This window comes from Roseiflexus sp. RS-1, from assembly GCF_000016665.1.
Lineage (GTDB): Bacteria > Chloroflexota > Chloroflexia > Chloroflexales > Roseiflexaceae > Roseiflexus.
The window spans coordinates 5654358-5712028 of sequence record NC_009523.1 but is presented as its reverse complement, the minus strand read 5'-3'; the positions used below and the strand labels follow the sequence as shown (position 1 = coordinate 5712028).

Below are 57671 nucleotides of genomic sequence, written 5' to 3'. Positions count from 1 at the left end.
ACGATCCGATTGGCAATCTGCGCAAGGCCCGCGATGCGACGCTCGACGCGTGGGCCAAGGCGATGATCGACCTGGTCAATACTGAGACGTTTGCACGCTGGATCGGCGCGACGCTCGATTCCTATCTGATTGCGTCGGCGCCGCTTCAGAACCTGATCAACACGTCGATGAAGACGTCGCTGGCGCGGCTGAACCTGCCATCACGCGACGAACTCACCACGCTGGCGCGCCGGGTGACGAATATCGAAATGCGTCTGGACGATATCGAGATAAAGATCGACCAGTTGATGCATGCGTTGCGCACCCAAACACCGGTGATCGTCGAGATGCTCACCGAGCAACTCGAACAGAACCGGCAAGAAGGAGTGGAACTCAACGGCATGGAGCAGCGTCTGGCGGCGCTTGACCATAAGGCTGATCAGATGCTCCAGTTGATCGAACGATTGCAGCAGGCGGCGCTGGAGCAGGCGGAGGCTGCGCAGAAGCGCCGGAAAGCGCCACGACCGCTTCAACCGCCGGAACCCGAAACGCCGACGCCTGAAGAGGTCAAAGAAGATCACGCTATCGAGGGGTTTTAAACCTGCGGCATGTGCCGCGTTTGAGCAACAAGGAGTATGTCGATGACGACGTCGCCTGAGACGACGCTCTTTCCTGTAGATCCGGCAACAGTGGCAAAAAATCTGTACACTGAGGTTGAACGTCTTGGGAAAGCGTATGAGATGGGGGTCAGGATCGCGACGGGCAAGCAAAAGGCAAAAGTGGCGCAGACGCCAAAAGAAGCGATCTGGACGCTGAATAAGACGACCCTCTATCACTACTATCCCCAGGCGCCAGCCGAGAAGCGTAAGCGCGTGCCGCTGTTGCTGGTCTTTGCTCTGATCAACAAACCGTACATCTTCGACCTGCGCCCAGGCAATAGTTTTGTCGAGTACATGGTGCAGCAGGGGTACAACGTGTATCTCGTCGATTGGGGTGCGCCCGGTCCGGAAGACGCGCACCTGACCTTCGATGATTACGCGCTCGAATACCTGCCGCGCGCCGTGCGACGCCTGCAAATGCACAGCGGGCAGCGCGACTTCAGCATGCTTGGCTGGTGCATCGGCGCAACCCTGGCGGCGATCTATGCGGCAATGCGCCCGGACGACGGTTTGCGCAACCTGATCCTCCTCACTGCACCGATCGACTTCTCCAACAAGGATGCGATAGGTCCCTTCCCCAAGTGGCTGAAGGAAGATTACTTCAACCTGGACGCAATTCTCGAACAGACCGGCAACTACCCCGGCGAAATGATCGATGTCGGCAGCAAACTGCTCAAACCGGTCGAAAATCTGGTCGGCAATTATCTGCGGTTGCTTGATAACCTCGACGATCCAAAGATCGTCGAGTCGTGGCAGGCGATGAATACCTGGGTGAGCGATGGCGTCCCGTTTGCCGGCGCGGCATACCGGCAACTGGTCGTCGATCTCTACCGCGAGAACCGCCTGATGAACGGCACCTGGATCATGCGCGGTCGCCCGGTCAACCTGGGGGACATCAAAGCATCGCTGCTCAACATTATTGCGCGACAGGATCACATCGTGCCGCCGTGTCAGTCGGAAACGATCCTGGATCGTGTCAGCAGTACCGACAAACATCAGATCATCATGCCAGGCGGTCATATCGGCATTATGGCTGGCAGCGGGGCGCGTCGCGGCTTGTGGCCGCAGATCGATGCCTGGCTTGCCGATCGCTCGATCTAAGACGTTATCATCAACGAGGAGATGAAGACGATGCGCCTGAAGGGTAAGGTTGCAATTGTGACCGGCGCAGGTCACGGCATTGGTAAAGCGACCGCGATTGCCTTCGCTCGCGAAGGGGCGCACGTCGCCGTTGTTGACATCAATATGGCCGGCGCTGAAGCGACGGTGGCAGAGATTACCAGGCTGGACGGTCGAGCGCTTGCTGTCCAGGCTGATGTCTCTCAGGCAGCGTCGGTGGAGTCGATGGTCGAAACGGTGCTGGCGTGGGGTGGTCGGATCGATGTGCTGCTCAACAATGCCGGTATTACGCGCGACGCTCGCCTGGTCAAAATGACCGAGCAGCAATGGGACGCGGTGATCAATGTCAATCTCAAGGGCGTCTGGTTGTGCGCGCGCGCCGTTGCGCCGCACATGAGCGCTCAGGGGAGCGGCTCGATCATTAACGTCAGTTCTATCGTCGGGCTGTACGGCAACTTCGGTCAGTCGAACTATGCCGCAACCAAAGGCGGCGTCATTGCAATGACCAAGACCTGGGCGCGGGAACTCGGTCCGTCGGGTGTGCGGGTCAATGCGGTCACGCCGGGATTCATCGCTACTGAGATGATTACGACCATCCCGGAGAAGGTGATCCAGACGGTCTGCGAACGCACGCCGCTACGCCGACTCGGTAAGCCGGAAGAGGTCGCTGCAGTGTATGTCTTCCTCGCGTCGGATGAATCGAGTTTTATGACCGGTTCGGTCATTCAGGTGGACGGCGGCTTGCTCTGGTAGATGTCCGCCCGTGCCTGGTTTTCTGCGCCTTTTTGCGAGTAATGCCGGATGATGCCATCCGGCATTGCTATTTTCGTCATCGTCTGGTTGTGTTATGATTTACTCACCGGTCTGTATGATTGAACCGTATGGCTGACGATCTGTTGCTCGGTATCGATGTTGGGACGACCAACATCAAAGCGCTGGTGTTTGATCTCCACGGCGCCTGTGTGTCTGCCGCCAGCACAGCCACGCCGGTCGAGCGACCGCATCCGGGGTGGGCTGAACATGATCCCGACATGCTCTGGCAGGCGGTGGTCGATGTCATCCGCTGCGCCCTGGCGCCGCTCGACGATCCGCAACGGGTGCGTGGTCTGGCAGTGGCAAGCGTCGGCGAGGCGGGTGTGCTGGTCGATGCGCGCGGTGAGCCGGTCGCGCCGGTGATCGCCTGGTACGACCGTCGTACTGCGCCCTACGTGCAGCGCTGGAATGCTCAGGACGATCCGCTCGAGACGTTTCGCCTGACCGGTATGATCCCTGTGCCAATTTACGGCATGTTCAAGTTGCAGTGGTTGCGTGATCATGCGGCGGAAGGATATGCCGCCGCGACAACCTGGCTGCATATTGCCGATTATATTGCCTTTCGCCTGTGCGGCGCGCGTGCAACCGATTATTCGCTGGCGTCGCGCAGTATGCTCTTCGATCTCCGCGCGCGCCGCTGGTCGAGTGCGCTGATCGATTGCGCCGGGTTGCGGGGTGATCTGCTGCCGGAACTGGTTGCAAGCGGCACGCGCATTGGCGAGGTCTCACCATCGGCGGCAGCGGCGACCGGTCTGTCACCGGGAACCATTGTCGGCGCCGGCGGTCACGACCATGTGTGCGGCGCACTGGCAGCCAATGTGCGCCGCCAGGGTGATTGCCTTGACTCGATGGGAACGGCGGAAGCAGCGTTTCTGCCGCTCGACGACATCCCGCTCGATGAGCGTCTGTTTGTCGCCAATGTCTCTTCCTGGACGCACGTAACCTTTGGAGTGCACGTGGCGCGTGACCGCTACTACGCGATGGATGGCCTGTTCAGCAGCGGTGCGGCGGTTGAGTGGCTGCGCGGGTTGATCGCGCCGGGTGCGTCGCTCCATGAGGCGTCTGCCGAAGTGGAAACGCTGGCGGATTCGGCGCCTCCAGGCAGTATGGGAGTGCTCTTTCTGCCCCATCTGACTGCCGGTGAACGTGGTGCGTTTGTGGGTTTGACTGCCAGCAGCGGGCGGTCGGCGCTGGCGCGTGCGGTCTACGAAGGTCTGGCGTTCGAGTGGCGTCATATGCTGGAGCATATCGAAGGCATGCTGGGGGTGCGCGCTGCGACAATTCGGGTGATCGGCGGCGGGACGCGCCTGCCGGTCTGGCTCGGCATCAAGGCGGATGTGCTGGGGCGTCCTTTACAGGTGCTGGATATGGACGAAAGCGTCGCGCTGGGCGCCGCGCTGCTTGGCGGGCTTGCGGCGGGCGTCTATCGCAACGAGGATGAGGCGGTTGGCGCGTTGCAGTTGAACGAGCGCACGATTGCGCCTGATGATGCGGCGCACACGCAGTACGAACGTGTCTACCGCGGAGCGTTTCTCCGCCTTGCGCCTGCGCTGGCGCCGGTGCATACCGCACTCGATGGGTTGGAGGCGCCATGAGCAGAACGATCATCTTCCACCTGGCGCCGGCTGAGCGCTGGACAACCTGGCCCGACCATGAACCATATGTTCTGGCTGAATTCGCCGCCGACGGGTTTGTGCATTGCACAGCGGGCGAAGCGTTGATGGCGCGCGTCGCCAATACGCTGTACCGCGATACTCCCGGCGATTTCGTGCTACTGGTCATCGACGTGGATGCGCTCACAGCGCCCGTGCGCTGGGAGGCGCCAGCCGGTGCAGACCTGGCGCCCCTCTTCCCGCACATCTATGGTCCGATCAATCGGGAAGCGGTTATTGAGGTTCGGCGCATCCAGCGCGCCGCCGATGGCGTGTTTCTGCTATAATCAAAGCATTATCAGGCAAGGACAAAGCGTATGGCTGATACAACGCGACATGCCAGAGCGCGGCGCAAGCCGGGCGACGCCGGACCGACCGAAAAGATGCGCGAGTATCTGGAAGTCATCTACTATCTGGCGGCGCGTGGCGAACCGGTGATCAGCGCGCGTCTGGCGGAATGGATGCATGTCACCCCGCCGACGGTCGCCGATATGGTGAGCCGAATGGAGGATCGCGGCTACATTATGCGCGATGGGCGCGGTGAGATTTCGCTGACCGATGAAGGTTTTCGTCTGGCGGAAGCGATGGTGCGGCGACATCGCATCCTGGAGCGTTTCCTGGTGGATGTGATGGGGTTGCAGTGGCATGAAATTCACGAGGAGGCGGTGCGCCTGGAACATGCTCTCTCGCCGCGCCTGGAGGAGCGCATCGAGGAACTCGTCGGCGACGCCGCTACCTGCCCCCACGGCAATCCCATTCCAGGGCGCTGCGCCTCGTACACGGGTTCAGTGCGCCTCGATCAGGTCGCGCCGGGAGGGGTATTCACGCTGCGGCGCATCTCTGAGGAAGCCGAAGAAGATACCGTTCTGATCCGCTACCTGCAAAACAGTCATCTGGTGCCGGGTGAGCGTTTCGCCATTATTGATTGCTCTCCGGTCTATGGTGTCACCCTCCAGCGCGACGACCGACAGATCACCCTGTCGCCGCAGATCGCCGCGTACCTGTGGGGAGATGTGACCGCTACCTGATCCGCCCGAACTGACGCTCAATCTGGGTCGTCGTCAGCAGAATCATGGTCGGGCGACCGTGAGGGCATGTGCGTGGCGACTCGCACTGCTCGAGTTGCATCACCAACCCGCGCATCTCGTCGAACGAGAGGGTCTGCCCTGCGCGCACCGACGTGTGGCACGAGAGGGTGATCAGCATCGCTTCGCGCCAGTCGTGAGGCGTTGCGCCGCCCCGCCCGCTCAAATGATCGGCGATTTCGAGCAGCGCAGTCGTCAGATCGCCCGGATAGAGCACCGCCGGAATGGCGCGCACGCGCAGGCTGCGCCCAAACGGTTCCACAACAAATCCCCATTCCGCCAGCCGGTTGGCGGCAGCGAGAAGCAGGTCGTGCGCGGTTGGCGGCAGATCGACCACCTGCGGCATAAGCAGTTCCTGACTTTCGACGGCGCCGGCGCCGCGCTGCGCCATCAGGCGCTCATAGGTGATGCGTTCGTGAGCGGCATGCTGGTCGATCAGATACATGCCGTCGGCTGACTCGGCGACGATGTAGGATTGCGCAATCTGCCCGATGATGCGCAGCGGAGGAAGCCTGGACGCGCGGGTTGGCGGCAATGGGTCAGGGGACGTCACCGGCTCACGTTGCCAGGCGCTGTGACCATCGTCTGTCCAGGCGTTGACCTGAGTCGGCGCTGCAGGTGAATCGCCAGCAGTCATGTGGGGGAACGCCTCCCACCCGCTCTCGTGGGATGTTCCCAGGCGGCGCAGTTCAAACCGGCGCTGTGCAGTCTCGAGCGTCGCTGGCACACCGGGATCGTCCCAGGGGCGCACGCCGCTCTCCAGAAGCGCGCTGCGCACCGCGCGCCCCAACGTACTCATCACCCGCGTCGTATCACGGAACTTGACCTCGCTCTTGGTGGGATGCACATTCACATCCACAGCAGCCGGATGCACAGAGATATTCAGGATCGCCACCGGGTGACGACCCTTCATCAGGAGTGTATGGTACGCTTCTTCGAGCACCATGGCGATCTGCCCGCGCGGCTGGATAGCGCGGCGATTGACGAACAGATGGATCGCCGCGCGCGAACTGCGGGTCAATCCGGGGGGCGAAACCAACCCGCTGACCTGCACATATTCCACGCCTTCACCGGTCGATGCTTCGACCGGCAGCAGTTGACGCGCGACATCGAGACCGTACACCTCGATGGCTGCGGCGCGCAGATCACCATTGCCGCTGGTATGCAGCGTCGCGCGCCCGTCGATCGCAAGGCTGAAGCGCACTTCGGGGTAGGCAAGCGCATACTGGGTGACGACCGCCGTAATTGCAGCCGACTCGGTGGCGTCGGAGCGGAGGAACTCACGCCGAACCGGCGTATTGTAGAACAGGTTGCGCACGCTGATCGTCGTGCCCGGCGAACATCCGCGCGGCATGATCGCCTGCACCTCGCCGCCTGCGATCCGCAGCTCAACGCCGACGTCCGCCCCCGCAGCGCGGGTGATGCAGATTACCTGTGCAACGGCGGCGATGGACGGGAGCGCCTCGCCGCGGAAGCCGAGGGTTGAGATCGACCACAGATCGTCGGCGGTGGACAATTTCGAGGTGGCGTGGCGCGCGAATGCAAGTTCGACTTCATCGGCGGGAATGCCGCACCCATCGTCCTGCACCCGGATTTCACGCAACCCGCCGCCGCGCGCTTCCACGGCAATGCGGCGCGCGCCGGCGTCGAGCGCATTTTCGACCAGTTCACGCACCACCGAAGCGGGGCGTTCGATCACCTCGCCGGCGGCGATCTGAGCGGCTACTGTCGCGTCGAGCACCCGTATTGGCATAGCGACCCTGCCCTGCATGCGAACACGTATGCGAGTATTGTACCATACTCCGGCGCACTATGGCGTCGGGGTGCGTGTCAGCGGCGTCAACGGTATCGGAGTGCGCGTCGGGGTGGCAATGAGCGTCGCTGGCGACGCCCCTGGCGTTGCGGTGACTGCTGGCGCAATCGTGTCGGTAACGCCGGGTGATGGCGACGCCGTACCCGGTTGTGTCGCGGAAGGTGAAGGTGTTGCTGTACCTGGTTGTGCTGCGGAAGGTGAAGGTGTTGCCATAGTCGGTTGTGTTGCCGAAGGTGATGGTGTTGACGGTGTGGCAGGAATGATGGCGGGGTTCTGAGTTGGCGGTTGGAGGGTGGGAATATCGGTCGGGGGAACGTTAGCTGGCGGCGCCTGGGTTGCTGCAATCGTTGGCTGCGGTTCGGCGGGCGCAAGATTCGCCGGACCCGGCGCCAGCACCGACGGATATGCCACAAAGAGGGTCACTGCCACAAGCCCGGCAAAGAGCGCCGTCGCCAGTGTCGCCCCCAACCAGTTCATCCGTCGGGGCACAGACTCACGTTGTGGTGGAAGTGCAGGTGGAGGAGGAGCGGTTGGGGGGGCGGCAGGGGGCGGTGAGATGCGTTCGGTGGCAGGTTCCGCCGGAAATCGGGCAGTTGCAGGGAACTCGACAGTTGCGCTCGTTACCGTTGTCGGCAGTTCGACGGTTGCGCGTTCGGGTTCAGCATCGTCGGTCGTCGCTGGAAGCGCGTCGAGTTCGTCGACTTGCGCGACAATTGCGGTGATGTTATCCGTTCCGCCACGTTCGTTCGCCAGATCGATCAACCGATCAACTGCATCGGCGAGGGGCATCGAGCGCACAATCTCGCAGATCTCTTCATCGCCGACCAGACCGTGCAACCCGTCGGAGCAGAGGATCACCATATCACCCGCCTGGAGCGGCAGATGGAACAGATCGACCTGCACCTCGGACTGATACCCCAGAGCGCGGGTAATCACATTGCGATAGTAACTCGACCGCGCCTGGTCGGCGGTGATCACCCCGGCTGCCACCTGCTCACCGACCAGCGAATGGTCGCGTGAGACCTGGCAGATCTCGTCGTTGCGGATCAGATAGGCGCGACTGTCGCCAACATTGGCGACGTGCAGCATCCCCTGGTAGAACAGGGCTGCAACGCCGGTGGTGCCCATTGCGCCGCGCCCTTCGGCGTGAATGCGTGCATTGGCGCGCTCGAATGCGCGGCGCAACACATCGACGCGATCAGGGGAGGCATCACTGTAGTAGGTGCTGAGGATCGTCTCGACACCGAGCCGGCTGGCAACTTCACCGGCGGCATGCCCTCCCATGCCGTCGCAGACGATCAGCAATTCGCCGTACTGCTCGACCCCTGCGCCTTCGCCAACGCCGAAATCGTCTTCATTATGATCGCGCGTTCTGCCAACGTCAGTGCGAGCGCTATGGCGCAGTTTCATAGGCTCCTCCGGCGGGAGGCATCCATCATTGACGCGCAAGTATACCATGCCAGCAGATCGGGTGCAACCTGTTACGCTTCTCAACGTTACATGGAGTGACCATATTGAAACAATTGCTATCTTTCTGCCGACCCAACCCACATTTCGACACAACCAGGAGGACGTGCAATGCATCGCAGCCAGCAACACAGCCGGTTTTTCATCCGCAGTCTCGTCGTACTTCTCACGCTTATCTTCTCCGTAACGCTTCTCGTTCCATCGTCCGATCCGGTTGCATACGCAAACGAGCCTCTTCTGCTCAAGACATTTTCGCAGTTCTCGAGAGCAACAGTCTTTCGTGGCATGTTCTTCTTCGCCGCCAATGACGGGGTCCACGGTTTCGGGTTGTGGCGCAGCGACGGCACACCCGGCGGAACCCAACTGGTCAGGGTCATTCGTCACGGTCCGGGAAGCAATGAAATTCTGGGATTTCGGGTTGTCGGCGATACCCTCTTTTTTGTCGCCGATGATGGAGTGCATGGTTTCGAGTTATGGCGCAGCGACGGTACGCCCGACGGTACGACGCTGGTGCGGGATATTCGCGTCGGGAGCCAGGGGAGTTTCCACGCCGGAGTATATGGGGATGTCCAATTGATCGGTGTGGGGAACGCGCTCTTCTTCATTGCGAATGACGGGGTGCATGGTTTCGAGTTATGGCGCAGCGACGGCACGCCCGACGGTACGATGCTGGTGCGGGATATTCATCCAGGACCGGGAAGCGCGCTCACAGGAAACGAAACGCTGGCGGTTATGAATGATACGCTGTACTTCATCGCCAATAGCGGCGAGGTCGGTTTGTGGCGCAGTGACGGAACATACGAAGGAACTTTCCTGATCAGAAATGGCGGATTAGACTATTGGAGCGCGCTACTGGTCAACAACGGTACGCTCTTCATTGCAACCTACGACAGTCTCTGGAAGAGCGATGGAACGCCGGAAGGCACAGTGCTGGTCAGGGACAGGCTCTGTATTGATACCGGTCTGACACACTTCGCGTTCATGAACGGTGTGCTCTTCTTCGTCGGTGGTGAGCGGCGCGAGGGATGGTTTATGGGGTGTGATACCGAACTCATGCGCAGTGATGGAACCCCAGAAGGTACATTTATGGTCAAAGACATCCGCTCATCTGAATCTGACCTTCCTGCCGGTGGACTGGGGTATTTCTCGCACCTGACAGTCGTGAGCAATACACTCTTTTTCAACGCTAATGACGGCATTCACGGGCGTGAGTTGTGGAAGAGCGATGGCACGGCAGCAGGCACGGTTATGGTCAAAGACATTGACGAGGGTTCGGGGCATGCGCTGTACCCGACTCCTTTTGTCGTCTTGAACGGGACGCTCTTCTTCATTGCCGAGGACGGCGTTCACGGGCGCGAGTTGTGGAGGAGCGACGGCACGGCAGCAGGCACGGTTATGGTCAAAGATATTATTACTAACGACCTCTGGCGTTCCAATCTGAGCAGTCTGAGTATTGGCGCAAGCCTGACCGCCCTGCATACCATGCTCTTCTTCAACGTCGATGATGATTTCGCTCATAGGGATAAATTCGGGTTCTGGCGTTCGGATGGAACGGAAGAGGGGACAGTCCAGTTGCTGTCGGAGTGGGCGTATGCTCGCGCTGTGATCTGCGGTCAGGTGTTTATAACATCGCAGACCAATCTGTATACCCTTCTTATCGACCCCAATCGCTGCACTATCAGCGGACGGGTGACGGACGGCGCAGGCAACGGAGTGGCGGGGGTGACGGTGAGCGCAGGCGCGCGCAGCGCGACGACCGATGCGACCGGGTTCTACACGATCAGCGGTCTGCCGACAGGCGTCTACACGCTGACGGCGACGCGCAGCGGCTACCAGATCACCCCGGCAAGCCGGACGGTGACGGTCAGCGATCATCTCAGCGGTCAGGATTTTACCGCCACGCTGCTGACCTACACGATTAGCGGACGGGTGACGGACGGCGCGGGCAACGGGGTGGCGGGGGTGACGGTGAGCGCGGGTGAGCGCAGCGCGACGACCGACGCGAACGGGTTCTACGCGCTCAGCGGTCTTTCATCAGGGGTTTATGCACTTCGCGCAGAGAAACCGGGTTGTCTTATTGAGCCGGCGCAGCGCGCGGTGACGCTGCCGCCAGATCAAGACGCTCAGGATTTCACTGCCATCTGCCTGACAGAGCGCGCGTTTCTCCCGCTTGTGATACGCTGAGCAACTGCCAGAGCGGGGTTACGAGCGGATGCCCCGCTCTGGTACACTCCCGCGCGATCAATGGCTGTTATGGTGATCGCGCATACGCCTCTTCCAGCACGGCGCGCACCAGTGTTTCGGGTGCATCGTCGCGCACGGTCGCCGACCCGATCCCCAGCGGCAGCGCCCAGCGCACCTTTCCTGCCCGCACCTTCTTGTCGCGCAGGGTGCGTTCGAGCAGGTCATCAATATCGAGCGCGGGCGGCAGGGCGGTGGGCAGACCCCAGGCGTGCAACAGGCGCTCCTGGCGTTCCACGAAGTCTGGTTCGACCATCCCCATGCGGCAGGCGATCTGCGCTTCCAGGTGCATCCCGATGGCAACCGCCTCGCCGTGGAGCAGGTCGCCGTAGCCGCTCGCTGCTTCGATGGCATGCCCCAGCGTGTGCCCGTAGTTGAGCAGCATCCGTTCACCGGTTTCGCGCTCATCGGCGTTCACAATGTCGATCTTGACCCTGGCGGCCTGGCGGATGATCGCTGCCAGCGCATCACCCTGAAGCGAGTCCGGCTCGGCGCCTGCGATCGTTTCCAGACGCACGAACAGATCAGCGTCGCGGATGACAGCGTGTTTGATGACCTCCGCCCAACCGGCGCGCAGTTCACGTGGCGGAAGCGTGCGCAGGGTTGCGGTATCGGCGAGCGTCAGGCGCGGTTGGTGAAACGCGCCAATCAGGTTCTTGCCGAGCGGATGGTTCACCCCGGTTTTGCCGCCGATTGCCGAGTCGACCATCGCCAGCAAGGTGGTTGGCAGGTGAACAAGCGCAATGCCGCGCAGAACCGTCGCCGCAACGAATCCCGCCAGGTCGCCGACGACTCCGCCGCCCAGCGCCAGCACTGCATCGCGCCGTTCGACCCCCCCGCCGATCAACCAGTCGTAGAGGCGCGCAACCATCGCCAGGTCTTTGCTCGTCTCGCCGGAAGGTACGGTGGATCCCTGGACGTCGTACCCGGCTGCACGCAACCGTTCGATCAACGGAGGCGCATACTGCGGGAAGACCTGGTCGTCGCTGATGATCCACAGCGCGCCGCGCAGACCGATGCGGTTCAGGTGATCTGGCAGACAGTCGAGCGCCCCGTGCGCGATGATCACGTCGTATGCGCCTCCGGGGGTGGTGACACGGAGTGGAGCGTCGTGCAATTCCGTCTCTCCTGATACTTGTTCTCTGGCGACCGGACCATTGATGGACGTGACTCTGGCAATCGACACGGCTACGGCGACGGGGTTGGAACCGTAAACGATGGAGGTTCCAGCGGTCTGGCATCGGTCGGCGCAACGATCCGGATCGCACTGTTGAAGTCGAACAACCGGAGCAGCATACTGAACGATGTCGGTTCCGTCTGACCCTCCGCCGTACCGGTCACATCGATGGTCATCTTGTGCAGACGCCCGTCTTCGCAGATCGACAGGCGCGTTTCCGCCTGGTCGATGTTCTGAAGCGCAAGCGGCAACGTTCCCTCCTGATTAACGCCGGTGAGCAGGTTGGTCGTCGTCTCCCTGTCACCAACAAAGATGGCGCAGCGCTGACCATCGAGCGTTTCAGAGCCGCCGGGTTTGAAGCGGGACAGATCGACGTTGCTGCCGCGCAGCGAGCCGGTGATCTGATCGGGATCAACCGTTTCTGCGGGTGATTGCTGACCGGGCGGAAGTTCGTACCAGGCATCATCAGGCGCACCGAACAGCGGCGCCGGTCCGCGGATGTAGGATTTGCCATCGACGGTCAGGAATTCTGTGCCTTTCTCTGGATTGCCGGACAGCAGGGCAGCGAAGAGTCCACTCAATACCATCCGCGAATTTTTGCCTGCGACCTCGCCTTTCAGACTGATGATTTCAATCATGCCGTCCGCCGATGCCGCTGGCGCCCCTTCACCCATTTCCCCCTTCGTTTTGAAGGAGAGTTCGATGCGGTAGGTATCGGCGCTTGTCGCAGCGAGCAACCCGCTCTGAATGACATCGGCTGATGCCGATGCGGGCGGTTGGGTTGGCGGAACAGGCGTGGGCGTGGGTCGTGGCGTGGCGGTCGGGCGCGGCGTGGGTGTTGGCAGTGGGGTATTGGTGGGCGGAACGGGGGTCGGCGTCGGCGCCACGCCGATGATGCCGCACCCGGCAAGCGCCAGCATCAGCACGGTGAGCAGGAGAAGATGCCTGATGTTCATGCAGTGTCTCCTTTGAGTAGAGGATTCGCCCTCTTCTGTTGCAGCGCGCGAGAGGGGAACGCCAGCGCGCCTTCACCGGATTGCGATGTGCAAACGAAGAAGCGCCTGCGAATAATTTCTTACCTGCCTTTTTCTCAATGACCGGCTCCCGGTTCTCAGTTCTCAGTTCTCAGTCCTCGTCACCACCGCAATAATGCGTTCCGCCACCTGCAATGGGGACATCTGCGATGTGTCGAGGATCAGATGCGCCACCTGGCGATAGAACGGTAAACGCGCAGCGCGCAGCGCTTCGAGGCGCACCGCCGGGTCATCTCCCGCCAGCAACGGGCGTTCCTCCTCATGGGTGCGCAGGCGCGCGATCAACACGGCGGTTGGCGCATCGAGCCATACGACCAGCGCCTGATCTTTCAGCAGTACGCGGTTGGACTCGCGTACCACAATGCCGCCGCCGGTTGCAATAACGACCGGCGTTCTGGCGAGCGCAGCCGCGAGTGCTGCCGATTCACATTCGCGGAAGGCGGCTTCTCCCTCCTCCGCAAACAGGGCAGGGATCGACCGTCCCGTCATCTGCTCCACCATCGCGTCGGTATCGCACATATGCCAGCCGAGACGCCCCGCCAGCAACCGCGCGACAGTCGATTTCCCGCTGCCGCTGAGTCCGACCAGTGCAATCCGTTCTGGAATGCCTGTCATATCACCCGCCGTACCTGCACCAGATTGCTATGGAACGTGCTTTGCCCGGCGAGATCCGCCAGTGCGTCGGGCGTCAGCCAGTTGACGTTGCGACCGTCGGGCGAGAGGCTTGCCCACGGACCTTTGGGCGCCACAACCACGCCAGGCGGTACATCGTCGGTGACGACAGCGCGCAGCCGACACCATCCGCGCGCGTTTTCGACGTGCACATCATCACCGTGGCGAATGCCGCGTGTTGCGGCATCTTCCGGATTGATTTCAATGAACGGCGGACCTTCTTTTGCGCGCAGCCCCGGTTGATTGGCAAAACTCGACGAGACGTAATGGTGGGATGCGCCGGAGATGAGCACGAGAAACGGTGAATGTTGATCGGCGCCATGCACGTTGCTCGCTGCCTGGAACTCGGCGGGCGGGACGTACTCCGGCAGCGGGTCGAGACCGTGGGCGCGCAGCGCTTCGCAGCGCAACTCCACTTTTCCCGACGGGGTTGGGAAATATCCATCGGCGAAGGGAACCTCGCGTCCGGGAGAAAAATGCAGCGCTACTGTTCCTTCCGCCTGGAGGCGCTCCAGCGTTATGCCCTCCAGGAACGGGTTGCGGGCGCGCGTCGCGTCGAGGACGCCGCGGATCGCTTCTTCGGCATCCTCGTGCAGCCAGGGTTCGGTGTACCCCATGGCGCGCGCCAGCAGTCGCATCACATCCCAGTTGCTCTTGCATTCGCCGGGCGGCGGAACTGCCGCGTGGTTGTACTGGAGGTAGCGATGCCCATACGCCTTGTGCAGATCGATATGCTCCAGTTGGGTGGTTGCCGGCAGCACAATATCGGCGTAGCGCGCAGTATCGGTCATGAATTGCTCATGCACGACAGTAAACAGATCGTCGCGCAGCAACCCTTCGATGATCAGCCCCGCATGTGGCGAGGATGTCACCGGGTTGGCGCAGAAGACGAACAGCGCCATGATCGGCGGGTCGGTCACCTCGCCGGTCAGTGCGGCGCCCAGGCGGTTCATATTCACCACGCGCGGTGTTGGCGGGCACTCCGAGGCATGCCCGACCGCTTCGGCATCCCAGCGGACATAGCCGCTCGTACTGTACGCCAGCCCTCCGCCACGCACGCCATACTGCCCGACGACCGCCGGCAGGCAGCAGAGGGCGCGGAACGTCTGCCCGCCATTCCCGTGGCGCTGCACACCGTCGGCGGTTTTCAGCAGGGCAGGTCGGGTTGTGGCATAACGACGGGCAAGCGCAATGATCGTATCCTGCGGAACGCCGGTGATGGCTGCCACGCGGTCGGGTGGATACGCAGCGGCGCGGTCGCGCAGGTCGCGCCATCCGATGGTATGCCGCTCCAGCCAGGCTTCGTCGTGCAGTCCTTCGCTGAAGATCACGTGCATCAAACCGAGCGCCAGCGCGCCATCGGTTGCCGGGCGCGGGCGGATATGCTCATCGGCGCTGCGTGCCGTCAGGGTACGGCGTGGGTCGATCACGACGACATACGCGCCGCGTTTCTGCGCCTGCCGCAGCAACGGCATGAAGTGTGGACCGGTACTGGCGGGGTTATGCCCCCAGATCAGCACCAGGTTGCTATGGAGCACATCCGCCGGATCGGGCGCCAGGCGTGCGCCGAGGGTCGCTTCGACGGCGGCTTCGGCTGCGGCGCCGCAAATGCTGCGCTGCAACCCGCTCGCTCCCATCCGGTTCCACAGGCGGGCATTGCAGATCACGAGTTGCAGCAGACCGAGCGTGCCGCTGTAGGAGTACGGGAGGATGGCAGCGGCGCCGTAGCGTGCGATGATCTCCTTCCAGCGCATCGCAATCTCGTCGATTGCCGCTTCCCACGACACGCGCTCCCATCGGTCGCTGCCCTTCGGACCGGCGCGCCGCAGCGGGTAGAGAAGCCGGTCGGGGGCGTAGACCCGTTCCAGATATGGGCGCACTTTGGCGCACAGCCAGCCATTAGTAAACGGATGCGTCGGATCGGCGTAGAAGCGTACCGCGCGATCACCCTGCACCTCGGTGATTGTGGCGCAGGTGTCAGGACAGTCGTGCGGGCAGGCGCCGCGCACCAGGCGGACGCCCTCGTGGTGGGAAGGAGTGGATGCGTTCATGCCATATGCCGTTTCGTTATGAAACCCTACTATGGCTGCATTCTAACCCGAAAGCCGAACCAGGGCAAGAGTTTGTGCTGCTTGACGCAGGGCGCGCGCTGCGCTATCCTCACGCCCTGCACTGTTTGCAGAGAGGATTGCATGGACTACCAGCAAGCGCTCGATTATCTCTACTCATTCATTGCCGGACAACAGGGCGCGTCGCGCCCGCCGCCGATGATGAACCTGGTGCGCACGCGTGCGCTCCTGGCGGCGCTCGGTAATCCGCACCACGCAATGCCGTCCGTGATCATCGCTGGCACCAAAGGCAAAGGTTCGACCGCTGCACTGCTGGAAGCAATTGTGCGCGCAGCCGGGTTGCGCACCGGACTGTGGACATCGCCGCACCTGCATACCTACCGTGAGCGGATTCAGGTCAACCGTACTCCGATGACCCGTGACGAACTGGTCCGTGCGGTTGAGTCGATCCAGCCGGTTATCGAATCGATGATGAGCGGACCTGTCGGCGCGCCAGTGACATTTGCGATTGGATTTGCCCTGGCGCTGCGCTATTTCGCCGAACACGCCGTCGATCTGGCGATCCTCGAAGTCGGTGTGGGCGGGCGTTTCGATAGCGCGGCAGTGGTGACGCCGATTCTCAGCGTGATAACACCGATCAGTTACGACCATATGGACCTGCTGGGGGATACATTGGCGCAGATCGCGTGGGAGAAGGCGGGCATTATGAAGCCGGGCGTTCCTGTCATCAGTGCACCGCAACATCCGGAAGCGCGTGAAACGCTGATCCGTTGCGCTGCGGAGATCGGCGCGCCGCTGTATTTCGTGCGTGATACGCTGGCGCCTTCGGCAATCCAGGACGATCATTCCACCGGCGCCTGGCCCATACCTGCCGGACAGGGTCTGGACATTGAGCCGCAGCAGCGCATCCTTTTTGACATCGCGCCGTCGCTCCCCGGTGTGTTCCAGAAGGTGAACGCGCGCCTGGCGACCGGCGCAGCGCTGCTTCTCCGCGATGCAGGTCTGCCGATAGCCGACGATGCCATTGCCCGTGGTCTGGCTGACGCGCGCTGGCCCGGACGGATGGAGATTATCGACGGTGCGCCGCCAATTGTGCTCGACGGCGCACACAATGGCGAGTCGATGCGTCAACTGGTGCAATCGCTGCGCTGTCTCTTCCCGAACAGGCGCTACGTCGTTGTGTTTGGCGCATCGCGCGACAAAGACCTGGAGCGTATGCTTCCCGAACTGGCGCCGGCGGTTGATGCGCTTGTGCTGACCGCGTCGCGCCATCCGCGCGCGCTGGTTGCGCTCGACGAATTGCGGCAGCGGTTTATCCCGCTGGTGCGCGAAGGTGTGACGATCGACATCGTTCTGGATCCGGCAGAAGCGCTGGCGCATGCGCGCGCATATGCTACTGACGACGATCTGATCTGTGTCACCGGTTCACTGTTCATCGTCGCCGCAGCGCGCGAGGCGCTGGGTCTGGCGCAAGAACGCGACTGAGCAGGTTGACCTGCCTGTGAAAATGCGTATAATTGCCTCTTAACCTTCTGCTGTTCCACTGGAAAGGCGGGTTATACTGCGTCCGCATCGTGCAATGCTTCCACCCCATCGAATCTGATGCGCACTGCAGGCACGCAGGCGCTCTTCCGCTCCAACCATCGTCAAGGAGGACATTATGCGAGCATACGGTCCGGAACACATTTATACCATCGGTCTCTTCGGCCATGGCGGCTGCGGGAAGACGACGCTGACCGAGGCGCTGCTGCTCACCGCCAGGGCGATTTCCCGCGCGGGGCGCGTCGAAGACGGAAATACCGTTTCCGACTACGATCCCGAAGAGCAGCGGCGCCGCATGTCGATCAATCTGGCGGTCGCACCGGTTGAATGGCACGACAACAAGATCAATCTGATCGACGTTCCCGGCTACGCCGACCTGGTCGGCGAAATGGCTGCCGCGATGCGCGTGGTGGACGGGGCGATCATCGTCGTTGACGCCGCGGGCGGGGTTGAGGTCGGCACGGAACTTGTGTGGGAAATGGCACGCAAGGCGGGTGTGCCGACGTTGCTGTTCATCAACAAACTCGACCGTGAGAATGCAAATTTCTTCCGATGCATCGAACAGGCGCGTCAGATTCTTGACGAGGCGGTTGTGCCGATGCAGTTGCCGATCGGCGAACAGCGCGAGTTTGCCGGCATCATCTCGTTGCGTCGTCAACGTGCCTGGCTGATCTCCGAAAAGCACGATGGCGGCTTTGTCGAAGCCGACATTCCGCCCGAACTGATCGATCTGGAACAGGAATGGCGTGAAAAACTGATCGACCGGATTGCCGCAACCAACGATGACCTGATCGAGAAGTATCTCGATGGCGGTGCAGATGCGCTGACGCAGGAGGAACTGAACCGCGGTCTGCGCGCTGGCATTGCCAACGGCTCAATTGTTCCGGTCTTCTGCGGATCGGCGCTGCAGGTCGCCGGTATGGCGCAGTTGCTCAACGGCATCCTCGATAGCATCCCTGCAGCGGCGCGCAAGCCGGTGCAGGCGCGCGACCTGATCAACGGCAAAGACATCACGCTGAAAGCCGCCGCTGCCGGGCCGCTCAGCGCGCTGGTGTTCAAGACCATCGTCGATCCTTACGGCAAAATGTCGTACATCCGCGTGTTTAGCGGCGAACTCAGCGCCAACTCGACGGTCTTCAACCCACGGACGGGCAAAGACGAGCGGATCGGGCAACTCTACATGGTACGCGGCAGGGAGCAGACCGCCGTCGCCGCCATTGGTCCCGGCGACATCGGCGTCGCCGCCAAGCTTGGCGATGTGAGCACGAATGATACCCTCTGTTCGCGTGATCGACCGCTGCAACTCGCGCCGATCGATTTTCCGGCGCCGGCATTCACGGCGACGGTCAAGCCGAAGACGCGCGCCGATCTCGACAAACTCGGCAATGCGCTGCACAACGTCGTCGAAGAAGACCCCAGCGTGCGCGTCTCGCGTGACCCCGACACCGGCGAGAGTCTGCTTTCCGGGTTGGGAGAGTCGCATCTCCAGATCATTGCCGAGCGTATGAAGCGCAAGTTTGGTGTGGAAGTCGAACTAGACCTGCCGCGCGTGCCGTACCGTGAAACGATCCGCGGCAAAGCTGAGGCGCAGTATCGCCACAAGAAGCAGACAGGCGGCGCCGGTCAATTCGCCGATGTGAGCATTCGCATCGAACCGCTCCCGCACGATCCCAACCGCACCGATCCGCTGGAGTTCGTCAACTCGATCGTCGGCGGCGTCATCGACAAAGTGTTCATTCCCTCGGTCGAGAAGGGGGTGCGCGCTGCGATGGCGGAGGGGGTTATCTCCGGCAACCCGATGGTCGATGTGCGCGTCGAACTGTTTGATGGCAAGATGCACCCGGTGGACAGCAAAGACATCGCGTTCCAGATCGCCGGGCACGAAGCGTTCAAGATCGCGGCGCAAAAGGCGAATCCGACGATCATGGAGCCGATCTATCAGTTGGAGATTACGGTTCCGGAGCAGTACGCTGGCGATGTCATCAGCGATATGAACACCCGGCGCGGGCGCGTGATGGGCATGATGCCGGCGGAGGGCGGGCGCACGACGATCACGGCGCAGGCGCCGCTCGTGGAGGTGCTCCGGTACGCAACCGACCTGCGTTCATTGACGCAGGGGCGCGGGCGTTTTTCAATGACCTTCGATCACTACGAAGACGTGCCGCCGCATCTGATGCAGGCGTTGATCGAAGCGCGGAAGAAGGAGCACAATTCCGGGCACTGATACGATGGTGACGTAGCGACGTTGTACTGCAACGTCGCTACGTATTACGTCCTTCCAGCGCCTTCCGCAGCGCAGCCGCAATGGGATTCTCCTCTTCGTCTGTTTCGGATTCCGACGAGTAGAAATACTGACCGGTTGCGCCAGGTTCTTCGTCGGCGTCTTCTTCCTCGTCTTCTTCCTCGTCCCAGTCCAGGTGCAGATTCTCCGCGCCTGCCAGCGCGATAATGTCGTCGACCGAAAAGCGGATCAACCCGACGAGATCGGGATTGTCCGGCAGTTCAGCGAGCGTATCGACCAGACGCACCTGCGAGAGGCTTGCCAGGACCCCGGCAAGCGTGGGCGGCGGGTCGGCTGGCGGCTGGCGATCCGGGTGCTTTGCGATCCACTCAGCACGTTGCGCTGCTGCCTCTTCCGGCGTCTGCGGGATGCCGGTATCGACCAACAGGATCGTTGTATGCACGCGGGGAAACAGCATGCGCAGAATAGTCTGCGTATCGCGCAACTGACGGACCGCGCGGCGCAGGCTGGTCGCCTTCATGCTGGCTTTGATCTCGAAGACGTGGATGGTTTTCGGTTCCGGCAGCCATACGGCGTCGAGTTCACGATATTTGGTGATCGCCTGTCGCCCGCGATGTTCCAGGTATTCAACGATCCGGCGTTCCGAAAGCGGAACCTGCTGCGCCAGCCAGTCGCGGAGCGCCGCTTCCGCCTCGCTGCCGAACAGGTCGCGCGCGCGCGGCGGACGGATGGCGCGCTGATTGATCCGCAGCAGTTTCATCTGCTCGACGTGCGCGCGATAGCGTGGATCGTGCTCATCGATCAGGCGAGGACGTGAGAAGCGTGCGCCCATATTCATGCTCCTGACTGCATTCTGTCGCTTCCGGCGCTCCGCACTGGCGGATGTGGCAGTTTGCCGCCACATCCGCACACCTGTGCCATTACCAGGCGTATGCTTCCGGCGCCGGACCGCCCGGACCGGGCCAGATCGCGTCGAGTCGCGCCAGCGCCTCGTCGCTCAATGTGATCTCCAGTGCGCGCAGACTGCCGTTCAACTGGTCGAGCGTGCGCGGACCGATGATCGGCGCAGTCACGGCAGGTTGCTGGAGCAGCCATGCCAGCGCCACATCGGCAGGACGTTCGCCGATTTCGCGGCAGAACCCTTCGTATGCCTCCAGTTGGGCGCGATGTTTCTCGATGCGTTCCTGCATCCGCGCATCGGCGCGTCGTCCTTCGGCGACTTTCTGCAAGACTCCGCCGAGCAGCCCACCGCCGAGCGGACTCCAGGGAATAATGCCGACCCCATAACTCTGGCACGCCGGAATGACCTCGAGTTCGATCATGCGCGCTGACAGATTGTACAGACTCTGCTCCGATACCAGACCCATGAAGTTACGACGTTGCGCCGCTTCGTTTGCCTGCGCGATATGCCATCCGGCGAAGTTGCTGCTGCCGACGTACAGCACTTTCCCTTCGCGCACCAGTTGCTCCATCGCCTGCCAGATCTCCTCCCACGGCGTGTCGCGGTCGATATGGTGCATCTGGTAGAGGTCGATATAGTCGGTCTGCAAGCGCCGCAGGCTTGCTTCGCAGGCGCGCCTGATGTGCAGCGCCGAGAGGCGCGACTCGTTGGGCCAGTCGCCCATTTTGCCGTAGACTTTGGTAGCGAGCACAACCTTCTCGCGCCGTCCGCCGCCCTGGGCGAACCAGCGACCGATGATCTGCTCGGTAATCCCTTCGCCCATTTTCCAGCCATAGACGTTCGCAGTGTCGAAGAAATTGATCCCCAACTCCAGCGCCCGATCCATGATGGCGAAACTATCGGCTTCGCTCGTCAGGGGACCGAAGTTCATCGTGCCGAGGCAAAGCCGGCTCACGCGCAAGCCGGTGCGTCCAAGTCGTGCGTACTGCATAGCGTCCTCCCCTGCGACGCGGCAACTGCGCCACGTCACAACCATTTCTAGAGATATTGCCATTGTACCACTTTGATCTCAGCGGATGGTTGGACTACAATACGCGCGAGGTTGCCACCGTGGCGCACCGTTTCGCTTGTGACCTGTACGGATATCCGGGAAGAGCGCCCAATGTTCGGGTTCTCTTCGTCCTGCGCTCTGGCGAGACACGCAGCCAGCAGGCGACCCTGGAGTCGGGCGCGCTTTGCCGACCTGTCCGAAGTATATCTGGATCGAGATTCCGAACCGTTGTCAGGCGGGGCGTCAGGAGGAGACATGAGCAGCCGCTTCGATGAACTTCGCATTCTGTCGGGAAATGGCAATCCCGCGCTGGCACAGGCGATATGCAACCGTCTGGGGGTGCGCCTGGGCGATGTGACAATTACCCGTTTTGCCAATGAAAACATTTTTGTGCGTCTGAATGAAAGTGTGCGCGAGAAAGATGTCTTCGTCATCCAATCGCTGGCGTCGCCGTTGAGTGACCGCATTCTTGAACTGCTGATTATGCTCGACGCATGCCGGCGCGCCTCTGCCGGGCGGGTGACGGCGGTTGTGCCGTTCTACGCCTATGGGCGCACCGACAAGCGCGACCAGCCGCGCGTGCCGATCACAGCGCGCCTGCTGGCGGACATGATCCAGGTTGCTGGAGCGCAACAACTGGTCACCATCGACCTGCATGCCGGTCAGATCCAGGGCTTCTTCAGCATTCCTGTCGATGAGTTGAGCTGCATGGGGTTGCTGGTGCGCTACTTTCGTGATCGCGGGTGGGACGACGTGGTGGTGGTGTCGTCGGACATCGGATTTGCCAAACGGGCGCGCAACTTCGCCGAACAACTCGGTGCACCGCTGGCAATTGTCGAGAAGCGGCATACTGCGCGCGCCGACACCGATGGCGAGGAGGGCGGCGATGCGGTATCACTGATCGGCGATGTGGCAGGGAAGCGGTGCATTCTGGTGGACGACGAAGTAAACACCGGCAGGTCGCTGATCAATGCGGCGGAACTGCTGGAGCGCCGTGGCGCACGCGAGGTGTACGCAGCTATCGTGCATCCGGTGTTGGGGGGGGATGGCGCAGAACGGCTGCGCAACAGCGCGATCCGCGAACTGGTGACGACCGATACGCTACCAGTGCCAGCAGAGAAGTCGTGGCCCGGATTGCGCATTCTGACGGTGGCGCCACTGCTGGCGGAGGTGATTCAGCGTATTCATAGCGGCGTCTCAGTGCATACGATTTTTCCGCCGCGCTCGCTGGCGTGCTGATGCGGTGTGGTATACTTTATCCTGTAGCGAAGGTAAAACTGGGCGGGGCGTCACAGCACCTCTCTGCCAGGTCTGGCAGCGGACAGCATATCTGTCCACCTGTCCCTGAACGCAGCCGAAGGGGATTCCGGCGTTGCGCAGGCTGGACGTTCCATCGATGGACGCTGACCTGATCTATGACGCATACGCACCGATCTACGAACGAACCGGTCAGGATCGCTTCGGCGCCTATCTGGCGAATCTGACGTTGACGTGGTTGCGCGCACGCCAGGTTGCACCGCGCCGTGCGCTCGACCTGGCGTGTGGAACGGGTGGCGCAACCCTCGCGCTCGCAGCGGCAGGGATCGACACAATGGGCGTTGATCGTTCACCGGCAATGCTGCGGATCGCGCGCCGTCGGGCGCAGGAGGTGGGTCTTACGGTTCCGTTTGTTGCAGCGGATATGCGCCATCTGGAGAATGTGGAACCTGCCCACGCTGGCTGTTTTGAACTGGTGACCTGCTTTGGCGACTCGATCAACTACCTGACGGACGACCGCGATCTGCGCCAGGTGTTTGGCGGCATCCGGCGTGTACTATCGCCAGGCGGATATGCAGTATTTGATGTCAACACAGAGGCGGCGTTCGCCCGATGGGACGAAAGCGACCTGGTTATCTTTGAGAGCGACAACTGCCTGGTGTACAATCGACTGGGATACAATCCGGCGACACGCCTCGGCATTGGCAGAATTGTCTGGTTCGTGCGCGGCAACAAGACGCTCTGGCGGCGCGGCGAGGAAACGCACGTCGAACGCGCCTGGAGCGATGCCGAGATCCGGCAGGCGCTTGCTGATGCCGGTCTTGAATTCGTTGCGTGCCTGGATGTCACCGGGCGCATCCTCGCAGACGATGACCTGCCGGAACGGCTGATCATGGTTGCCCGGCTTACCAGGAAATAGGAGAATTTTACAATCGTGCACATCATTCAGCGGAGGGACACGTGAGCGAAACAGGCGCAAAGCGGCGAATGGATCGTTTTGATCCGTCGATTGAGCCAAAGTGGCGTGAGTTCTGGGCGCGCGAAGGCATTTTCAAAGCCGGGCGACGCGCGGGGGCGCCACGCCGCTACATCCTGGAAATGTTCCCCTATCCGAGTGGTGATCTGCACATCGGCCATCTAAAGAATTATGTGATCGGCGACGCGCTGACCCGCTACTATGTCATTCGCGGCTACGATGTGCTGCATCCCTTCGGCTGGGATGCCTTCGGGTTGCCAGCGGAAAATGCAGCGATCAAGTATGGTCGCCACCCGCGCGAGTGGACCTACAGTAATATCGCCGAGTCGAAGAAGTCGCTCGAAATTGCAGGCATTATGTACGACTGGTCGCGCGAGGTGACGACCTGCAATCCTGACTATTACCGCTGGAACCAGTGGTTGTTCCTGCTGCTCTACCGCAAAGGGCTGGCATACCGCGCGAAGGCGACCGTCAACTGGGATCCGGTGGATCAGACGGTGCTGGCGAATGAGCAGGTTGATGCCGAGGGACGCAGCTGGCGGAGCGGTGCGAAAGTCGAGAAGCGCGAACTGGAGCAGTGGTTCTTCCGCATCACGGCATATGCTGAGCGTCTGTTGAACGACCTGGATAAACTGGATCGCTGGCCCGAAAATGTGAAGACGATGCAGCGCAACTGGATCGGCAGGAGCGAAGGCGCCGAGGTGACTTTCCTGGCGCTGCCTCCCGGCGCCGATCTGTATGCGCCGCCGCCGCCCGATGCCGAGCCGCTGGTCGTCTTTACCACACGCCCCGATACGCTCTGGGGTGCGACGTTCATGGTGCTGGCGCCGGAGCATCCGCTGGCGCCGAAGTTGACAGCGCCCGAACGCCGTGCAGAGGTCGAGGCGTACATTGCCAGAGCGCGCATGGAGAGCGAAATCGAACGCACCAGCGCCACCCGCGAAAAGAGTGGCGTTTTCCTCGGTTCATATGCGATCAACCCGGTCAACGACGAGCGGATCCCGATCTGGATCGCCGACTATGTGCTGATGGGGTACGGCACCGGCGCCATTATGGCGGTTCCGGCGCACGATCAGCGCGACTTCGAGTTCGCCCGTCAGTTTGGTTTGCCGGTGCGCGTTGTGGTGCAACCGCCAGGCGAAACGCTGGACGGTGATACGATGACCGAAGCCTGGCCCGGCGATGGCGTCATGGTCAATTCCGGTCCCATCAACGGCATCCCGGTTGGCAAGGGCGAGGGGCAGAGCGTCAAAGCGGCGATTGCCTGGCTGGAGGCGCAGGGCAAGGGAAAGGGAACCGTCACCTACCGTCTGCGTGACTGGTTGATCAGCCGCCAGCGCTACTGGGGCACCCCTATCCCGATGCTGCACCTGCCGGATGGAACGATCAAGCCGGTGCCGGAGGATCAATTGCCGGTATTGCTGCCCGAAGTGCAGGATTACCTGCCGAAAGGCAAAAGCCCGCTGGCAGCCGCCGAACACTGGGTCAATACCATCGATCCGGAAACCGGTCAACCGGCGCGGCGTGATACCGACACAATGGACACCTTCGTCGACTCATCGTGGTATTTCCTGCGCTTCTGCGACGCGCAGAATGACCGCGAGATCTTTTCGCGCGAAGCGGCGCGCCAGTGGATGCCGGTCGATCAGTATATCGGCGGCGTTGAACACGCGATCCTGCACCTGCTCTACGCCCGCTTCATCACCAAGGTGCTGTACGACGAAGGATTGGTGCCAGAAGATGAGCCGTTCAAGGCGCTCTTCACGCAGGGGATGGTGCAGCGCCGCGTTCGCACACCGCTCGACATCGTTGCACCCGGCATGGTACGCTTCCCGGAGGAGTTGCGGCGCAAACTGGAGTTGCCCGCTGAGGCGCAAACCGTCGATCAGGCGCGCGCACTGTTGAAGGAACGCGGCTACACGCTCGAAGAAGAGAGCGATGGCGGCCTGACCGCCGTTTCCGGTCCGGTCACAATGTCGAAGAGCGCTGGCAACGGCATCCCGGTCGGTCCATTTGTGCGTCAGTACGGCTCCGATGTGGCACGAATCGTAGTCCTGTTTGCCGCTCCGCCGGAAAACAGCATGGAATGGACTGATGAGGGCGTCGCTGGCGCTCAGCGCTTCCTGAACCGGATTGTGGCGCTGTTCGGTCCTGACCGCGACGAGATTGCTGCGATGGTGCGATCCGGCAACGGCGCTGCGCCCGAAGGGGAAGACCGCGCGCTCTACCGTAAACTGCACGAGACGATCAGAAAGGTGACGCTGGATACCGAGCAGTTTCGCTTCAATACGGCAATCGCAGCGCTGATGGAACTGCTGAACGAGGCGAGCCGCTACCGCGCCGAAGTTGGTCGAGTGACTCCGGTGTTTGCACAGACTGCGGCAACCTTTGCGCGCCTGCTGTCGCCATTTGCGCCGCACCTTGCCGAGGAGGTGCATTCCTGGTGTGGCGGAACCGGCAGCGTGTACGATGCCGGATGGCCCGAATGGGACGAATCGGCGCTCGTGCTCGACGAGGTCGAGATTGTGCTCCAGGTTAATGGAAAACTGCGCGGCAAGATCATGGCGCCGGCTGGCGCCGATGAAGAGCAGTTGCGCGAATGGGCATTGACCAACCCGCGTGTGCTGAGTTTCGTCGGCGATAAAACCGTGCGCAAGGTCATCGTCGTGCCAGGGAAACTGGTGAATGTCGTGGTGTAAGCATACGCCGGGAATAGTTCGTTTCCGGCATATGTGCGCGGTCAGCGGGTGCGTTGACGAAAAGTGGCGGTGACAGCGAGACGAAGATACGCCATCCGCAACGCCCGACGATCCGTCACTCCGCTTCTGGAACCGGCGTCGCCGGTGGCGTCGCTGAGCAGGAAGGCTGCATATGCTGGAGGCGATCTTCGCGCCGCGATCTGTTGCTGTTGTCGGTGCATCACCTGACCCGGCGAAACTGGGACATCGCATCCTCAAGAATATTCTCGATGCGGGGTATTCCGGTCGCATCTTTCCCATCCATCCGCGAGCAACGCAGATTCTGAACCTTCCAGCCTACCCGTCGGTCGAACAGGTTCCAGAACCGATCGATCTGGCTGTGGTTGTTGTGCCGGCTGCCGTGACGCTGGAAGTGGCGGAAGCATGCGGCAAACGTGGTGTTCGCGGGCTGGTTGTGATCAGTGCGGGTTTCAAAGAGATCGGACCGGAGGGTCGCGTCCTGGAGGAGCGTCTGCTGGAGATCACGCGCCGCTACAACATGCGCATGATCGGTCCCAACTGTCTGGGGGTGATCGATACCACCACGCGCCTCAATGCGTCGTTTGCGGCGCTCTACCCGCATGCCGGGCAGATCGCGTTCATGTCGCAGTCGGGGGCGCTCTGCACGGCAATCCTCGACTGGAGCAGGGTGCAGGGGATCGGCTTCTCGCGCTTCGTCAGCCTGGGCAACAAGGCGGATGTGGATGAAGTCACCCTGCTTCAGGCGTGGGGATGCGACAAGGTGCACAATCGGGTTATTCTGGCATATCTCGAAGGGATCGGTAACGGTGATGAGTTTGTCGCTGTTGCGCGTCAGGTCACGAAGCATATTCCGGTGATTGCGATCAAGAGCGGCGCAACGCAGGCAGGCGCACGCGCTGCGTCATCGCACACCGGCGCGCTGGCAGGCGCTGAGCATGCCTACGAAGCCGCCTTCGATCAGTGCGGCGTGCTGCGTGCGCGCTCGATGCAGGAACTGTTCGATTTTGCGCTGGCGTTTGCGTATCAACCCCTTATTCCCGGAGATCGTCTGGCGATTGTTACCAATGCCGGTGGTCCGGGTATCATTGCCACCGACGCTGCTGTCCACTGCGGGTTGCGGTTGGCGGAACTCGCGCCCGCCACCATTGCGGCGTTGCGGGCAGCGCTGCCATCGGCTGCCAGTGTCTATAATCCAATCGATATCATCGGTGACGCGCGCGCGGACCGGTACCGCGTCGCGCTGCGCGCAGCGCTCGATGATCCAAACGTCGATGCCGTGCTCGTTCTGTTTACGCCGCAGGCGGGCAGCGAGCCGGAAGAAACCGCGCGCGTGATTGTGGAACTGTCTGCCGGGAGTCCCAAACCGGTTGCAACGAGTTTCATGGGTGCGGCAAGCATTGGTGAAGCGTTACGTACTCTGAACGATCATAAGATACCGAACTACCCCTTTCCTGAACGCGCCGTCGCTGCGCTGGGTGCAATGGTAGCGCAGCGGCGCTGGGTTGATCGTCCACCCGGCGAGTATGTGCACTTCGATGTCGATAGGGAACGGGTACGTGCGCTTTTCGCGCGGGTGCGCAGCGAAGGGCGCGTCGAACTTGGCGAACTCGAAGCGCGCCAGGTGATCGAAGCCTACGGGATGCGGTTGCCCCGGTCACTGCTGGCGCAGTCGCCGGAAGAAGCGGCAGAGATCGCTGCGCATCTGGGTTTCCCGGTTGTTATGAAGATCTCGTCGCCCGACATTCTGCATAAGAGCGACATTGGCGGCGTGAAACTCGGCATCCGGGATCCTGACGAGGCGCGTGACGCCTATGAATTGATCGAATACCGCGCCCGCAAGTACAGTCGTGAAGCGCGTATCTGGGGGGTGCTGGTGCAGGAACAGGTGCGCAAAGGACGGGAAGTGCTGGTCGGCGTCAGCCGCGATCCGCAGTTCGGTCCGTTGATTGCGTTTGGGTTGAGTGGCATCTATGTCGAAGCGCTCAAAGATGTCGCCTTCCGGCTTGCGCCTGTTTCGCGTCAGGAAGCGGCAGAGCAGGTACGTTCCATTCGCGCCTTTCCGATCCTGCGCGGTGTTCGCGGCGAACCGCCTGCCGACATCGCCACCGCTGAGGAGATCATCCTGCGCGTTGCGCAACTGGTCACCGATTTTCCTGAGATCGTCGAGATGGACATCAATCCGCTGGTGGTGTACAACCAGGGCGAAGGTGCAATCGTGCTCGACGCGCGGATCATTCTGCGCGGTTGAAATAGAAGGCGCGTGCCCGTGTTCGTTCGGCAAGGAGACAGGCGATGGCTACCCTCTACGTTGCATCGACCGAAACATTTGTCGGCAAAAGCGCCACGTGCGTGGGGTTGCTCACGCGCGCGCAGCGCGATGGATTCAGGATCGGCTATATGAAACCGGTCAGCGTTTCGGTGATCCGCACCGAAACCGGAGTGCACGACGATGATGCAGCGTTCATTCGCGATCACTTCGCGCTGCCTGATCCGCTGGAACGGGTAGCGCCGGTGCTCGTGACGCAGGGGGTGGTCGAACAGATTATGCGCGGGCAGACAACTATCGACTTTGCGCGGCGGTTGCGTGACGCCTATCTGGCTATCTCGCGCGATCGCGACCTGGTGGTGGTGGAAGGCGCCAATACCTGGGCAGAAGGGTCGGTTGTCGATCTCTCCGCCGATCAGGTCTCCGATATGCTGGAAGCGCCGGTTCTGCTCGTGACGCTCTATCGGTCACCGCTCTCGCTCGACGCGATTCTGGCAGTGCAACGCTACCTGGGCGACCGGTTGCTGGGGGTGTTGATCAACGAAGTCGAAGCGCCGAAGATCGACTTCGTGAAGAATCGGGTGGCGCCGTTCCTGGAGCAGCGCGGCGTGCCGGTTTTCGCCGTCCTTCAGCACGACCCGCAACTCGCCAGCGTGACCGTCGCCGATCTGTTCGAGTTCCTGGGCGGGCAGATGATCGGGCGACCGGAGTGGTGCGAGCGACAGGTGGAACACCTGGTGATCGGCGCGATGGGCAGCGCCGCAGCCCTCTCGCACTTCCGTCGTCGCGCCAATAAAGCGGTTATCACCGGCGGCGACCGCGCCGACCTGCAACTTGCAGCACTGGAGACCTCAACTTCGGTGCTGGTGCTGACGGGCAATATCCGCCCGCCCGCGACTGTGCTGGATAAGGCGGAAGAGCAGAAGGTGCCGGTCATCATCGTCGCCGACGACACCCTGACAACCGTTGAACGCAGTGAACGCGTCTTTGGGCACATTCGTTTCAAACAGGCAGCCAAAATCGCCCGCTTTAGCCAGATGCTCGACGAATCGTTCGACTTTGACCGCCTGTATGATCAATTGGGGTTGGTGCGGGTGTGAACGAGGAATAGCCGATAGCCGATAGGAGAGCTTGCCGTGTCATGCAAGCGCAAAGGCGAAGAAAAGGTAAGCGAGGGCAGTTTTCTCAGTTCTCAGTTCTCGGTTCTCAGTTCTCAACAGCGAAAGGAGAAGGTATGGCTGACACAATCATCGAAGCGATCACCGCGCGCGAAGTACTCGACTCGCGCGGAAATCCGACAATCGAGGTGGACGTGTATGTGGAGAGCGGCGATATGGGTCGCGCCATTGTGCCATCTGGCGCATCGACCGGTGCGTTCGAGGCGCTGGAACTGCGCGATGGTGACAAGAGCCGCTACGGTGGCAAAGGAGTGCTGAAAGCCGTTGAGCACGTCAACACCACCATCGCCGAGGCGCTCGAAGGGGAAGATGCCGCCGATCAGGTGAGCATCGACCGCAAACTGATCGAACTCGACGGCACCGAGAACAAAGGGCGTCTGGGCGCAAACGCCATTCTAGGGGTTTCGCTGGCGTGTGCCAAAGCAGCGGCGGCAGCGCACGATCTGCCACTCTACCGCTATCTGGGAGGCGTCCATGCCCATGTGCTCCCTGTTCCCATGATGAACATTCTGAACGGCGGCAAACACGCGCAGAACAGCACCGACTTTCAGGAGTTCATGATCATGCCGGTTGGTGCGCCATCGTTCCGTGAAGCGTTACGTTGGGGCAGCGAAATCTACCAGAGCCTCAAAAAGGTGATCCACGACCGTGGCGGCAGCACCAACGTCGGTGACGAGGGCGGTTTTGCGCCAAGCCTGCCGACAAACGAGGCAGCCCTTCAGATCATCATGGAAGCCATTGAACGCGCCGGGTACAAACCAGGCGAACAGGTGATGCTGGCGATGGATCCGGCGTGCACCGAACTGTACAAAGACGGCAAATATCATCTGGAGCGCGAGGGGCGATCGCTCACCAGCGCCGAGATGGTCGAGTACTGGGATGACATCGCAGCGCGTTATCCATTGATCTCCCTCGAAGATGGGTTGGCGGAGGAAGACTGGGAGGGCTGGAAACTGCTGCGCGCCCGACTCGGCGATCGGATCCAGCTGGTAGGCGATGATTTTCTGGTCACCAACGTGAAGCGTCTTGCGCGCGCCATTTCCGAACAGGCGGCAAATTCGATCCTGATCAAACTGAACCAGATCGGCACATTGACCGAGACGCTGGATGCGATCAGTATGGCGAATCGTGCCGGTTGGACGGCGGTGGTTTCACACCGTTCAGGCGAGAGTGAAGATGTCACGATTGCCGACCTGGTGGTGGCGACGAATGCCGGGCAGATCAAGACCGGCGCGCCAGCGCGCACCGATCGTGTGGCGAAGTACAACCAGTTGCTGCGCATCGAAGAGGAACTGGGTAGCGCAGCGCATTACGCCGGTATGGGGGCGTTCCGCATCAGGCGGTAAATCGCCGACGGTGGGGCGCTGCGGCGCATGACGCCGATACAGTAGGGGCGCTGCGCCGCAGCCCATCTGCGGCGCATGACGCCGATACAGTAGGGGCGCTGCGCTGCAGCCCGTCGGAGCATGGCGCCGCAGCGCCCGTCGGAGCATGGCGCCGCAGCGCCCATCGAGGCAGGGCGCCGCAGCGCCCCTACTCCGTTTGGGCAAGCGCAGAACGAGGCGAACGATCAAGGATCGCCCAGAGGATCGCCGCCAGCAGCAACCAGAGGAGTTGATCGCGCACCCGCAGTGCAAACTCAAGAACCCACTGCGACCCGGTTTGCATCGGCATCACCTGTGCCAGCCACTGAGCCGGTGTGTCGAACACCCACGCCAGTGCATCATTCAACCCGATCTGCATCACCAGGCTCCCGCCAAACGTCCAGGCGACCGCCAGCGATACCGCCAGAACCATCGCCGTCAGCGTATAGACGGTCACGACATACCAGCGACGGGGACGCGGCGCGGTGGAGAAGGCGGCAGACTGCAATGCGATTGCCATCAACTGCGCCGTCAGCACCGATGGCACGTCCCAGCGAAGTTCTTCGCGCAACGTTCGGTCGATCACGCGATTGCGCCGGTAGTATGCGGCGCACGCCGGGCACCTGGCGAGATGATCGTGGAGTGCTGCGTCATTGATTTCCGCATCGGCGTGAAGCGCCAGCAATGCGCGGACTTCATCGCAACTCAACATAGCGCCTACCTCCCTCCAACCGGCGCAGGCAATCGCATAAATGGGCTGAAGGGACTGCTGCCGGTCTCCGGTTGCTTCGGCACAGGCAACGCCCGCGCTGCGGGTGGTTGCTCGCGTTCCTGAAGAATCGCAGCCAATCGCTCCTTCCCGCGCCGAATGTGGCTTTTGACAGTGTTGAGCGGCAGATCGAGGATTTCGGCGATGTCGGTATACTTCATATCCTCAAAGTAGTACAGCGTCAACACCAGGCGGTAATGCTCCTCAAGTTGATCCAGGGCACGTCGAACTTCCTGGCGCAACTCCTGCGAGTCGAGCGCCACTTCCGGATCCGACCAGCGATCGTCGTCGGCAATTGTGCCGATCGCATCGAAATCCTCATCGCTTTCCGGCACGGATACCAGCGGCGCCTGCCGCCCGCGACGACGCAACTCGTCGCGACCCAGGTTGACCACCAGGCGGTACAGCCATGTCGTAAAGCGACTCTCACCATTATATTGTGGTAGCGCGCGGAAGAGACGGATGAACGCTTCCTGCGTCAGGTCGGCAGCATCATCAGGATTTTTCAACACGCTCATCGCAATGCTGTAGATATACTGCTGCTGACTGAGAACGAGGTGCGTCAACGCCTCTGGATCACCAGCCTGTGCGCGCCGGATGAGTTCAGCAGATGGCTCAGCCACCGTTCTACTCCCTCGCAGCGCCGATATGACACACGGCAAACCGGCGCATACAATATACTCAATAGGACATGACGAGTGCAATAATGAAAAGGTTGCAATCGGTCGCGGGGCAGGCGGGTTGGACAGTAACGGTTTGAACGTTCGTGAGGATTACGCCAGCGCAACAGCGCCTGATGTTCCTTACAGGCAGCCTGTGCGAGATGTCTCACCGCAGGTGTTGCCCGATCTGCCTGGCAAAATCACGGAAGTCATCCAATCGATCCAGCAATCCATACAACCGTTCGATCTGGATCGATGCATATTCGTGCACCAGAATATTCCGCAGTCCAATCATGCCGGAGAGAACACTGGCGAGATTGTCATCAAGGTATCCGGCACGATGAAGCAACTCAATGCATTCGGCGTATGTCGCAGGTGTTCCCAGATTCTTCCGGCTTACGACATGACAACTGGTGTCGATGACAATCTGAATCGCTTCGAGAAGACCATACCGCAAAGCCCATTGCAGGTGCAGATCACGGTTGATGGTTTCCAGCGCATATGTCTGTCGGAAACGCTGAAGCTCGCGCACATTCGCTTCAAGTCGCTGCAACCGCGCCTGCATTGCACTCGTTCTCCTTTCCGAACCGACCGGCTTCCAGGCGTTCGTAAAACGCCTGGGTGACCATTGCCCGGAGGAAGGCTGTGTCCAGATACCGCAGGATGGCGCTGGTCTTGAACGACACGAAAGCGTTCTCATCTTTGCAGAACAGCAGGATGCCTTCGGCAATAACGCTGTACGCCAGAGCTGGATTGCGTTCCAGCGCATCGTTCAAAACCAGGAGGTCTACGTCTCGTTCAATAAGGCGCTCCAGGGTTGCTGTAAGCTTTCCTGCCTCCAGCAGCGATAGCGGGGTTGTGACATAGACGCCAATATCCACATCACTCCACGGATGGGCGTGCCCTGTTGCCATCGAGCCGAAGAGAAGGGCAAAGAGGATCGCGTCGTGGGAAGCCAGCAGATCGCGCGCCTGTTCGAGTTGATCTGTCATTGACATAATGCCATCCAGTGTTTGTGCCACTCCGCTCAGTATAGGTGCAGGAGAAAACCGTTGTCAAGCATCTCCTGATCGTTGGAGTCAATGGAACTTCAACGATGCGCTGCACTGCGCGTGCAACACCGGCGCCGCATGGATATGTTCACCATCAAAGACGCTCTCCATCTGGACAATGTATAATGATGCAGGCAGACGCCCGTGTCCGTTGTCTATGACAAAGCCGTGCACCGTATCCAGATCAGGCCACGCGCCTGCGCTCCAGACAGGGTGGTGAGCGGTTTCCCCAGGAGAAGTCTGCGCCGTCTATCCCACAGGTGCGGGTGACCGCATCGATTGTACAAAAGGAAACCTGCGCAAGGAGGCGCATATGGGAATTGCAGCAGATATTGCCATTATCGTCGTTGCCGCACTGATCGGCGGGTTTGTGGCGCAGCGGTTTGGTCAGCCGCTCATTTTGGGGTACATTCTCGCTGGCGTGGTTGTGGGTCCCCATACCGGCGGTATTACCATCAGCAATATCCATGATATCGAATTGCTGGCGGAAATTGGTGTGGCGCTGCTCCTGTTTGCCCTGGGACTCGAATTCAATCTGAACCGTCTTGGTAAAGTGCGCGCTATTGCGCTCGCCGGTACGACGATTCAGATCCTGGTGACGATGGTGTTCGGGTTTGGTGTCGGGCAGTTGCTCGGTTGGCCCGCGTATGAATCGCTCTGGTTTGGCGCAATTGTGGCACTTTCGAGCACCATGGTCATTCTCAAAACGCTGCTGGAGCAGGGGCGGCTCGGTTCGCTGGCAGGGCGCATTATGATGAGCATGCTGATCGTCCAGGACCTGGCGGTTGTTCCGATGCTCATCATCCTGCCAACCTTGCAAGACCCGGCAGCTGGGCTGACGACGCTCGCGTGGGCGGTTGTGCGTGCGGCGCTCTTCCTTGCCTTAATGATCTACGGCGGCACACGCCTGATCCCGGTGGTTCTGCAGCGGATCGCCGCCTGGAATTCGCGCGAACTCTATTTGATCGCAGTCGTTGCTATCGGTCTTGGCGTCGGGTATGCGACTTATCTGGCAGGGCTGTCGTTTGCGTTTGGCGCATTTGTTGCCGGGATGGTGCTAAGTGAGTCGGAGCACAGTCATCAGGCGCTCAATGACATCGGTCCGCTCCGTGATCTGTTTGGCTTGTTGTTCTTCGTTTCAATCGGTATGCTGATCGATCCGGCGTTCCTGATCGACCATCTGGGAATTGTGTTGCTGGTGGTTGCGCTGGTTGCGTTTGGGAAAATGCTGATCTTTGGCGTGATCTCGCGCGCTTTTGGATATACTGATGGTATTCCGATCCTGGTTGGGCTGGGCATGTTTCAGATTGGCGAGTTTGCCTTCGTGCTGGCGGAAGTTGGTCTGAATGCCAGCGCCATTCGTCAGGAAACATTCACCCTCGTTCTGGCGACGGCAGTTGTGACGATGGTGTTGACGCCATTCGCGGTGCGTGGCGCCGATACGCTGTCAGCGCGTCTGCGACGCACCCGCGCTACGCTCGAAGCACACCTGGCTGCGGAACAGCCATTGCGTGATCATATTATCATTATCGGCTACGGGCGCGTCGGACGGTATACCGCCGAAATCCTGCAACAACTCCAGTTGCCGTGCGTGGTGATCGATCAGGACTACAATGCGGTCGAGCGGGCGAAGAAGGCAGGGTTGCCGGTGATCTACGGCGATGGCGCCAGTCCGGTCGTGCTGGAAGCGGCTGGTCTGATGCATGCGCGCCTGGTGCTGGTCGTCGTCGCCGGGGGGGTCGATGTTGAGCAGGTAGTGCGTCAGGTGCGCCGGTTGAATGCAACCGTGCCACTGGTTGCGCGTGCGGCGAATGTGGCGCAGATCGAAGAATTGCAACCGCTTGGGGTGGACGAAATTGTGCAACCGGAGTTCGAGGCGGGCATCGAAATGGTGCGCCAGGCGCTGTTACGCTGCGATGTGCCGCCGGAGGCGATCGATACGTTGAGCGATGCCGTGCGCATCCAGGGGTATCGTCCGCTCCGTTTGCCGGGGCAGGAAGAGGTGTTGCTGCGGCTGCTGCGTCAGTCTGCCGCAGCGACCAGTCTTGCCTGGATGACGGTCGAAGCCGGGTCGCCGCTCGACGGAAAGACGATAGGGGAGAACCACATCCGCTGGCGCACCGGCGCCACCATTGTTGCTATCGAGCGCGGATCTGCGGTGATTGCCAATCCCGGCGCCGAAGCGCTTCTGCTTGCTGGCGACCGGCTGGCTGTGTGGGGAACGCTCGAACAGCGCCGGGCGGTGCATGCGCTCTGCACGAAAACGGACGCAGTTGGGGTGACGCAGCAGGTCCCCCTTCGCGCGCCGGTCGAAATTGATGCGTGTTGAGAGGCATCCTGCTTAACAATGGCGCCCAGGAACGACGCGTATCCTTCGCCGTGTGCATTCCGTCCCTGCCGCTCACAACGGCTTCAACCCCGCCTCAATCCGGGCGCGGTGCGGCTCCAGAAATGGCGGGAGCGCCAGACGCTCGCCGAGGTGCGCCGGATCCTCATCGGTGGCAAAGCCGGGACCGTCGGTCGCGATCTCGAACAACACGCCGGGTGACACGCGGAAATACAGCGACCGGAAGTAGTAGCGATCAATCACCGGCGTCGGGCGCAGTCCAAGCGACGTCAGGCGCTGCTGCCAGTGCAGGTGTGTCTCATCATCGGGGACGCGAAAGGCGACATGGTGAATGCCGCCGATCCCCACCTGCGCAGGTGGCAGATCGGGATGGATCACAACGTGCACTTCCGCGCCAGGACCCCCTTCCCCTATCGCAAAGACCAGGACACGCCGTTCCAGGTTATCCGTCTGGATGTACTCGCCTGCCATCCGCATGCCGAGCGCCTGAGTGAGGGTGTTCGCCAGCGGCTCAGGTTGACGTGCAATGATCGTGATCGAGAAGAGACCGCGGATCGCATACTCTGGCGGCACGGGACTATCGCGCCATGGCGCGCCGCCTGGTGCGCCGTCGTCGTCCACCAGGATCAGACGCTGACCTTCGGGATCGGTGAACGCGATGGCAGCGCGCCCATCACGCTCGATGATCCCGCTGTGGCGCACGTTCAGGTTATCGAAGCGCTGCACCCACCACTCCAGCGCTGCGCGTCCCGGCACGCGCAGTGCAATGTCGGTCAGGCTGCCGATGCCGGGTACGTTGGGACCGGCGTGGGGCCAGTCGAAGAAAGTGACCTCGGTTCCCGCACTGCCGATCTCATCGCCGTAGAAGAGATGATATGCTGATACATCGTCCTGATTGACGGTTTTCTTGACCAGGCGCAACCCAAGAGTCTGCGTGTAGAAGTGGAGATTCAGGGATGCGTTGCCGGTTACAGCGGTCACATGGTGCAAACCTGTGAGATTCATGATCACATTCTTCGTGTTTCTCGATGTGTATAATTATGGTCTTTGAGTAAATAATCCGCCATAGCCCGCGCAGGCGGGCTTTGCATTCCATAGCCGAGGGCTTCAGCCCCACGGCAAGGGCGCATACCGGATGTATTTCTCAATCTCCATCATTACGACTCAGAACTGTGCATGGATTGAAGTTTCGCGCCATGGTTGGACGAAGGCAGCGCCTTCGTCCACTCTTCGGACATCAGGTGCATCGTCGTCGACGCGAGCATGCGTCTCTGGCGCTATATCACGCCGCTGCGCTCCAGCAGCGCCATCACGATCTCGAAGACGATCAGCAGCACGATAGCCCATTCCAGCGCCGCTGCGCGCTCCGAGTCGGCGTCGGCGTGGAGCATGGCATACGTCTCGCGCAGGAGCGCCAGTTTATGATCGACCCCGTCGCGCCAGACACGCACACGCAACACGCCGAGCGCTGCGCTGTAGAGACGGTTCCAGTAGACATCATCGGTGACTTTGAGCGCGTTGTCGATCTGTTCGGTGACTTCGGTAACCTCGGCGACCAGACGTTGCACATCGCTGAGCAACTGACTGTAGCGACGCACGAGCGGCATCGTAAAGTGGCGTTGCGCCTGCGCGATCCGGCGATGAACTTCCGGCAGGCGCGCGTCGAGCGCCGCATCGTAGGAACGGATCAGTAAGAGTTCGACATTCGCAAATGCGATGATTTCTGCGGCAGTTGCAGCCGCAGCGGCGTCGGGTTCGATCAACAGCGCGCCATTCCAGCTCAGAAGCGCCAGATCGTCAAGGTAGTAACTGATCGCTGTCACCAGGCGCGACGCATCGGCACTGAGCGGACGGCGCTCGCCGAGCAGTGTGGCGCGCACCACCGGATGATCGGCCAGGTCGGCAACGGTGCATGGCGGGTCGAGTCGATCCACAATGAGCACACAGTAGTCTTCAACCACTGGCGAACGTTGCGGGCGGGAGATTGCCGGGCGAATGAGCATCTCCAGATCATTGAGCGCAGTTGCGATGCGTCCGCTAAGCGCTGGCGGCAATTCCTGCACTGCAGCGAACAGCGTGGCGGCGTCTTCCCATGAGAGCGGTACGGCGGGGCGCATCTCAACCGCCATTTCGACCGCTCCCAGGTCGTAGACGACGGCGCGTAGCACACCCTCAAAAGCGGTATCAGCCAGCAAAACCGTCAGTGAACCGAGGTCGATCCGCAAGGGCGGCTGCGCAATGCGGATACTCTCGGACTGACGCGCGCGCAACCGGACGCGCCGTTCCGACGGGTTGTTCAGGCAGCGTTGCGCATGATCCAGATCGATGGCATCGCCAATGTCGAAGAACTGGTAGATCGTCAGCGTTGCGGACGCAATCGCGGGCAGAATCCGCTGTCTGTCAGTTGTTGCAGGATCGAACGTTGTCTGTTGGTGCTGCATATCTGTATATCCTCGTGCTTAGATCCTATCCGAAAAACTGTAACCTTTTCGCCTGCGGCGTGATTGCCGTGCGTGCCGCCGGGTTATTCGGATAGGCTCTAAGACGTGGAAGTCCGACGGACTGGTCTACAGGCGAGCGGGATGCGCCCCCTCACGCCCGCGCAGGCGGGCTTCCCGCCTGCCAGCCGCGACTTCAGTCGCCAGGCGGCGAGCGGAACCACCCTGTCGCACCAGGTTCGTCGTTCCGACACTCGAAACAGTCATGTGACCCGGTGTGCCAAGAGCCTATCCGCAAAACTGTAACCTTTTCGCCTGCGGCGTGATTGCCGTGCGTGCCGCCGGGTTATTCGAATAGGCTCTTAGCGAGGATCACGCCATTCTGTGCGTTGTTCGAACCAGATGATTCCTGCAACCATCGCCATACCAAGCATCGCTGCGGCGACATACGCATCCAGCGCGCGCGCCTGCGAGATATAGACCGCCACCATACCTGCTGCGCATCCCAGCAGGTAGCAGATCAACACCGCTTCGCGTCGTGTCAGACCAAGTGCGGTCAGGCGGTGCGAAACATGATCCTTGCCAGGGGTGGTCAATGGGTTCTTCCCCCGCCGCAGACGGGAGACAAAGACGAGCGAGGTGTCAAAAATCGGCACTGCCAGCACACAGACCGGCACCAGCCAGGTGATCCACGGGACATTCGACGGGAAGCGTAGTTTGATTGCCAGCGCAGCCAGCAGAAAACCCAGAAAGAGCGATCCTGCGTCGCCCATGAAAATGGTGGCCGGATTGAGATTGTAGCGCAGGAAGCCGACGCACGCGCCGATCAGGGCGGCAGCCATCGCGCCTACCAGGTACTGCCCGCTCATAGCAGCCAGCAGCAGGAAATACGCCGCTGCAACGGTCGTCACTCCGGCTGAGAGACCATCCATATTGTCGAGGAGATTGAGCGCATTCGTGATACCAACTACCCAGATGAGAGTCATTGCCCAGTTCATCCATTCTTGTGGAAAGAGGCGCACCTGGGTGCCGCCGAGGATCAGAATGGCGCCTGCCAGCGCCTGCCCGCCCAGTTTCAGGTAAGCGTTCAGTCCCCAGCGGTCGTCTGCCAGCCCGAAGAGTGATACCAGTGTTGCGCCGAGCAGAATGCCGATCAGTTCGCGCACATACGCCCGATCGCCGAACAGGATGAGTGCAACCACGAACGCACTATAGATTGCCGCACCACCGAGCAATGGCACCGGCACGAGTTGCAGTTTACGCGCGGCAGGCGCATCGACCACGCCGGTGCGGAGCGCCACTCGCCGCGCTACAGGCGTCGCCAGGGCGGAAAACAGCAGCGCCGTGATGAAGATCAGGAGGATTTGTGCCATTGTATCACCTGTGTTCGGAGTTGTCGGGCAGGAGGCTACATCATCGCTTGCGAAAGATAAGAGTTTGTAACTCGTATACGATACTATAAACCATACCACGCTTTGTTGGAAGTCAGGATGTAGGCTCAGTCTGTGCTGAGCCAGACTGTTGCTGGAAAGGAGAAATGCATGGTCACGCCATCCATTCGGCATCCATCGCTTGCGCAGGTCGTCTTCCCAGGCGTCTCCTGGTTGCGCGATCTACTGCTCGTCGTCGGGGGAGTTGTGTTTGTTGCGCTGCTGGCGCAGATACGGATTGTGCTGCCGTTTACGCCCGTGCCAATTACCGGTCAAACGCTGGGGGTCATCCTGATCGGAGCAACGTATGGCTTTCGCCTGGGTTTTCTCACCCTGGCAGCCTATGTGGTGTCGGGTGTTGCGGGACTGCCAGTGTTCGCGGGCGGCGCTGCGGGCCTGGCGCGCCTGCTTGGACCAACGGGAGGGTATCTGGTGGCATTTCCACTGGCTGCGGCGCTGATGGGCTGGATGGTGCAGCGTTTTGGCGTTGACCGTCATCCGCTGTGGATGGCTGGTTCAATGGCGCTCTGCTCGATCCTCATCCTGGGGTTGGGTTCGACGTGGCTGGCAATCGTGCTGCAGACGAGTATGGCTGATGCGCTCGCAAAAGGTGCGTTCCCGTTCATCCCCGGCGATCTGGTGAAGATGGCGATCGCTGCACTGCTTCTGCCGGGCGCCTGGCGGCTTGTGGGACGCACCGACAGGAGTGAGAAAGGTGGTTCGCAGGAGTAAAGAGTAATCTGCATGCCCGTGCGCCTTTGCCTTCATCCCCCAACCCCCTTCTCCCACAAGGGGAGAAGGGGGAGTTTGGTCGTTCTGATGCCTGAAACGGGAGATAGCGCGCTGACGATGAGATGGCGAAAGGCGCTGCTATCCAACCCCGCAGAAGCGTAGCGCCGTCAACGCCAGTGTGCGCGTCGCGGTCTCCAGGTCGGCGATTGCGACGCGCTCATTGGGGCGATGCGCATCGCGCACATCCCCCGGTCCGAACAGAATGGTCGGGGTGCGCCCGTCGTGAACCAGTAACCGCATGTCGGCGCCGTAGGTCATGCCTTCCAGGGTTGCCGGTACGCCGGTGATCGCTGCGAATGCTGCGGCGGTCGTTTCAACCAGGGGATGGTCGAGCGGCGTGCTTGCCGGGGCGAACTGACCTCCCCACCACTCCAGATGCGGTAGATGCTCACGAAGCCAGGGGTCTGCCTGGGCAGCGTGCGCAACAGTTTCCTCCAGCATCCGCCGCGCTTCTGCCAGGTTTTCACCCACCGCAACGCCGTACCGTCCTTCAGCAACCAGGGTTTCGGCGACGGTCGATGCCCATTCGCCAGCGCGCACCACGCCGATGCTCAGAGCGTAGGGCGTGGTGTAGCGGGCGTAGAGACGGCTGACCGCATCGTCTCTGCGCCGCGCTTCGGCGTTGCGCCTGGCTTCAAGATCCATCAATGCCCGGTAAAGAGGGATGAACAGTTCAATCGCGCTGACTCCTTCTTCACGCACACAGCCGTGCGCCGCAGCGCCGGGTACGGTCAGGCGAAAGTTGAGCGCGCCCGCCTGTGCCGGCGCAATGCACAGTCCGGTCGGTTCGACCACAATCGCGCCATCACCGGTGTGACCGCGCAGCACTGTGGCAAGCGTGCCGCACCCGCCATCTTCCTCGCCAATGACGCTCTGGATCAGCAGACGCCCCTTCAGGCGAACACCGGCGTCACGGATGGCTTTCGCGGCAAACACTGCGCAGGCCAGCCCCCCCTTCATATCGAGCGCGCCACGTCCGTACACAAAGCCGTCAGCGATTGTCGTCCGCCAGGGTGGAAAACGCCAGAGCGCCTGATCACCAGCCGGTACAACATCGACGTGTCCGTTGAAGATCAACGTCGGTCCTTCTCCCATTCCCAGCATTCCAACGACGCCCGATCCGCGCTGACGTTCCACCTCTGCCGAAAATGACGGATGACGACGCAACGTGTCGAAGTCGATCTCCCAGACATCCATCTCGAACCCCTGGCGTTCCAGGAATGCCGCAACATACTCCTGCGCCGCCTGTTCGTCGGGTGATCCGTCGAGGCTTGGAAGAGCGACCAGATCGCCGAGAAACGCCAGTAAGCCGTCGGTATCGATGGCATCGATAACGGCGCGTTCGAGTAGATGCATGCCGGTCATATGGTTACCCTCGCAAAATCGGACGGGTCAGACATGTCGCGCCCCCCTCTGCCTTGAGTGAGATTTCGTTGCCGCAGTAGGTCAACACCTCACACCCTGCTGCTTCCAGGCGCTGCTTCGTCAGAGGGTTGTTTTCGAGCATCAGACACTGACCCGGCGCCAGCGCCAGCACGTTCGGTCCCATTGTTGGAAACTCGGAGTCGGGAACTTCGACCAGGCGAAACCCGCGGCGGTGCAATTCCTGGTAGAACGGCACGGAGATCAGCGGCGGGTAGACGACTGCCAGACGTTCATCGACGATACTGATGAGTGAAAGGAGGTGCAGGCAGGCCTCCGGTCCGTGGTGGTATGGAAGTTCCACCGGCAAGGTGCGGATGCCAGGCGGCGTCAGGGCAGCGGTCAACTGGCGAAATCCCTCGGCGTTGGTGCGGAAGCCTATCCCGACGGCAAGGGTTTCTTCGTCGAGCCAGAGCAAATCGCCACCCTCGGCGAGCGCTGCGCCATCGAGCCTTGCCAGGATCGGAATATCGAGTTGAACGAAGCGCTGCGCCATCGCCTCCTCTTCGCCGCGCCGCAGGTCTTTACCCATGCGCAGAATAATTGCGCCAGCATGGGTGACAATTGCCGGATCGAACACGAAGATGGAGTCCGCTCGCCCGGGCAGCGGAATATCGTGGTACAGCACCTCGACTCCGGCGCTGTGCAGGATGGCGACCAGGGCGTCGTGCTCGTCCTGGGCGCGTTTCAGATCGGGGCGCGCTGTGTAGTGCCAGCGTTGCGGATCCGCTTCACCGAATGACTCATCCGGGCGCCGCACCAGTACACGGCGGAGCGGCGCGATCATGCTTTGAGCGCCGTAGAGTCGCATCTCTGGAATATCCCCTTTCCAATCTGTCGTGTGCCAGCATACCACACGCTGTCAAGCGGAAGATTGTTGGATTCTCCGAGGGCGGTTTTTGGGCTGCACAGGCTGGCTGGAATGTAACCACCAAAAACAACTGACACAAACCTGGGATATGCACCGTCTACTGGTGTTTATTCACCTTCCACGCCGGTTGCTATGGAGCGCAGGTGTTCTGCCCGCGCGGGGCGGTCGATGGCGTGATGCCTGCGCTACCGTGATGGGGCGCATCGCCGCATGCGGGCGAGACGCTGGCGCACCTTAAGGGGCGACATGGAGAGACTGACGGAGAATTCAGTCGCATCGCTGGGTGCGGGCGAGACGCCCGCGCACCCTGGCACGTGTGCGTCCTCGAACCGTTCCAGCGTGCCAGGAACATTCCAGAACGACGAATGGCGATCTGGCGAGAATGCACCTATCGATCAAGATTTGATACTATTGGTGCGTCTCCTGGCTGTGCTGTTCTGATGCCAGTTCGTCGGGGTGCAGACGAATATCGAGGCTGCGTCGCTCGATCTCGCGGCGGAACTCGCGCCGCAGTTGCGCTGCTTTCCAGCGCCGCTGCTCGACAGGCGTCGTGGGTGTGAATTTGGGAACGCGGTGTGGTCTGCCGTGTTCGTCAACCGCTACCATTGTGAAGTAGCAGGTCATCACATGACGCTCACTGCGCGCCTGGATGTTTTCCGCCATGACCCGGATGCCAACCTCCATCGAACTGGTGCCGGTGTAATTGATCGACGCCAGAAATGTCGCCAGCTCGCCGACATAGAGCGGCTCGTGGAAGACCACCTGGTCAACCGAAACTGTAACCACATATGAGCCGGAGTAGCGCGCGGCGCAGGCGTATGCCACCTGGTCGAGCAGTTTCAGAATCGAGCCGCCGTGCACCCGTCCGGCGAAATTCGCCATATCCGGCGTCATCAGAACAGTCATTTCGATGCGACGGTAGCTGTGATCTTCGTCCATACCGATGACCTCCCCGGTTTCGTATGGAAGGGCGCTCATACCTGGCTCTGCTGTGTATCATAGCAATGCGAGATACGAGGAACAGTCAGGGCGCCGTTCTGTGTGACCGGTATCCAGGCAGGCAGATGATCTTCTCAAAACAAAAGAGCGGAATGGAACCTAACGTCCCAGCAATCGATCGCGCAGGCGCTCGATGGCGCCCGGCAGAGCGTACTGCGCATATGGGTCGCCTGGTGCGCCGATGCTGACAGAACTGGCGTCGAGCGCATAACGCTCAACCTGATCCGGCGCGAAGTCACGGAATGCCCATGCCAGACCGAGGAGTTGCGTTTCAGGAATATCGGTAATGACAAAACCGCGCAACGCTCCGGTCAGCGCGGCGATGCTCTCAATCTGTCCGAGAGTGTTACGTTCACGCACCTGGTTGAGCGCGGCGATAATCACCGTCTGCTGGCGCTTCATCCGTTCCCAGTCGCTGTCCATGTGCCGGATGCGCGCGTACATCAAGGCGCGCCCCCCATCCATGTGCTGGATGCCGGGACGAAAATGCGCGACAGTGTATCCGTAATCCATGGTTGGATAGAGCGGATCGTAGAGTTCGACCGGTACATCGATGGTAACGCCGCCAATGGCGTCGATTGCGCCGATGAAGCCGGTAAAATCGACGATGACCGTGTAATCGATGGGAACAGAAAGAAACTCGCTGACTGTGCGGCGGGTGAGCGCGATCCCGCCTCCGAGCGCGGGATCCAGGTCACCATAGACCATTGCTGCGTTGATCCGCGACCATCCCCATCCGGGAATCGGCACAACCAGGTCGCGTGGTAGCGAGAGGAGCGCAATGCGTCGACGCTCCGGTTCGATCCGCGCAATGAGAATTGCATCGGCGCGTGAAGGGAACGTCTCACCCGGTCGTCGGTCGATTCCCAGCAGAAGGACGGTGATTGCCTGACCTGCTGGCGGGGCGCGTTGATACCCGTCGGGCAGTATGGGAAGCGGAGCAAGCGCTGGCGTCGGCGCGCCTGGTCGATAGTCAGGTCGGAGCGGAATGGGTGTGATCGTTGGCAAAACCGGCGATGCTGCAACGATGGTTGGCGATGGTTCCTCTGGAGTAACCGACGCAGGCGGCATCTCGTCTGACGCGGCGGTTGGCGTCGTCGGCGCTGTGGTTTCTGCAACTGTCGCAGTCGCCGGAGGAGTGGAGGTCGTCGAAGTTTCTTCGGAAGCCCAGGCGGGGGGAGGCAGTGTCGGCGGAATGAGTGTCGCCAGTTCGGTCGGCAGTGTTCCCGGTGACGATCCTGCCAGGGTCTGCCCGGCATTTCCCGTCATTGCGTCCATATGACCAAGAATGGCAGCGAATGCCACCGCCATCCGACCCACGAAGATGAGGGTCAGCACAGCGGCAATGCCCGTCAGGGTCAGGCTGATCGCGCGGATCAGGCGGATCGGATGCGGCGATCGCCTGTGATCTGCCGATGGCGGCAACGTGTGGCAGGGTGGCGTGTCCAGCAACGTGGCAAGCAATGTGTCATTCTGCTGCGCGCGGTATGCGCGACACGCCGCGCAGCGCGCCAGGTGAAATCCAAGCGCGCGACGTTCGGGTCGCGTTGAACCGGGAGAGACGCCCCAATCGATCAACTGGCGCGCTTCACGACACTCCAGGGTCTGGCGATCCATACCACCCCGACATCATTCTTCAATCACCCGGCTTCACTTTACAATTATGGCATACTCGGCTAGAATCGCACTGCACAGCAAGATAACACATTCGTAACACAAATGAAACTGATTGTCCAGATCCCCGTGCTTAACGAAGCCGAGTCGATCGCGCGCGTCCTCGCCGACATCCCGCGCGATATTCCCGGTGTTGATAGCGTCGAGGTGCTGATCATCGACGATGGTTGCACCGATGATACCATCGCTGTCGCACTGGCGCACGGCGCCGATCACGTGGTGCGGCACACCAGTCGCAAAGGGCTGGCGACCGCGTATCAGACCGGCATCGATACGGCGCTCCGGCTCGGCGCCGATATTATTGTCAACACCGATGGCGACAATCAGTATCCGGGGTATGAGATTCCGCGCCTGGTCGCCCCGATCCTCGCCGGTCAGGCGGATATGGTGATTGGGGATCGCCAGATCGAGAATAATGCGCACTTTCCACCGCTGAAAAAGACCCTTCAGGTTATCGGGAGCGGCGTGGTGCGCTGGGCGTCTGGCACCAATGTTCCCGATACGGTCAGCGGCTTCCGCGCACTGTCACGCGAAGCGGCGCTGCGTACATTTGTGACCAGCGATTTCTCGTACACGGTAGAGAACCTGATCCAGGCGGGCAAGCGTCGTCTGACGATCCAGACGGTGCCGATTGCAACCAATCCGGTGCGTCGTGCGTCGCGGCTGCACACCGGCAACTGGAACTTCATCAAGCGCCAGGCTTCGACGATTGTGCGCACCTATACGGCATATGAGCCGCTCAGAACGTTCACGTACATTGCGCTTCCTTTCCTGATCACAGGCGTCATTTTTTTAGGGCGCGCGCTGTACGTGTATGTCATGCGCCAGCTCGTCAACAACTTCCCGCAGGATAATGCCCAATCGCTGGCGGTTGGCAGCACGGCGCTCATTCTTGGCTTCATCATTTTCCTGATCGGACTGCTGGCAGACCGGATCGGCGGGACGCGGCGGCTCATCGAGGAGGTGCTCTACCGTGTTCGCTCCCAGGAAATCGATGACCTGGCGTGGCGGCGTGAGGTGCGGACGCGTCTCGATCAGATCGAGCAAAAACTGGCGGAGGAGCGAGAACTGAGAACTGAGAACTGAGAACCAGGAACCAGGAACTGAGAACCAAGAACCAGGAACTGAGAACCAGGAACTGAGAACCAGGAACCAGGAACTGAGAACCGGGAACCAGGAACTGAGAACCGGGAACCGGGAACCAGGAACTGAGAACTGGGAACTGAGCGTCCTGCTTTTCCCGTCTGTGTGGGTTTTGCAATAGTGACTTCGCTGCAAAAACGCACCGCCGAGACGCCGAGTAACTGTGTTGCTTGTCAAGGGGCGCTCGTATGCACAGCCGGATCCCAGGGCTTTTGCTGACGCAATATTGCGCCGAGAATAGTCAGCAGCTTGCGCATCGCAGCGACGATGGCGACCTTGCGCGGCTTGCCAGCTTGACACAGGCGCTGATCGAAGGCGCGCCTGACCAGACGGCGCCGCGTGGCCGCCAGGGTCGCCATGTACAACACGCTGCGCCCATCCCTCCTGCCGCCGGAGATATGCCGGGGTTTGTGCTGTGCGCCGCTCTGATTGGCATACGGCGCAACGCCCACAACGGCCGCCGCTTCCGTGCGATTGATGGTCCCCAGTTCGGGCAGGCGGAGCAGCAGGTTCAGTGCGGTGATCGCGCCGATGCCGGGCACGCTGTCGCGCAGCTCCCGTTTCCGGCGCACCTCGTCGGTGCGCTCCGCCTCGTTGTCGCGTTCCTGCTCAAGCGCACGGATCTCCTGATCCAGCCAATCAATATGCTGCTGGATGCCCGGGCGGAGGTTCGGCGCGGCAGCCGTCAACCGATTGATCTCAGCCGTCCGCATCTGAATCAACTGCTCCCGCCGGACCAGCAGGTCGCGCAAGGATGCGCGCTGCTCGTCCGTCGCTTGGTGGTGCGGCGGGCGCACCCGTTCGGCAAAGCGGGCGAGCAACCGGGCATCCAGGCGGTCGGTCTTCGCCTGGCGTCCTTCCGCGTGCGCCAGGGCGCGCACGCGGCGTGGCTGCACCCGCGCCGTCGGCACGCCAGCCTGGAGCAGTTGGGCGAACACCATGCGCTCCAGCCCGCCGGTCGCCTCCAGCACAATCAGGGTCGGCTGCAGGCGCTGGAGTCGCGTGACCAGGAGCTGGACACCTTCGTCGGTAGACGGTATCGTCTCGCGTGGCGCGTGCGGGTCGGCGCCAAACGCCACATCCAGCGTCTGTTTGGAGACATCAATGCCGATAAAGAGCGACTCACGGGAAGCCATACACAGAACCTCCTGAGGAAAACGGCGCCAGCCTTGCTAGCATATGCGGGTTTGAGGGCCCAGATAACTGTTCGGCTTGGTCGCGTTGAAGGACACGGCTACCCAACACTCCGCGGCGATCTCGTGAACCTGGCGCAGAACGGTATACCGTGTCCCGTTAGATTATACTAGTAACGCGGAGGGGCAAGGGGTATTACGCATTCGCGGACGCATTGACGCTTGTCTGTACGTGCCGCAGCGCGCGACGCTCGCTTCCTGCGGGGCGTTCTCCCTTCTGGGAGAACTGCAATGTGCCGAAATACATTTCGGCGTACTTCTCTCGTAGACCGAAATGAATTTCGGGCGCTGCGTGGTGGGCATGACTCCGGGAGTGTTCAACCTTGTCCGTTGGGTTCAATCGCTGTGAGAACTGCTATAAATGCTCAATCTTCATCAGCCCGACGGCATGCGGGCGGGGACGCCCGCGCACCCAGGACGCGCGTGGTTCAGTCACGCCGCCTGTCGCTCTAAGCGGTGCGAACGCCATAGCCCACGCAGGCGGGCTTTGCTGCGGATAGCCGAGGGCTTTAGCCCGACGGCTTGCGGCGCATACCGGATTAAGCGCTCAATCTCATTTCGGTCGCCGCGAGGGATGCGCGATTCCGGGAGTGTTCAACTTCACTCATCAGCCAGCACGCCTCCGGCGCCAGCGGAAGCGTGCAACGTGTTTCATTACGTCCTCTTTAAGAGCGGTACCGGTCGGGCGGTTACCCTGGAACGATGGAACGGACGCCGTTATGACTCCACCTGTGCAGGTTTTCGATCACGCTCTGGGTTTCTGCTTCCCGATGCTCAGTTCTCCGGTTGTACAGCAGGAGCGATACGCTGTGCAAAGTGCTTGATGAAGCGCGCCGTCGCCAGCGGACGTTCGCGTTGCGGGAGGTGACCGCAATGTTTAAGCACGCGCGTATACGGTTGGGACAGATGGTTGCAGAAGAACTCGAAGGAACCGGGTGGCAGGAAGCGATCACGCTCTCCCCACAGCAGCGCGGTTGGCGTCGGCACCTGGCGCAGTTCGTCAGCGTTCAGGAAGTCATGCTCATCGGTGGCACTGATAAAGTCGCGCACCACCTGCCGCGCAAAGAGATTGATCATGCCGCGCGCGCTGAGTTCTCTGACCGGCGGCGGAATTGCGCCGAAGACCATCCGCGCCACCTGCCGCGCCTGATGCGCATCGGCTGGCGATAACAGTTCGATGAACGGGTCCCATGAGCGATGACCGTCCAGCAGCGCCCCGCCAGCATTCATCAACACAACGCCACGCACCATATCGGGGTGCGTTTCCGCAACCCGTATTGCGATCCACCCGCCCATCGAATTACCGACGAGCAGTGTCGGTCGGGCGATGACATCGCGCACAAAAGCGCTGACAATCGCGGTCATATCGGCGATCGAGGCGAACGATTTCCCCGGCGGCAGGCCCGAGAGACCATAGCCGGGCAGGTCGATCAGGAAGGCATCGTGGCGGCGAGCGACGAGCGGTGCAACCAGGCTCCAGGTGACGGCGCTATCGCCCATACCGTGAATGAAGAGCACCGGCAACGGCGCCAGCCGGCGACATGGTATCAGATAGTAGTGGATCGGAACCCCGTTGATGCGCCGCGTCTGTTCGAAGGCGCCCAGGCGCTCGAGTGCGTGGCGCGCCAGCCCGTCAACCAGCGGCACCATCGCGTAAGAAAGGGGATCGAACAGGCGCTCGACTGGATCAGGAAGATGACCGGCCATTGACATCTCCGCTTATGTAAGATCAAAATCTAACTGCCGGGGCGACCCTGGCGCATCGTCTGATGGCGGAACGCTCGCTGTCGCAGCGCGCCTGTCCGATGCAGGCGTCGCCTGGTCGTCTGCGGTTCTGCCCGATCCGATCAGCGCCAGCAGTCCGGCTTCGTCGATCATGGGAATGCCAAGTTCCTGCGCTTTTGCGAACTTTGTTCCGCCCGGTTCTGCGCCGATGACCAGATAATCGGTTTTTTTGGAGACGCTGCCGCTGACCTTGCCGCCATGGGCAGTAATCAGGGCGCTGGCTTCTTCGCGTGACATCGATGGCAACGTGCCGGTGATCACGAACGTTTTGCCCGCCAGCGCATTCCCGCGCGACGCGCGCGCCGTTTCCTGCGCTTCGGTGCGCACACCGGCCCGCTTCAACTTAGCGATCAGCGCTTTGCTTTCGGGTCTGGCGAAGTATGCCGCAACACTTGCGGCGATAGCCGGTCCGATGCCCTCCAGGGCATCGATTTCATCGGCAGAAGCGGCTGCCAGCGCATCGAGCGAACCAAAATGGTCGGCGAGGATCTGGGCGACGACTTCGCCGACATAGCGAATGCCAAGCCCGACGATCAGGCGGTGGAGCGGGCGATTCTTCGACCCGGCGATGGCGCTGAGCAGATTGGCGACCCGTTTGGGACCATACCCTTCAACGTTTGCAAAATGATCCGGCGTCAACGTGTACAGGTCGGCGACATCCTGCACCCAGCCGCGTTCGACGAAGAGTTGCACCTGTTTCTCGCCGATCCCCGCGATATCCATCGCGCCGCGTGATACGAAATGTTCGATCCGGCGGGTAATCTGCGCCGGGCAGATGCCAAAGTTCGGGCAGCGATACGCCACCTCGCCCTCGGCGCGTTCGAGCGGCGTGCCGCACGCCGGGCATGTCGCTGGCATCTGCCACGGACGTTCGCTGCCATCACGCCGCGCCACGATCGGTCCGACAATGTACGGGATCACGTCGCCAGCGCGCTTGACGATGACATAATCGCCGATCCGAATGTCGCGTTCGGCGATGTAATCGGCATTGTGCAGACTGGCATTCCGCACTGTCACACCGCCGATGTTGACCGGCTCGATCACCGCATTGGGGGTAATCACGCCGGTGCGCCCGACATTCACCACAATATCGATCAGGCGTGAGACCGCTTCCCGCGCCGGGAACTTGAACGCAATCGCCCAGCGCGGATCGCGCCCGACGACGCCCAACTGCGCCTGTTGCGCAAGACTGTCGATCTTGATCACCACGCCGTCAACCTCGTACTCCAGTTCGTCGCGGCGCGTCATCCACTCGCGGCAGTACGCCAGCGCATCATCCAGGCGCTCGAAGCGGCGCGCATCGCGGTTGACCGGAAAACCGAGCGTGCGGAGGAGGTTGAGCGTTTCCCACTGCGTCTGCACCTGCACTCCCTCGATCTGCCCGATGCCGTAGGCAAAGAAGCGCAACGGACGCCGCGCAGTGATCGCCGGGTCTTTCTGGCGCAACGAACCGGCAGCCGCATTGCGCGGATTGGCGGCGACTTTCTCGCCGGATGCCGCCAGTTGTTCATTCAGGCGTAGAAAGTCGGCGATGCGCATATACACTTCGCCGCGCACTTCGATCAACGGCGGAATGACCGCCTGAACCGGTGCGCCATTCGTTTGCCCTTCGGGGTTGCTGGCAAATGCGCCCAGGCGCAATGGAATGCCGGGAATAGTGCGCAGGTTAGCGGTCACATCCTCGCCGGTCTCACCGTCGCCGCGGGTCGCGCCGCGCACCAGGATGCCGTTGCGATAGATCAGGGTCACCGCCAGCCCATCGATCTTCGGCTCGACGACGAATGCAACCCGCGCATCGTTGCCAAGCAAACGCACCACCCGGTCGTACCAGGCGCGCACCTCAGCCTCGTCGGACGCATTGGCGAGCGACAGCATCGGCACGACGTGCTGCACTTTAGCGAACTGCTCACCCGGCGGCGCGCCAACCCGCTGCGTCGGCGAGTCGGGGGTGACAAGTTCGGGGTGTGCCGCTTCGAGCGCGCGCAGTTCGCGCATCAGCGCATCGTACTCGGCGTCGCTGATGACCGGTTCGTCGAGGACGTAATAGCGGTAGTTGTGGTAGCGGATCTGTTCACGCAGCGCTTCAACGCGGCGTGTGAGGTGGTCGTTGTTCATGGGTAAACGATCCTGTCAACCAGAACATAATCCAGCATGTACTTCGGTAGACGGGGATTTCCATTGCTGTTTCGCCCTTGATGGTATATGTATGATTGAGAACGCTGCAAAAGGTATTTCACCGCAGAGTAACTGTGTTGCTTGTCAAGGGGCGCTCGTATGCACAGCCGGATCCCAGGGCTTTTGCTGACGCAATATTGCGCCGAGAATAGTCAGCAGCTTGCGCATCGCAGCGACGATGGCGACCTTGCGCGGCTTGCCAGCTTGACACAGGCGCTGATAGAAGGCGCGCCTGACCAGACGGCGCCGCGTGGCCGCCAGGGTCGCCATGTACAACACGCTGCGCACATCCCTCCTGCCGCCGGAGATATGCCGGGGTTTGTGCTGTGCGCCGCTCTGATTGGCATACGGCGCAACGCCCACAACGGCCGCCGCTTCCGTGCGCTTGATGGTCCCCAGTTCGGGCAGGCGGAGCAGCAGGTTCAGTGCGGTGATCGCGCCGATGCCGGGCACGCTGTCGCGCAGCTCCCGTTTCCGGCGCACCTCGTCGGTGCGCTCCGCCTCGTTGTCGCGTTCCTGCTCAAGCGCACGGATCTCCTGATCCAGCCAATCAATATGCTGCTGGATGCCCGGGCGGAGGTTCGGCGCGGCAGCCGTCAACCGATTGATCTCAGCCGTCCGCATCTGAATCAACTGCTCCCGCCGGACCAGCAGGTCGCGCAAGGATGCGCGCTGCTCGTCCGTCGCTTGGTGGTGCGGCGGGCGCACCCGTTCGGCAAAGCGGGCGAGCAACCGGGCATCCAGGCGGTCGGTCTTCGCCTGGCGTCCTTCCGCGTGCGCCAGGGCGCGCACGCGGCGTGGCTGCACCCGCGCCGTCGGCACGCCAGCCTGGAGCAGTTGGGCGAACACCATGCGCTCCAGCCCGCCGGTCGCCTCCAGCACAATCAGGGTCGGCTGCAGGCGCTGGAGTCGCGTGACCAGGAGCTGGACACCTTCGTCGGTAGACGGTATCGTCTCGCGTGGCGCGTGCGGGTCGGCGCCAAACGCCACATCCAGCGTCTGTTTGGAGACATCAATGCCGATAAAGAGCGACTCACGGGAAGCCATACACAGAACCTCCTGAGGAAAACGGCGCCAGCCTTGCTAGCATATGCGGGTTTGAGGGCCCAGATAACTGTTCGGCTTGGTCGCGTTGAAGGACACGGCTACCCAACACTCCGCGGCGATCTCGTGAACCTGGCGCAGAACGGTATACCGTGTCCCGTTAGATTATACTAGACGCAGCGTTCGCAGAGGAAGATTCTCGTGCGCATCACGCACTCGCATGCTCCGCCATGCATCCATCATGGTTCGTTTTCAGGGTTCTCTGCGCCCTCGGCGTCGCTGCGGTGCGTTTTTGCAGCGAAGTCATGATTGATTTACAGCAGTTCTTCAGATTCATTGATCGTCGTCCAGGTCTGCCGTGTCACGCGAGACGCTCCGTTTTCGGCAAAGCGTAGACCGAAATTCATTTCGGTCACCGTGTCGGGAGCGCGATTCTGGGAGCGTTCAACCCTGTCCAATTGGTTCAACCTCCATGAGAACTGCTATAATGGCTTTCGCCCTCAAATTCCATAGAACAGAGTTTGCTGTTCGGCAGGCTGATGCTCCATTGCCAGGCGTTTTCCGGCAATCTCACAATACTCTGGACTTATCTCGATTCCGATAAAGTGACGCTGATGGTTCCGCGCCATGACGCACGTCGTTCCGCTCCCACACATTGGATCCAGAACGATGTCCCCCGGTTGGGAAAAGCAGAGAATAATGTCCTCTGCGAGTTTATCGGGAAAGGTTGCCGGATGTTGCAGTTTCAGACGATTGCCCTCCGTGTTGCTGGTTGCGTATCGCCAGACCGTCCCTCTGCATTTCAAAGGATTGACTGCTTTGGGGGTGATGCGCTTGAATCCGCCATTGGTCAGGCGATCCGTCCCTGAGTAGATTTTCCCGGCGTGTTTGCTTGGAACCATAAGGTGATCTTTCTGAAATGTTTTCGGTCGCTCTCCTTTAAAAAAGATCAGCACGTACTCGTGATCGACACGGAACCGCTGATTCCACCACGCGCCGGGGTTGCCATCGCGATGATAGATCACGCACTCAAAGAGTTTCCAGCCGATTTCATCAACCCATGAGACTGCCAGACGGAAGGATGTCAGTGATTTGGCGAATTGCCTGGTTCCGTCGCCGATAATGACCACAACCACGCCGCCGTCTTTTGTCACCCGGTACAGTTGGTCGCCGAGTTCGACAATGTCGAACGACCAGTTCTTCTTGTAGTCTCGAATACCATCATACGGCGGTGAAAACAGGGTGAGATCGATCGACTCGTCGCTGAGTGCGGCAAGTTCCTCCATACAATCGCCCTGGATAATCCGGTTCAATCGCGTGAGTGTCAGGTCGTCAGCCATATCTGTCGCTCCACCGAGAAATCCACAGACGCTGCATTTCTGGGAGGAGTATACCATTTATCCGAAATCAGGTCAAGAACATGTGTGTCACAATCGCTGCACTGGTTCTGTGCCTATCATCATACCACGACGCGCGTTGTCCGGTGCAGGCGTCCCGGCTGCGCATTGCTTGACAAAAGTTTCTGCCAGCAGTATATTTATTTTAGGAATGCCTAAATTACATTAATGTGCTGCATGCGCCAACGACCCAGTGTTATGCAACACCGGTCTTGCTGAGGAACGCGATGAATGGATGGGTTGTGTTGATTCTCCTGTGCGGCATCGTATGGATGGCGCTTCCCAGAATCGGTCTGCTTGCGTTCTACCGCACCTGGCGGGCGACGCGCGAGCGGGAACTGGTTGAGGATGCGCTCAAGTATCTGCTCAACCGCGAGCATCAGGGGCGTCATGCCACGCCGGAGTCGCTCAGTGGGGCGCTGGCGCTGCCACGTGCGCGGAGTATGCGCCTGATCGAAAAGATGGAAGCACAGGGTTTGCTTGAAACGCGCGGCGCAGAACTGCACCTGACGCCAGAAGGCGAGCGTTGGGCGCTGCACGTGGTGCGCGCGCATCGGCTCTGGGAACGCTATCTGGCGGACGAAGCGCGCATGCCGCTGGCGCGGGTGCACGATGAGGCGCAGCGGCGCGAACATACGTTGACCGCGGCGCAACTGGACGAACTGGAAGCGGCGATGGGCTATCCCCGGCGCGATCCGCACGGCGACCCGATCCCGAACCGTGAGGGGTCGTTGTCCGATGTGGCAGGAATTCCGCTTACCGCCTGGCCCCTCGACACGCCGGGACGCATTGTGCATCTGGAGGACGAACCGGCGATTGCCTATGCGCAGATTCTGGCGGTTGGTCTGCGCCTGGGGCAGGTTGTGCGGGTGCTGGAGCGGACACCGGAGCGCCTGGTGTTGAGCGACGGCGAGCATGAGTACCGTCTGGCGCCTGCTGTCGCGGTCAATGTCACGCTGGCGCCGCTGACGGAAGAGGAGGCGGCTCGTAACCACGCGATCCCGCTGAGCGACGTGCCCCTGCACCAATCGGCTGAGATCGTCGCGCTGGATGACGCACTGCAAGGGTTTACCCGGCGCCGGTTGCTCGACCTGGGGTTGACGCCTGGTGCAGTGGTGTACCCTGAATTGCAGAATGTTTTCGCCGATCCGCGCGCCTACCGCGTGCGCGGGACGTTGATCGCACTCCGACGGGATCAGGCCGATCGTATCTGGGTCAGGCCCCATCGTTCGAATTGACCAAATCAGCGGTGAAACTGGAGGTGAGCATTCCATGACGACACGAACGCCGCCTGCCGATCCGTGTGCGACCTGCCCGGCGTATGCGCATCTGGAGCGGATGGGCATTAAGATGGATACATTCGACCGGGTGGTGGCGCTTGCCGGCAATCCCAACACCGGCAAGTCCACCCTCTTCAATACCCTGACCGGGTTGAAACAGCATACCGGCAACTGGCCCGGTAAGACCGTCACGCGCGCCGAGGGGGGGTATCAGTTCAACGGCGTCCGGTACAAACTGGTCGATCTGCCGGGGACCTATTCGCTCCTCTCCACATCGCAGGATGAGGAGGTGGCGCGCGATTTTCTGCTGTTCGGTCAACCAGATTGCACGATTGTGGTCACCGATGCGACGGCGCTCGAACGCAATCTGAATCTGGTGTTGCAGGTGCTGGAAATCACCGATAAGGCGGTAGTAGCGGTGAACCTGATGGACGAGGCGCGCCGGAAGGGAATTGAGGTGGACACACGTGTGCTCAGTCGTGATCTGGGTGTGCCAGCCGTGCCAATCTCCGCCCGCAACGGTGAGGGTATTATGACGCTTCTCTCAACTGTTGCCGATGTTATCGAAGGGCGCATCGCCACCAGTCCGCGTCGGGTTGAGGGAACGCCTGCGTTTCAAAAGGCGATCCGCGAACTGACGCCGCTGATCGAGCAACTGGCGCCCGGTATTCCAAATGCGCGCTGGCTCGCCATTCGCCTGCTTGAAGGCGACGTGCGGGTGCAGCACGCGATCCGCAGCGGTGAACTGGCGGATATTGTCAGGCGGCAGCGATCGCCGGAAGAACGATTGAGCAGCACGATGGCTGTTGTCGGGAGGCAATGATGGCGACACCGGAGGATGTCCTTGCCAGAGCCGAGGCGCTGCGCAACAGCCTGCCATCCGGGTTCCGCGACGAGGTGGTGCAATCGCTCTACGCGGAAGCGGAGCGCATTGCGCATCGCGCCGTCAAAGCCGCTGCTGATCGGAAGTACGATCTCGATCAGCGGATTGATCGCCTGGTGACTGCGCCGGTCAGCGGCTTGCTGATCATGCTGTTGTTGCTCACCGTCGTTATCTGGATGACCGTTGCGGGCGCAAATGTTTTTTCAGAGATGCTAGCTGCCGTCCTGTTCGGGTTTGGCGATTGGGCGCGCGCGCTGTTCGTCAGCTGGGGAGTTCCGTGGTGGATCACCGGCTTTATCTGGGACGGCGTCTATCTCTGTCTGGCGTGGGTTGTATCGGTGATGTTCCCGCCGATGGCGATCTTCTTTCCGGCGTTCACGCTGCTGGAAGACCTTGGATACCTGCCGCGCGTGGCGTTCAACCTCGACTGGCTGTTCAAAAAAGCAGGCGCCCATGGCAAGCAGTCGCTCACGATGATGATGGGGTTCGGGTGTAACGCAGCTGGCGTGGTGGCGACACGGGTGATCGACTCGCCGCGTGAGCGGTTGATCGCCATCCTGACGAATAATTTCGTTCCGTGCAACGGGCGCTTCCCGACGCTGATCATGCTGGCGACTGTCTTTGTGGCGGCTGGTTTTAGCGGTGTGACCGCCTCGTTCATCGCTGCTGGCGCGGTAGTGGGGGTCGTGTTGATCGGCGTGGCATTCACATTCTTCATGTCGTGGCTGCTGTCGCGAACAGTGCTCAAAGGGGAAGCTTCCGCCTTTACGCTCGAACTCCCGCCCTATCGCCGCCCGAACGTCCTGCGCATTCTGTACACATCGCTGATCGACCGGACGATCTTTGTACTCTGGCGCGCGATGCTGACGGCAGCGCCAGCGGGTGCGGTCATCTGGCTGCTGGCGAACATTCCGTTCGGTGACGCGAACCTGGCAATCGCCATTGCCGGGTGGCTCGATGGGTTTGGGCGGATCTTCGGTCTCGACGGCGTGATCCTGCTCGCCTACATTATCGCCATTCCCGCCAACGAGATCGTCG

The 57671-nt window shown here is 61.1% G+C and carries 47 protein-coding genes (2 of these 47 cut by a window edge); 21 read left to right on the top strand and 26 right to left on the bottom strand.

What is annotated here, in order from left to right; all coding sequences use genetic code 11:
* From ROSERS_RS23395 to ROSERS_RS23370, 6 genes are all read left to right on the top strand, one after another.
* On the top strand, positions 1-578 hold the 3' portion of the coding sequence (locus ROSERS_RS23395; protein ID WP_011959222.1) for a hypothetical protein. It extends 28 nt beyond the left edge of the window; only the last 578 of its 606 coding nucleotides appear in the window; its start codon lies off the left edge, out of view; it ends in the stop codon at positions 576-578.
* Positions 579-620: 42 nt separating this feature from the next.
* On the top strand, positions 621-1739 hold the full coding sequence (locus ROSERS_RS23390; RefSeq protein ID WP_011959221.1) for a PHA/PHB synthase family protein: 1119 nt from the start codon (positions 621-623) through the stop codon (positions 1737-1739).
* 30 nt (positions 1740-1769) lie between these two features.
* Positions 1770-2510, top strand: a complete 741-nt coding sequence (gene fabG / locus ROSERS_RS23385) for a 3-oxoacyl-ACP reductase FabG (RefSeq protein WP_011959220.1) — start codon at positions 1770-1772, stop codon at positions 2508-2510.
* Between the two features lie 128 nt (positions 2511-2638).
* Positions 2639-4165: an FGGY-family carbohydrate kinase gene (locus tag ROSERS_RS23380; RefSeq protein ID WP_011959219.1), complete on the top strand. Its 1527-nt coding sequence runs from the start codon at positions 2639-2641 to the stop codon at positions 4163-4165.
* Positions 4162-4509, top strand: coding sequence for a DUF952 domain-containing protein (locus tag ROSERS_RS23375; RefSeq protein ID WP_011959218.1), 348 nt, complete (start codon positions 4162-4164; stop codon positions 4507-4509). Before ROSERS_RS23380 ends, ROSERS_RS23375 begins: the two co-directional genes overlap by 4 nt.
* Before the next feature lie 30 nt (positions 4510-4539).
* Positions 4540-5250, top strand: coding sequence for a metal-dependent transcriptional regulator (locus ROSERS_RS23370; protein WP_011959217.1), 711 nt, complete (start codon positions 4540-4542; stop codon positions 5248-5250).
* Here the strand turns inward: ROSERS_RS23370 and mutL are convergent.
* Both mutL and ROSERS_RS23360 read right to left on the bottom strand, forming a co-directional pair.
* Positions 5243-7060, bottom strand: coding sequence for a DNA mismatch repair endonuclease MutL (mutL, locus tag ROSERS_RS23365; RefSeq protein WP_011959216.1), 1818 nt, complete (start codon positions 7058-7060; stop codon positions 5243-5245). The two genes, ROSERS_RS23370 and mutL, sit on opposite strands and share 8 nt — an antisense overlap.
* 57 nt (positions 7061-7117) lie before the next feature.
* The gene (locus tag ROSERS_RS23360; protein WP_011959215.1) at positions 7118-8530 is read right to left on the bottom strand and encodes a Stp1/IreP family PP2C-type Ser/Thr phosphatase; all 1413 of its coding nucleotides are present in this window, start codon (positions 8528-8530) and stop codon (positions 7118-7120) included.
* A 168-nt stretch (positions 8531-8698) separates the two neighbouring features.
* On the opposite strand from ROSERS_RS23360, the gene ROSERS_RS24520 reads away from it, so the two are divergent.
* A complete protein-coding gene (locus ROSERS_RS24520; protein ID WP_011959214.1) occupies positions 8699-10771 on the top strand; it encodes an ELWxxDGT repeat protein in 2073 nt (690 codons plus the stop codon).
* 67 nt (positions 10772-10838) lie between these two features.
* Here ROSERS_RS24520 and aroB read toward each other — a convergent pair whose 3' ends face one another.
* From aroB to ROSERS_RS23335, 4 genes are all read right to left on the bottom strand, one after another.
* Positions 10839-11945, bottom strand: a complete 1107-nt coding sequence (gene aroB / locus ROSERS_RS23350) for a 3-dehydroquinate synthase (protein ID WP_041334417.1) — start codon at positions 11943-11945, stop codon at positions 10839-10841.
* A 71-nt stretch (positions 11946-12016) separates the two neighbouring features.
* The gene (locus tag ROSERS_RS23345; RefSeq protein ID WP_011959212.1) at positions 12017-12961 is read right to left on the bottom strand and encodes a hypothetical protein; all 945 of its coding nucleotides are present in this window, start codon (positions 12959-12961) and stop codon (positions 12017-12019) included.
* 162 nt (positions 12962-13123) lie between these two features.
* Positions 13124-13654 carry a shikimate kinase gene (locus ROSERS_RS23340; RefSeq protein WP_011959211.1) on the bottom strand — a complete coding sequence of 177 codons (531 nt, stop codon included), beginning with the start codon at positions 13652-13654 and terminating at the stop codon, positions 13124-13126.
* Complete coding sequence (locus ROSERS_RS23335; RefSeq protein ID WP_011959210.1) at positions 13651-15762, bottom strand: molybdopterin-containing oxidoreductase family protein; 2112 nt, start codon at positions 15760-15762, stop codon at positions 13651-13653. The genes ROSERS_RS23340 and ROSERS_RS23335 overlap by 4 nt, the downstream gene beginning before the upstream one ends.
* 141 nt (positions 15763-15903) lie before the next feature.
* Between ROSERS_RS23335 and ROSERS_RS23330 the strand changes: the two genes are divergently transcribed.
* The gene (locus ROSERS_RS23330) at positions 15904-17265 is read left to right on the top strand and encodes a bifunctional folylpolyglutamate synthase/dihydrofolate synthase (RefSeq protein WP_011959209.1); all 1362 of its coding nucleotides are present in this window, start codon (positions 15904-15906) and stop codon (positions 17263-17265) included.
* Positions 17266-17440: 175 nt separating this feature from the next.
* On the top strand, positions 17441-19546 hold the full coding sequence (fusA, locus tag ROSERS_RS23325) for an elongation factor G (RefSeq protein ID WP_011959208.1): 2106 nt from the start codon (positions 17441-17443) through the stop codon (positions 19544-19546).
* Between the two features lie 37 nt (positions 19547-19583).
* On the opposite strand, the gene ROSERS_RS23320 is transcribed toward fusA, so the two are convergent.
* Both ROSERS_RS23320 and ROSERS_RS23315 read right to left on the bottom strand, forming a co-directional pair.
* Positions 19584-20396 carry a hypothetical protein gene (locus tag ROSERS_RS23320; RefSeq protein WP_011959207.1) on the bottom strand — a complete coding sequence of 271 codons (813 nt, stop codon included), beginning with the start codon at positions 20394-20396 and terminating at the stop codon, positions 19584-19586.
* An 88-nt stretch (positions 20397-20484) separates the two neighbouring features.
* Positions 20485-21456, bottom strand: a complete 972-nt coding sequence (locus tag ROSERS_RS23315) for an aldo/keto reductase (protein WP_011959206.1) — start codon at positions 21454-21456, stop codon at positions 20485-20487.
* Positions 21457-21771: 315 nt separating this feature from the next.
* Here ROSERS_RS23315 and ROSERS_RS23310 point away from each other — a divergent pair, with 315 nt between their 5' ends.
* The 6 genes from ROSERS_RS23310 to eno all read left to right on the top strand — a co-directional run bounded on the left by ROSERS_RS23310 (position 21772) and on the right by eno (position 31259).
* Positions 21772-22755: a ribose-phosphate diphosphokinase gene (locus tag ROSERS_RS23310; RefSeq protein ID WP_011959205.1), complete on the top strand. Its 984-nt coding sequence runs from the start codon at positions 21772-21774 to the stop codon at positions 22753-22755.
* Positions 22756-22888: 133 nt separating this feature from the next.
* Positions 22889-23692, top strand: a complete 804-nt coding sequence (locus tag ROSERS_RS23305; protein WP_232282724.1) for a class I SAM-dependent DNA methyltransferase — start codon at positions 22889-22891, stop codon at positions 23690-23692.
* A gap of 68 nt (positions 23693-23760) precedes the next feature.
* Positions 23761-26448 (top strand): leucine--tRNA ligase, encoded by a 2688-nt coding sequence (gene leuS, locus ROSERS_RS23300; protein ID WP_041334412.1) that lies wholly within the window; start codon positions 23761-23763, stop codon positions 26446-26448.
* Positions 26449-26620: 172 nt separating this feature from the next.
* Positions 26621-28717, top strand: a complete 2097-nt coding sequence (acs, locus tag ROSERS_RS23295; RefSeq protein WP_011959202.1) for an acetate--CoA ligase alpha subunit — start codon at positions 26621-26623, stop codon at positions 28715-28717.
* Positions 28718-28761: 44 nt separating this feature from the next.
* Positions 28762-29835, top strand: coding sequence for a phosphotransacetylase family protein (locus tag ROSERS_RS23290; protein WP_011959201.1), 1074 nt, complete (start codon positions 28762-28764; stop codon positions 29833-29835).
* Positions 29836-29969: 134 nt separating this feature from the next.
* Positions 29970-31259 carry a phosphopyruvate hydratase gene (gene eno / locus ROSERS_RS23285; protein WP_011959200.1) on the top strand — a complete coding sequence of 430 codons (1290 nt, stop codon included), beginning with the start codon at positions 29970-29972 and terminating at the stop codon, positions 31257-31259.
* A 187-nt stretch (positions 31260-31446) separates the two neighbouring features.
* Here eno and ROSERS_RS23280 read toward each other — a convergent pair whose 3' ends face one another.
* From ROSERS_RS23280 to mntA, 4 genes are all read right to left on the bottom strand, one after another.
* Positions 31447-31989: an anti-sigma factor family protein gene (locus ROSERS_RS23280; RefSeq protein WP_011959199.1), complete on the bottom strand. Its 543-nt coding sequence runs from the start codon at positions 31987-31989 to the stop codon at positions 31447-31449.
* A gap of 5 nt (positions 31990-31994) precedes the next feature.
* Positions 31995-32669: an RNA polymerase sigma factor gene (locus ROSERS_RS23275; RefSeq protein WP_011959198.1), complete on the bottom strand. Its 675-nt coding sequence runs from the start codon at positions 32667-32669 to the stop codon at positions 31995-31997.
* A gap of 205 nt (positions 32670-32874) precedes the next feature.
* A complete protein-coding gene (gene hepT / locus ROSERS_RS23270) occupies positions 32875-33273 on the bottom strand; it encodes a type VII toxin-antitoxin system HepT family RNase toxin (protein WP_011959197.1) in 399 nt (132 codons plus the stop codon).
* The gene (gene mntA, locus ROSERS_RS23265) at positions 33248-33706 is read right to left on the bottom strand and encodes a type VII toxin-antitoxin system MntA family adenylyltransferase antitoxin (protein ID WP_011959196.1); all 459 of its coding nucleotides are present in this window, start codon (positions 33704-33706) and stop codon (positions 33248-33250) included. Before mntA ends, hepT begins: the two co-directional genes overlap by 26 nt.
* Before the next feature lie 367 nt (positions 33707-34073).
* Here mntA and ROSERS_RS23260 point away from each other — a divergent pair, with 367 nt between their 5' ends.
* Positions 34074-36089 carry a cation:proton antiporter domain-containing protein gene (locus ROSERS_RS23260; protein WP_011959195.1) on the top strand — a complete coding sequence of 672 codons (2016 nt, stop codon included), beginning with the start codon at positions 34074-34076 and terminating at the stop codon, positions 36087-36089.
* Positions 36090-36161: 72 nt separating this feature from the next.
* Here the strand turns inward: ROSERS_RS23260 and ROSERS_RS23255 are convergent, their stop codons facing one another.
* The 4 genes from ROSERS_RS23255 to ROSERS_RS23245 all read right to left on the bottom strand — a co-directional run bounded on the left by ROSERS_RS23255 (position 36162) and on the right by ROSERS_RS23245 (position 39918).
* Entirely contained in the window at positions 36162-37112 is a 951-nt protein-coding gene (locus ROSERS_RS23255; RefSeq protein ID WP_011959194.1) for a ring-cleaving dioxygenase, read from the bottom strand.
* Between the two features lie 272 nt (positions 37113-37384).
* Complete coding sequence (locus tag ROSERS_RS23250; RefSeq protein ID WP_011959193.1) at positions 37385-38548, bottom strand: hypothetical protein; 1164 nt, start codon at positions 38546-38548, stop codon at positions 37385-37387.
* Between the two features lie 126 nt (positions 38549-38674).
* Entirely contained in the window at positions 38675-38812 is a 138-nt protein-coding gene (locus ROSERS_RS26350; protein ID WP_157041206.1) for a hypothetical protein, read from the bottom strand.
* 95 nt (positions 38813-38907) lie between these two features.
* Positions 38908-39918 (bottom strand): MraY family glycosyltransferase, encoded by a 1011-nt coding sequence (locus ROSERS_RS23245; RefSeq protein WP_011959192.1) that lies wholly within the window; start codon positions 39916-39918, stop codon positions 38908-38910.
* A gap of 168 nt (positions 39919-40086) precedes the next feature.
* Here ROSERS_RS23245 and ROSERS_RS23240 point away from each other — a divergent pair, with 168 nt between their 5' ends.
* Complete coding sequence (locus ROSERS_RS23240; protein WP_011959191.1) at positions 40087-40707, top strand: biotin transporter BioY; 621 nt, start codon at positions 40087-40089, stop codon at positions 40705-40707.
* 138 nt (positions 40708-40845) lie between these two features.
* On the opposite strand, the gene ROSERS_RS23235 is transcribed toward ROSERS_RS23240, so the two are convergent.
* From ROSERS_RS23235 to ROSERS_RS23220, 4 genes are all read right to left on the bottom strand, one after another.
* Complete coding sequence (locus ROSERS_RS23235; protein WP_011959190.1) at positions 40846-42132, bottom strand: ArgE/DapE family deacylase; 1287 nt, start codon at positions 42130-42132, stop codon at positions 40846-40848.
* Between the two features lie 4 nt (positions 42133-42136).
* Positions 42137-43000 carry a dimethylarginine dimethylaminohydrolase family protein gene (locus ROSERS_RS23230; RefSeq protein WP_011959189.1) on the bottom strand — a complete coding sequence of 288 codons (864 nt, stop codon included), beginning with the start codon at positions 42998-43000 and terminating at the stop codon, positions 42137-42139.
* Between the two features lie 468 nt (positions 43001-43468).
* Positions 43469-43999: an acyl-CoA thioesterase gene (locus ROSERS_RS23225; RefSeq protein WP_011959188.1), complete on the bottom strand. Its 531-nt coding sequence runs from the start codon at positions 43997-43999 to the stop codon at positions 43469-43471.
* A 159-nt stretch (positions 44000-44158) separates the two neighbouring features.
* Entirely contained in the window at positions 44159-45676 is a 1518-nt protein-coding gene (locus ROSERS_RS23220) for an LCP family protein (RefSeq protein ID WP_011959187.1), read from the bottom strand.
* A 102-nt stretch (positions 45677-45778) separates the two neighbouring features.
* On the opposite strand from ROSERS_RS23220, the gene ROSERS_RS23215 reads away from it, so the two are divergent.
* Positions 45779-46819, top strand: a complete 1041-nt coding sequence (locus ROSERS_RS23215) for a glycosyltransferase family 2 protein (protein WP_011959186.1) — start codon at positions 45779-45781, stop codon at positions 46817-46819.
* A 230-nt stretch (positions 46820-47049) separates the two neighbouring features.
* Here ROSERS_RS23215 and ROSERS_RS23210 read toward each other — a convergent pair whose 3' ends face one another.
* From ROSERS_RS23210 to ROSERS_RS23190, 6 genes are all read right to left on the bottom strand, one after another.
* Positions 47050-48012: an IS110 family transposase gene (locus ROSERS_RS23210; RefSeq protein ID WP_011959185.1), complete on the bottom strand. Its 963-nt coding sequence runs from the start codon at positions 48010-48012 to the stop codon at positions 47050-47052.
* Positions 48013-48843: 831 nt separating this feature from the next.
* A complete protein-coding gene (locus ROSERS_RS23205; RefSeq protein WP_011959184.1) occupies positions 48844-49776 on the bottom strand; it encodes an alpha/beta fold hydrolase in 933 nt (310 codons plus the stop codon).
* A 12-nt stretch (positions 49777-49788) separates the two neighbouring features.
* On the bottom strand, positions 49789-51969 hold the full coding sequence (gene ligA, locus ROSERS_RS23200) for an NAD-dependent DNA ligase LigA (protein WP_011959183.1): 2181 nt from the start codon (positions 51967-51969) through the stop codon (positions 49789-49791).
* A 144-nt stretch (positions 51970-52113) separates the two neighbouring features.
* Positions 52114-53076, bottom strand: a complete 963-nt coding sequence (locus tag ROSERS_RS23195; RefSeq protein WP_011959182.1) for an IS110 family transposase — start codon at positions 53074-53076, stop codon at positions 52114-52116.
* A gap of 311 nt (positions 53077-53387) precedes the next feature.
* Positions 53388-53531: a hypothetical protein gene (locus ROSERS_RS26345; RefSeq protein WP_157041205.1), complete on the bottom strand. Its 144-nt coding sequence runs from the start codon at positions 53529-53531 to the stop codon at positions 53388-53390.
* A gap of 42 nt (positions 53532-53573) precedes the next feature.
* Positions 53574-54413, bottom strand: a complete 840-nt coding sequence (locus ROSERS_RS23190) for a DNA-methyltransferase (RefSeq protein WP_011959181.1) — start codon at positions 54411-54413, stop codon at positions 53574-53576.
* 284 nt (positions 54414-54697) lie between these two features.
* Here ROSERS_RS23190 and ROSERS_RS23185 point away from each other — a divergent pair, with 284 nt between their 5' ends.
* The 3 genes in view from ROSERS_RS23185 to ROSERS_RS26550 are tightly spaced (at most 34 nt apart) and all read left to right on the top strand, a layout consistent with a single transcriptional unit that may run on beyond the window.
* Complete coding sequence (locus tag ROSERS_RS23185) at positions 54698-55708, top strand: metal-dependent transcriptional regulator (protein WP_011959180.1); 1011 nt, start codon at positions 54698-54700, stop codon at positions 55706-55708.
* A 34-nt stretch (positions 55709-55742) separates the two neighbouring features.
* Positions 55743-56573, top strand: a complete 831-nt coding sequence (locus ROSERS_RS26555; RefSeq protein WP_011959179.1) for a FeoB small GTPase domain-containing protein — start codon at positions 55743-55745, stop codon at positions 56571-56573.
* Positions 56570-57671, top strand: partial view of a nucleoside recognition domain-containing protein gene (locus ROSERS_RS26550; RefSeq protein ID WP_232282722.1) — the 5' portion only. It continues 296 nt past the right edge of the window; 1102 of the gene's 1398 nt are visible here — the first part of the coding sequence; it begins with the start codon at positions 56570-56572; its stop codon lies off the right edge, out of view. The genes ROSERS_RS26555 and ROSERS_RS26550 overlap by 4 nt, the downstream gene beginning before the upstream one ends.

Excerpts from the sequence above, each read along its gene's own strand:
- ROSERS_RS23240 (WP_011959191.1), top strand. The coding sequence starts at position 40,087 with ATGGTCACGCCATCCATTCGGCATCCATCGCTTGCGCAGGTCGTCTTC.
- ROSERS_RS23215 (WP_011959186.1), top strand. The coding sequence starts at position 45,779 with ATGAAACTGATTGTCCAGATCCCCGTGCTTAACGAAGCCGAGTCGATC.
- leuS (WP_041334412.1), top strand. The coding sequence starts at position 23,761 with ATGGATCGTTTTGATCCGTCGATTGAGCCAAAGTGGCGTGAGTTCTGG.
- ROSERS_RS23380 (WP_011959219.1), top strand. The coding sequence starts at position 2,639 with ATGGCTGACGATCTGTTGCTCGGTATCGATGTTGGGACGACCAACATC.
- ROSERS_RS23310 (WP_011959205.1), top strand. The coding sequence starts at position 21,772 with ATGAGCAGCCGCTTCGATGAACTTCGCATTCTGTCGGGAAATGGCAAT.
- ROSERS_RS23360 (WP_011959215.1), bottom strand. The coding sequence starts at position 8,530 with ATGAAACTGCGCCATAGCGCTCGCACTGACGTTGGCAGAACGCGCGAT.
- ROSERS_RS23220 (WP_011959187.1), bottom strand. The coding sequence starts at position 45,676 with ATGGATCGCCAGACCCTGGAGTGTCGTGAAGCGCGCCAGTTGATCGAT.
- ROSERS_RS23190 (WP_011959181.1), bottom strand. The coding sequence starts at position 54,413 with ATGGCTGACGACCTGACACTCACGCGATTGAACCGGATTATCCAGGGC.
- ROSERS_RS23210 (WP_011959185.1), bottom strand. The coding sequence starts at position 48,012 with ATGGCTTCCCGTGAGTCGCTCTTTATCGGCATTGATGTCTCCAAACAG.
- ROSERS_RS23225 (WP_011959188.1), bottom strand. The coding sequence starts at position 43,999 with ATGGACGAAGATCACAGCTACCGTCGCATCGAAATGACTGTTCTGATG.
- acs (WP_011959202.1), top strand. The coding sequence starts at position 26,621 with ATGCTGGAGGCGATCTTCGCGCCGCGATCTGTTGCTGTTGTCGGTGCA.
- fusA (WP_011959208.1), top strand. The coding sequence starts at position 17,441 with ATGCGAGCATACGGTCCGGAACACATTTATACCATCGGTCTCTTCGGC.
- ROSERS_RS23330 (WP_011959209.1), top strand. The coding sequence starts at position 15,904 with ATGGACTACCAGCAAGCGCTCGATTATCTCTACTCATTCATTGCCGGA.
- ROSERS_RS23280 (WP_011959199.1), bottom strand. The coding sequence starts at position 31,989 with ATGTTGAGTTGCGATGAAGTCCGCGCATTGCTGGCGCTTCACGCCGAT.
- fabG (WP_011959220.1), top strand. The coding sequence starts at position 1,770 with ATGCGCCTGAAGGGTAAGGTTGCAATTGTGACCGGCGCAGGTCACGGC.
- ROSERS_RS23375 (WP_011959218.1), top strand. The coding sequence starts at position 4,162 with ATGAGCAGAACGATCATCTTCCACCTGGCGCCGGCTGAGCGCTGGACA.
- ROSERS_RS23250 (WP_011959193.1), bottom strand. The coding sequence starts at position 38,548 with ATGCAGCACCAACAGACAACGTTCGATCCTGCAACAACTGACAGACAG.
- ROSERS_RS23390 (WP_011959221.1), top strand. The coding sequence starts at position 621 with ATGACGACGTCGCCTGAGACGACGCTCTTTCCTGTAGATCCGGCAACA.
- ROSERS_RS23230 (WP_011959189.1), bottom strand. The coding sequence starts at position 43,000 with ATGCGACTCTACGGCGCTCAAAGCATGATCGCGCCGCTCCGCCGTGTA.
- ROSERS_RS26350 (WP_157041206.1), bottom strand. The coding sequence starts at position 38,812 with ATGACTGTTTCGAGTGTCGGAACGACGAACCTGGTGCGACAGGGTGGT.
- ligA (WP_011959183.1), bottom strand. The coding sequence starts at position 51,969 with ATGAACAACGACCACCTCACACGCCGCGTTGAAGCGCTGCGTGAACAG.
- ROSERS_RS23185 (WP_011959180.1), top strand. The coding sequence starts at position 54,698 with ATGAATGGATGGGTTGTGTTGATTCTCCTGTGCGGCATCGTATGGATG.
- ROSERS_RS23205 (WP_011959184.1), bottom strand. The coding sequence starts at position 49,776 with ATGGCCGGTCATCTTCCTGATCCAGTCGAGCGCCTGTTCGATCCCCTT.
- ROSERS_RS23340 (WP_011959211.1), bottom strand. The coding sequence starts at position 13,654 with ATGACAGGCATTCCAGAACGGATTGCACTGGTCGGACTCAGCGGCAGC.
- ROSERS_RS23370 (WP_011959217.1), top strand. The coding sequence starts at position 4,540 with ATGGCTGATACAACGCGACATGCCAGAGCGCGGCGCAAGCCGGGCGAC.
- ROSERS_RS23255 (WP_011959194.1), bottom strand. The coding sequence starts at position 37,112 with ATGAATCTCACAGGTTTGCACCATGTGACCGCTGTAACCGGCAACGCA.
- ROSERS_RS23260 (WP_011959195.1), top strand. The coding sequence starts at position 34,074 with ATGGGAATTGCAGCAGATATTGCCATTATCGTCGTTGCCGCACTGATC.
- ROSERS_RS23195 (WP_011959182.1), bottom strand. The coding sequence starts at position 53,076 with ATGGCTTCCCGTGAGTCGCTCTTTATCGGCATTGATGTCTCCAAACAG.
- ROSERS_RS23245 (WP_011959192.1), bottom strand. The coding sequence starts at position 39,918 with ATGGCACAAATCCTCCTGATCTTCATCACGGCGCTGCTGTTTTCCGCC.
- mntA (WP_011959196.1), bottom strand. The coding sequence starts at position 33,706 with ATGTCAATGACAGATCAACTCGAACAGGCGCGCGATCTGCTGGCTTCC.
- ROSERS_RS26555 (WP_011959179.1), top strand. The coding sequence starts at position 55,743 with ATGACGACACGAACGCCGCCTGCCGATCCGTGTGCGACCTGCCCGGCG.
- ROSERS_RS23345 (WP_011959212.1), bottom strand. The coding sequence starts at position 12,961 with ATGAACATCAGGCATCTTCTCCTGCTCACCGTGCTGATGCTGGCGCTT.
- eno (WP_011959200.1), top strand. The coding sequence starts at position 29,970 with ATGGCTGACACAATCATCGAAGCGATCACCGCGCGCGAAGTACTCGAC.
- ROSERS_RS23335 (WP_011959210.1), bottom strand. The coding sequence starts at position 15,762 with ATGAACGCATCCACTCCTTCCCACCACGAGGGCGTCCGCCTGGTGCGC.
- ROSERS_RS23315 (WP_011959206.1), bottom strand. The coding sequence starts at position 21,456 with ATGCAGTACGCACGACTTGGACGCACCGGCTTGCGCGTGAGCCGGCTT.
- mutL (WP_011959216.1), bottom strand. The coding sequence starts at position 7,060 with ATGCCAATACGGGTGCTCGACGCGACAGTAGCCGCTCAGATCGCCGCC.
- ROSERS_RS23235 (WP_011959190.1), bottom strand. The coding sequence starts at position 42,132 with ATGACCGGCATGCATCTACTCGAACGCGCCGTTATCGATGCCATCGAT.
- ROSERS_RS23290 (WP_011959201.1), top strand. The coding sequence starts at position 28,762 with ATGGCTACCCTCTACGTTGCATCGACCGAAACATTTGTCGGCAAAAGC.
- ROSERS_RS23320 (WP_011959207.1), bottom strand. The coding sequence starts at position 20,396 with ATGGGCGCACGCTTCTCACGTCCTCGCCTGATCGATGAGCACGATCCA.
- hepT (WP_011959197.1), bottom strand. The coding sequence starts at position 33,273 with ATGCAGGCGCGGTTGCAGCGACTTGAAGCGAATGTGCGCGAGCTTCAG.
- ROSERS_RS24520 (WP_011959214.1), top strand. The coding sequence starts at position 8,699 with ATGCATCGCAGCCAGCAACACAGCCGGTTTTTCATCCGCAGTCTCGTC.